Source organism: Chryseobacterium sp. CP-77 (genome assembly GCF_036362765.1).
Taxonomy (GTDB): Bacteria; Bacteroidota; Bacteroidia; order Flavobacteriales; family Weeksellaceae; genus Chryseobacterium; species Chryseobacterium cupriresistens.
Map to the genome: position 1 here is coordinate 3056587 of NZ_CP143637.1, position 57671 is coordinate 3114257.

The following is a 57671-nucleotide window of genomic DNA, read 5'->3' on the forward strand; positions in this document are numbered from 1 at the left end:
ACTTTAAAGATCATCGCAAAAATAGCAATGACCAATGTTACCATATAAAAAGGTGCATCAAAAAAATTGAGAAGGATCTTATTAATCAAAGTATACAGCCATTCCACATCCAGCGTTTCCGGTCCTTCCATATGGAGCATCTTCATAAAGATACTGTAGTAGCTTTTAGTATCGGAGTAAATATAAATTCCTTTGTAACTTCCGTAATCCGGTCCTACACTATCTCTGAAACCAACAATAATAATAAAATAAACAGCAAGGAACCAGAACCACTTTTTATCAACCTTCTTTCCATACACCTCCTGAACACTGAAGAACAGCATATAGACGATGGCAATTATATAATATGGATGTAGTAAACTCATGCTAACTCTCTGATGTTTTTTTAAACTGATGATATGCTGTGATGAATCCGGTCAGAATTAAAGGCAGGAAAAGCCTCACTTCCCAGAAAAGCCCTACTAAAGTAATCATAAGAAGATAAGGAATGGAAAAGAAAAAATATTTTCCAAAAACACTCTTGTTTTCCTCTGTACAAAGGCCATATATAAAATAAATCACTATTAATGCAAAGACCAACCCTGCAAGATTAAAAGGGCTGGAAAAGTTTCTGTTGATGTAAAAGCCTTCCACAAAAGTCGTTTCATCCTGAACAAGTACAGCTCTTAATCCCAGATAAGGAATGAGAAAAGCAGCAACCAGCGGTATAATTTTCCAGATTACCTCATAATTCCCTTTCTTCAGCTCATCAATATTGAAAAATACGGCTGCAAAAAAGGCTATATTCAGACAGGCTGTTTCTCTTACTAAAGTAGAGATCCCGATAAGTCCAATGAGGGTAAAGAAAAAAGTATTTTTTCTGGTTTCAAGATATTTAAGAGTCAGAAATACACCTGACAGATAACAAAAGAGTGCGATGGTATCACAATTTGTCGGCGCATACTGTGTGATCACAATGAAAAATACAGATAAGAGATGAATAATCCTTCTGGCATTAACATTCAAAAGAAGCCCCGTCGATTTCATGCGGAAAACGGCATTCAAAATCAAAGAACACAAAACGAAGAACACACTGTTCATAAGGAAAAGCCCATGATAAAAAGGGGTTCCGTTTTTGGACAAAAAATCTTTGAAGAAAGAAAGCGGGCCATTGATCAGATTGTACATCAAATCCGTCATCTGTACACTCAGATAATTGGGAATCACTCTGTAAGCATATACGGAGGAAAATAAAAAATCAGGGGTTTTCTCTGATGTTTTCAGTCTTGTGTAGGATGATTCAAATCCATAATAAGACATGGCAAACAACAGAAGCGGAAGAACTATTACCAATAGAAATCCGTTTATTTTTTCATCATTTCTTTTCAACATATCTAAAACAGATTCTTATTTTTTTAATAATAATGGTGGTTTAAAATACATTTTTTCAAAAGGGAACTTTTGCAAAAGTAGAATATTTTTTCATTCTTCCTATAATATTTTATTGATTTTCAGTTAAAACTTATCGCTAACTATTTTGAACTAATGCTTAAAAAATTAAATTTGCAGACTTGATTTAAATGCAATGCATCGCCTTTTTATATTTTTATATTATCTGATTTCCAAAAATAAAATTCTATCTGTACTGACAGCTCTTGGAATTGCCGCTTTATGCATTTTCTTTGCGTCAAAGATCAATTTTGAGGAAGACATCAATCAGATTATTCCTAAAAATGAAAAGTCGGATCTTACCGCAAAGGTTCTTAAACAGCTTAATTTCTCGGATAAGATTATTGTTATTATCGAGAACAGATCCGGTGAAGACAGCTTCCAGCTTTCTGAAACGGCTGATACTTTTCTGAAAAAAATTGAGCCTTTACAGAAATATATTGGTTCTGTTCAGGGTAAAGTGAACGATAATGAAATTTCTGAAACCTTTGATTTCGTTCATCAGAATCTACCTTTATTCCTTAATGAGAATGATTATAAGGAAATTGATCAGAAACTGCAGAAAGACAGTATTGCAAAACAGGTAGAAAATAATTACATCTCGCTCGTTTCTCCAACAAGCCTTGTAACCAAAGAATTTATTAAAAAAGACCCTCTGGGACTTACTTTTCTTGGAATCAAAAAATTAAATGCTTTAAACATCAGCAAAGACTTCAAACTCGAAGACAGCTATATTGTTACCAAAGACGGAAAAAATCTTTTGCTTTTCATTGATCCTAAAAACAAAAGCAATGATACGAAAGCCAATGAGGTATTTGTGGATCAGCTCAACACGATCAAAGACGGTATTAACAAACAATTCAAAGGGAAAACAGAGATCAGCTATTTCGGTTCTCCGGTGATTGCGGTGGCCAATGCAAAGCAGATCAAAAAAGATATCCAGAACACGGTGGCCATTTCCATGACGGTTCTTTTAATCCTTCTGATCTATTATTTCAGAAATATTTTCACTCCCGTCATTGTATTTCTACCCACTGTATTTTCAGTATTACTCGCTCTCTTAATCCTTTATTTTATTAAAGATAAGATTTCAGCTATTTCACTCAGTGTAGGAGCGATTCTTATTGGAATTACAATTGATTATGCCCTGCATATCCTCACCCATTATAAGCATAACAACAATATTGAGGAGCTTTACAAGGAAATCACGAAGCCTGTTATATTAAGCAGCGCAACAACAGCCGTTTCCTTTTTGTGTCTCGTTTTTGTTCGTTCTGAAGCATTGAAGGACTTAGGACTTTTTGCAGCGATCACCGTGATTCTTTCTTCAATCACAGCATTGATTATTGTTCCTCAGCTTTACAAACCAAAAGAGAAGAATGAACAGCCTAATACTAACTTTATTGACAAGATCGGATCTTACCCTTACGAGAAAAACAAACCGCTGATTATAGGATGCTCTGTCATTATTCTTGCCTGCCTGTTTGGATTCAGACATGTAGGTTTCAATGAAGATATCGGGGATCTGAATTATATTCCGAAAGAACTAAAAATCAGTGAGGCAAAACTGCAGAAACTTTCTGATATTACGTCAAAATCAATTTATACCATTTCTTATGGAAATTCTGAAGAAGAAGCACTGTCCAGAAATTCCGATCTGAGCAGCTTCCTGGACAAAGAGAAAAAAGAAGGGAAGATCTTAAGCTATAATTCTATCGGAAGCGTTGTTCTTTCAGAAAAGGATCAGCAGAAAAAAATTGACGAATGGAACCGTTTCTGGAATGACGAGAAAAAGAATCAGACCATTTCTGAACTGATCAGTAACGGGAATAAATTCGGCTTCAACAGTTCCGCTTTTGATGGTTTTAATGAAGTTTTGCATAAAAATTATGCTGCATTGAGTCTGAAAGATTATCAACAAGTGAAAGCGCTTCAGATTTCAGAATTCATGAGCAGCGAAAATGGTTTCTACACGGTTTCCAATGTGGTAAAAGTAGACGAAAACAAAAGAGACACTTTCATCAAAGATATTGAGAAACAGCATGATGCCATTGCTATCGACCGCCAGCAGATGAATGAAAATTTCCTTGGTTTGCTGAAAAGGGACTTCAATACACTGATCAATTATTCTCTTCTTGCCATTATTTTAACGATTATCATTTTCTTCAGGAATTTTGAATTAACGGTTCTCACCATGTTCCCGATTGTTTTAACGGGAGTTGTTACAGCCGGAATCCTTTATTTTCTGGGATTGGAATTAAATATTTTCAGTACTGTAGTGTGTACGTTGGTATTTGGAGTGGGAGATGACTTCAGCATCTTCCTGACGCAAGCCATGCAAAAAGAACATACTACCGGAAAGAATGAATTGCCTACGTACAGAATTTCTATTATCCTTGCTGTTTTCACAACAATTCTATCCATCGGATCTTTGGTATTCGCCAGGCATCCGGCATTGCATTCTCTGGCATTAGTAGCCCTGATCGGAATGTTCTCCGTTATCATTATTACCTCTACCCTATATCCTTTCTGGTTCAGATTATTCATCACCAACAGGGCGAAAAAAGGACTTTCTCCAATCACATTCAGATTGTTTGTATGGTCAGTATTCTCATTCCTTTATTATGGATTGGGTGGATTGCTGTTTTCCGCCTTCGGAAGTTTTTTTGTTAAAAATTCCAAAGGGCAGACCCTGAATATCATCAAACTTATTTTAGCGAGATTTTTAACTTCTGTCCTGTATTCTAATCCTTTTGTAAAGAAGAAGGTCATTAAAAATACATCTGAAGACTTCAGCAAACCTGCAGTTATTATTGCCAATCACACTTCTTTCCTCGATACGCTGGCTATTGCAATGGCTACCCATAAAATCATTTATCTGGTGAATGACTGGGTATATCAGTCTCCTGTTTTTGGAAAACTGGTAAGAGCACTGGGCTTTTATCCCGTTTCGCAGGGAATCGAGAATGGAATGGACAAACTGAAAGAAAAAGTTGACCAGGGATATTCACTCGTTGTGTTCCCAGAGGCAGAACGTTCTTACACCAATGATGTGAAAAGATTCCATAAAGGAGCTTTTTATCTCGCCGAACAGTTCGGGCTGGATATTCTTCCACTTTATATCCATGGAAATTCCGAAGTGCTGCCGAAAGGAGATTTCATTATCTATGACGGAAGTATTACCGTAAAAGTAGGCAACAGAATCAGCAAAGATGACATGAGTTTTGGACAGAACTATTCTGAAAGAACAAAGAAGATCAATGCTCATTTCAGAGAAGAATTTGCCAGACTGCGCGAGGAGATTGAGGATGAGAATTATTTTAAAAAGAAATTATTCCTGAGCTACCTGTATAAAGACAGTGAGGTGGTACAAGAAGTAAAAGAAGACTTTAATACCAATAAATCAGTATATTTCGAACTGAATAAGCATATTCCTCATGATGCCAACATTCTTCATATTGCTGATGATTTTGGGCAGAAAGATGCCTTATTAACCCTATATCAGGCCAGCCGAAGAATTTTTTCTCTGATCCAGAATGATGAAAAAAGAGCAGTGGCAGCCCATAACTATCTGGTAAAAAGAAGAAAAATACAGTATATTAAAGACCTTTCTGAAGTAAACAAAAAGATTGATGTTCTTTTAATTTCAGATGAACACTTTACCATGAATGGAATTCAGGATCTCCCTGAAACAATCATTTTTGTAAATACAAAAAACACTTCGTTTGAAAGTGATAATTATGCACTAAAATTTAGTTCTGAATCATTAAAAGTATTTAAAACTAAATAATAAATATGAAAAACATACTTTTGTAAACGCTAAAGAAAACTAATGAAGAAAAATATACTTGTCATATATTATTCACAAACCGGACAACTCGAAGATATCGTGAAAAATATAGCCCAGCCTTTTGAAGCGAAAAAGGAGGCTTATGATGTTACGTATTACAACATTCAGCTGAAGGAAGATTTTCCTTTTCCCTGGCCAGGCGATGTTTTTTTCAACACTTTTCCTGAATCTTATCTTCAGATTCCAAAAGAAATCCTTCCTCCTTCAGAAGAAATTCTGAACAAAAAGTATGATCTTATCCTGTTTGGGTATCAGGTATGGTATCTCACACCATCTATTCCTATTATTTCTTTCTTAAAGAGTGATTATGCAGAGCGAATCCTTAAAGACACTCCTGTAGTAACCATCTCAGGAACCAGAAATATGTGGATGCTTTCCCAGGAAAAATTAAAGGTTTACCTAAGAGATCTGCAGGCTAAACTCGTAGGAAATATTGCTTTGGTAGACAGGCACGACAATTACACCAGCGTATTAACGATTCTCCGATGGCTTACCACAGGTCAGAAAGAAAAATCTGGAATGCTTCCCGCTGCAGGAGTTTCCAATGAAGAAATTGCAGGTTCTGTAAAGTATGGCGAGATTATTGAAAGACATTTTAATCATAATGACCTTAATAGTTTACAACCGGATCTTGTGAAAAACGGAGCGATTGAAATCCGTGCGTTTTTAGTGCGTGTAGAAAAGGTAGGAAACAAAATTTTTACAGTATGGTCTAACCTGATTATCAAGAAAAAAGAGAAACGTCCATTGCTGATAAAATTCTTTAAGGTATATTTGATGGCAGCGATATGGATTATCTCACCTGTCGTTTTGGTATTACACCTGCTTACAACCCCTATATTTTGGTTTAAAAGACAAAAACAAAAAAGATATTTACAAGGAATTAATTTAAAATAGAATGTACGACGTATTTATAACAAAAGCATCAAAATACTTACCCAATGAGCCGGTAGCGAATGATGAAATGGAGACTTATCTTGGGCTTATCAATGATGCGCCATCTAAAGCAAAATCACTTATCCTGAGAAATAATAAAATCACGACAAGATACTACGCTTTAGACAAAGAAGGAAACCCTACCCACTCTAATGCGCAGCTTACTGCCAAAGCAATCGAAGGACTTTTTGACGAAGATTTCAAAAAGGAAGATATGAAATTATTATCTGTAGGAACTACTTCACCGGATCAGATCCAGCCTTCTCACGCATCCATGGTGCATGGCGAACTGAACATCGGAAAATCTATTGAAATTAATACTTCAACAGGTCTTTGCAACTCAGGAATGAATGCCCTGAATTATGGATTCCTCTCTGTAAAAGCCGGTGTACAGGACAACGCAGTATGCGCAGGTTCTGAAAGAATGTCTGCATGGATGACTGCTGATAAATTCAACCATGAGGCTGAAAATTTAAAATTACTGGAGGAAAGACCTATCATTGCTTTCAAAAGAGAATTCCTGAGATGGATGCTTTCTGACGGAGCAGGCGCTTTCCTTTTAGAAAATAAACCAAGAGAAAACAGCACTTCCCTCAAAATAGAATTCATTGATTTCTATTCTTATGCCCACGAAATTGAAGCTTGTATGTATGCAGGATGTGATAAGCTGGAAGACGGAAGCCTGAAATCATGGGCAGACTACCCTTCTGATGAATGGTTGAAACAATCTATTTTTGCAATTAAACAGGATACTAAAATCCTTGATAAATACATCCTTGTAAAAGGAGCAGAAAGTTTAAGATCATCTTTTGACAAACATAATCTGGATCCGGAAAAAATTGACCACGTACTGGCTCATATTTCTTCCGGATACTTTAAAGACGGACTGAAAGAAGAATTTGCCAAAAAAGGAATGGATTTCCCGGCAGAAAAATGGTTCTATAACCTTTCTGAAGTTGGAAACATCGGAGCAGGATCTATATTTATCGCCCTTGAAGAACTGATGAATTCCGGAACATTGAAAAAAGGAGAAAAAGTACTTCTTTGTGTTCCCGAAAGTGGAAGATTTGCTTATTCTTGTGCTTTATTAACCGTTTGCTAATGGAAAACAAACTGCCCACATCCGATAAAGATTTTGTAGAAAGTCTTATCCCCCAAAGGTTTCCTTTTGTAATGGTGCATGAATTGTCAGAATACTCTGAAAACCATCTCTTATCCGGTTTTGAGATAAAGCAAGACAACCTTTTTATCCAGGACGGATTATTCCAGGCTTCAGGACTGATTGAGCATCAGGCGCAGAGCGTTGCCCTTCATACCGGATATAAATATTATCTGCTGGGAAAAGATGCTCCTACCGGATATATCGGAGCCATCAAATCTTTTGAAGCTGAAATACTGCCTAAAGTAGGAGATCAGCTGAAATCTGAAGTAACCATTCTTAATGAAGTAATGGGAGTAACACTGGTAGATATCATTACGAAACTGAACGGTGAAGTGATTGCAAAATCTCAAATGAAAACCGCTGTAAAATAAACTGGAAATGGAAATAAAGGAAGAAAATATCATCAATATACACAACTTTTTACCGCATCGTGAACCGATGCTCATGGCAGACTATATCCTGGAACTGACCAAAGAAAAAGTAGTGACTTCCTTTGAAATCAAAGAAGATAATATATTTGTTCACAACAATGAGTTTGCGGAAGCCGGATTAATCGAAAATCTTGCTCAGACCTGTTCATCTATACTTGGGCAAAGCTTCTTTGAAAATCCCGAAGCTGATACTAAAGTGATTGGATTCATTACCAATATCAAGAAGATCGAAATTTTTGCTCTTCCAAAAGTGGGTGACCAAATTATTTCCAAAGCTTCGCTTATCTCACAATTTGAGAATATCTGCCATATCTTCTGTGAAACATTTACTAATGATGAATTGTTAATCAGAGCGGAAATCAACCTGTTTATTCAGGAAGTAAAGTCGTAAAGTCAATTCAACATAGACATAGAAAAGCTGTACAAAAACGTACAGCTTTTCTCTTTTAAATCAATTTTATATTCTCTAATAGATTTGTGAACATTTGTGCAATCATTTGTGTTATTCGTGTTTAAAATATAGGTTTTGGCTAAAGTCAATTGATTTTTCTCTTTTTTTAAGCGGGCTTTCTTCGTCTCCGCTCAGAATCATAGCCCACTCCTATTGAATTGATTATAAAAACCCTAGAAAAAACTCCGTTTTTTGTTTATTTACACACTCATCACCTCTTCACAAACCCACTGATAATCAATTTATTACATCCGTTAAAATCTCATCATCAGATGAATTATTTCACGTGAAACATTCACAAAATCCGTGAAACTCTGATCCTTAGAGAGAAACAGTTTTTAACCACAAAATTGAGTCTATAATTCTTCGGAATCAGTATAAAGGAACATGCTGCTTAAAATCTAAGCAGCATGTTCCTTTATTGAAGTTTACTTAATTTCTTTTTTAGATAATAACTTCATAATCGTTGCCTCCGCAAATCTGCTCAGCAGCAGTTGCAATATCGGTATTAACTCCTACATTGCGTATTTGCCCGTTAGTTCCGTTAGCACACGAAATATAAGCAGTTAAACCTCCTTTTACTTTTTTTAATTGATTTTTTGTAAGTTGTCTTAAGTTTTTCATGGTTTTTGTTTTATTAGTTTTTTAATTATTACAAAAACAAATATAAATTAAACCATTTACCTATACATGATAATTAACAAAATTTATAAATATTCGTAATATAAGATAACTACTTTTATATTTGAGAATGTGCAAAATGTTGTAATACGGCCTCAGTTTTGAAGTAGTAACTGCTCAGATTTAATATGATTTACATATAATGTATTTTCACTATTTTAGCCACCTGATTAAAAGAATCAAAACAGGTGAGCGAGACCTCATCTGGAATCTAAAAATATAAACATTATTTAGATGAAAAAACAAGACCTGCCTCAAGACGAAAGTAACCTGAAATCCGCCAACATGACTGAAGTTTTGTATGTGACGGATGAGAACGACAACTACACGACAGCAAACAGCACAGGCTGGGATGCCAAAAAAGCGGCTCTGGATGAATCGATGGAACTTATTTATGAAAGAATTGAGGAAGCAAAACAAAATGTGGCCAATAATACAGCAAGTCCCATTGTTTATTTTATGGAACTGAACAAAATGGATATTGGCGTTCTTGCTTCATATGTAGGAATGTGGCAATGGAGGGTAAAAAGACATTTTAAACCCAAAATATTCAAAACACTAAGCGAAAATGCACTGAAAAAATATGCCGATGCATTCGGAATTTCAGTGGATGAATTAAAAAACTTCGACGGGAAATAAATGAAACAGGGCCGGAAATAATGCCCGTTCCATTTGACCAATGAAAAGATACAATCAGCAAATGAAATTAAACTTTGAACACCATCAGACTGCGCATTGCGAAAACGGTGTTGCTTCTAATCTACTGCTTAACAAAGGACTGAAACTAAGTGAACCTATGATCTTCGGGATCGGCTCAGGACTGTTTTTTGTCTATCTCCCTTTTCTGAAGGTGAATTTTGCTCCAGGCTTCAGCTATCGTCCGATGCCGGGTGCTATTTTCAGTAAAGCAGCCAAAAGATTAGGAATTAAAATCAAAAGAGAAAAATTCTCAAATCCTCAGGATGCCCAAAAAGCTCTTGAAAGAAATCTGGAACAAAATATCCCTACAGGACTTCAGGTGGGCGTTTTCAACCTTACTTATTTTCCTGAAGAATACAAATTTCACTTCAATGCCCACAATCTTGTGGTATATGGAAAAGAAGACGGAAAATTTCTGATCAGTGACCCTGTAATGGATTATACGACTTCTCTTTCAGAAGCAGAATTGGAAAAAGTAAGATATGCCAAAGGAGCACTTCCTCCCAAAGGGCATATGTACTACCCTGTTTATGTCCCGGAAAATGTGAACCTTGAAGAAGCTATCAAAAAAGGGATCAAAGATACCTGCAAAAATATGCTGGCACCCGTACCGCTTATTGGGGTAAAAGCCATGAGATGGGTAGCGAAAAGCATCCCGAAATGGGCAGAAAAGAAAGGGACGAAGGTTACCAACCATTATCTGGGTCAATTAATCAGAATGCAGGAAGAAATCGGAACCGGAGGCGGAGGATTCAGGTTTATCTATGGAGCATTCCTCCAGGAAGCAGCTGTCATTCTCAAAAATGACGAGCTGAAGGAATTATCAAAAGAAATAACCTCTATCGGTGACCTTTGGAGAGATTTTGCCGTAGATATTGCCAGAGTGTATAAAAACAGAAACTCAAAAAGCAATATTTACAATGAACTTTCAAAAACAATGCTGCATATTGCAGACCTGGAAGAAGCTTTCTATAAAAAACTGAGAAAAGCGATCTGATATGGCGGAAAATATGATTGAGATTAAAAACTTATACAAAAAATACAAAAATTCTGATGAGTTTTCTGTAAATGATATTTCTTTGAGCATCAGTAAAAATGAAATCTATGGAATTCTTGGCCCCAACGGAGCTGGAAAAACAACCTTGATTTCCATGCTTTCAGGATTAATCAAACCTACTTCAGGAAACTTCACCATTAACGGTTTATCTCCCCAGAAGGATGGGTTCAAAATAAGACAGATTATCGGAATTGTTCCCCAGGAATATGCTTTATATCCTACACTTACAGCTAAGGAAAACCTTATGTTTTTCGGAAGTCTGTATGGTTTAAAGCATAACCAGCTTAAAAAAGCAATTGATGAATCCCTTGAAATTATGGGACTTTCAAAATTTGCCAACAAGCAGGTAGGACAGTTTTCAGGAGGAATGAAACGCCGCTGCAACCTCATCGCAGGAACTCTTCACAATCCTAAAGTTTTATTCCTGGACGAGCCTACTGTAGGAGTAGATGTTCAGTCCAAAAAAGCAATTATTGATTATCTTCTGGATTTAAATAAACAGGGAACATGCATTATTTATACTTCCCATCACCTTTCGGAAGCGGAAGAATTCTGTACAAAAATTGCCATCATCGATCATGGAAAAATACATGCTGTAGGAACCCCTGAAGAACTTGTTTCACAGATTGCGAATGCCGAAAACCTGGAAGACGTTTTCATTTCATTAACCGGAAAAGAATTAAGAGATGTTGTTGTATAAACTGTGGAGAAGTTTTATTAAGGAAATTCTTCTGCTGAAAAGAGATATCGGAGGAATTGTCATCATCTTTGTGATGCCATTGCTTTTGATTGTCACCATAACCCTTATTCAGGATTCTACCTTTAAAAACCTCGAAGGATCAAAGATTCCTATTATCTTTATTGATCAGGACAAATCTGAAGTTTCAAAAAATATAAAAGCCGAACTGGAAAACAGCAAAACATTCCAGCTGCTGACGAACTTCAATGAAAAATCTGCTCAGGAGGCTGTTTTTTCCGGAGATTATCAGATGGCGATAGTCATTCCTGAAAATTTAACGAAAGATTTAAATTCCAATATTGATTCGAAAGTTCAGACCATTGTAAGTTCATTCGGACTGGAAGGAGATTCTGCAAAAGTAAAAACAGCAGTTCCCAAAGCCAAAGAAATTCATTTGTACTTTGACCCTGCTACCAATGTGGGCTTCAAAAATTCGGTGATGAATTCTGTCAACAAAATGGTTTTTGAAATTGAAAATAAAAAGATTTACAAAGCCTTCCAGGATCAGCTGGGAACAACAGAAAATCTTGACGAAAATAAAAACCTGATCAGTTTTAAAGAAATCACTCCCAAAAAAGGAGAAATGGATGTGATGCCAAATTCTGTTCAGCACAATGTTCCTGCATGGACACTTTTTGCGATCTTCTTTATTGTTGTTCCTTTATCCATCAATCTGGTAAAAGAAAAAAGCCAGGGAACAAGTGTAAGAGCAAGAATAAGTCCTACACCTTATTTTGTCCATATTTTAGGAAAAACATTTACGTATCTTATCATCTGCCTTATTCAGTTTTTACTGATGGTTGCCGTAGGAATTTACCTTTTCCCTTATATGGATCTTCCTGCTTTTGATGTATCAGGAAAAATGTTCCAGCTTGTGGTAGTAACACTGTTTGCAGGATTGGCCGCAATTGGATTCGGAGTTTTATTGGGAACTATAGCCGATACACAAGAGCAGTCTGCCCCATTTGGAGCAACCTCTGTAGTGGTTTTAGCTGCTATTGGCGGAATTTGGGTTCCTGTATTTTTAATGCCGGAATTCATGCAGACCGTAGCCAAATTCTCTCCTATGAACTGGGGACTGAATGCCTATTATGATATTATTTTAAGAAACAGCGGAATTGGTGGAATTGCCAAAGAACTGGTTTTCCTTTTCTTATTCTATATTGCCACTGTAGCTATTTCCATTTTTTACGAAAAAAAACAAAATGCAGTCTAAAGAAAATATATTAACCTGTACCGAAGAAGTCAGAGTACGCTTCAATGAAACAGACCCGCTGGGCATTGTCTGGCATGGGCATTATATCGTGTATTTTGAAGATGGAAGAGAAGCTTTCGGTCGTCTGCATGGCCTTACCTATCTTGATATTCAGAATGCAGGATTTGTAACACCGATCGTAAAAAGTACTTGCGAGCATTTTCTTCCTTTAAAGTATGGAGAAACATTCAGAATTGTGACCACTTTTATCAATTCTGTATCTGCCAAACTTATTTACAGATATGAGCTTTTCAATCAGGAAGATCAACTGGTATGCAGCGGAGAAACCATTCAGGTATTTCTTGACAGCAATGGAAGCTTATGCCTGTACAATCCGGAATTTTTTCAAAACTGGAAAGATAAAATGGGATTATCATGAAAAAGGACATTTATATCACAGACTACAATTGTGTAACTCCTTTAGGTTTCAATGTTGATTCCAACTGGAATGCCCTGTTAAAAGGGCAGTCGGGAGTTGCTTTACATAAAATCATAGACAATCAGGATGCTTTTTATGCTTCTATGATTGATTCTGAAAAACTGAATGAAGAATTCGATAGATTCTTCGACTCTGCTCAGAATGACATTCCTAATTTTACAAGACTGGAAAAAATGCTTCTTTTAAGCTTACAGCCTCTTGTTGAGAAGCATTCTATATCAGAAGACACAGCTTTTATCCTTTCCACCACAAAAGGAAATATCAGCCTGTTAAAAAACCAGTCCGAATTAACTGAAGGTGTTTATTTATCAAAATTAGCAGAAAAAATTGCTGATTTTTTTGGATTTAAAACAAAACCGATCATCGTTTCTAATGCCTGCGTTTCAGGAGTAATGGCGATTTCAGTGGCAAAAAATATGATTCAGGCAGGAAAATACAAAGATGCCTTTGTAATTGCAGGAGACGAACTTTCTGAATTTGTTATTTCAGGATTTAACTCGTTTCAGGCAATAGGATCAGGGCCTTGCCAACCTTATGATAAAAACAGAGACGGAATTAATATTGGTGAAGCAGCAGCCGCAATTTATATCACCTCATGTCATTGCGAGGAACAAAGTGACGAAGCAATCTCACAAAACGAAAAACCCAGGTTTAAAGTCCTTGGAGATTCAGCAGTGAATGATGCCAATCACATTTCCGGACCTTCAAGAACGGGTGATGGTTTATATGCCAGTATCAAAAATGCGATGACTGAAGCGAAAATTTCTTCAGGACAGATCGATTTTATTTCGGCCCACGGAACAGCCACTTTATATAACGACGAAATGGAAGCCATTGCCTTCAACAGAATGGATCTTCAGCATATTCCGCTCAATAGTATGAAAGGCTATTACGGACATTGCCTGGGTGCTTCCGGTCTTTTGGAAAGCATTATATCTATGGAAAGTGCTCTTCACAGCACTTTGCTTCCATCAAAGAACTTTGAGGAAACAGGAATAACCCAGCCTTTGAATATCATCAAGGAAAATCAAACTGCAGAAATCAAATATATTTTAAAGACCGCTTCTGGTTTTGGAGGATGTAATGCAGCTGTTGTACTGAAAAAAGGTTAAACTGAAAGTGATGAAGAAAATAAATACCTGTACCATAGAACATTCAAAAATAACCGTTGACGGAAATCTTATTTTTGAAAGCCCAAGCGAAACCTTTCAGGAATTTGCCAAAGAAGCTTATAAAAGTTTAGACCTCAGCTATCCAAAGTTTCATAAAATGGATAACCTGAGCAAGCTGGCTTTTCTTTCCGCCGAAACCATTTTGAAAGATGATGATCACAGCAGAACAGCCATTGTTTTTGCCAACAGATCTTCCAGTCTGGATACAGATTTCAAATATCAGGAAAGCATCAACGATCAGGATAATTTCTATCCGAGTCCTGCCGTTTTTGTGTATACTTTACCCAACATCTGTGTAGGAGAAATCAGCATTAAACACAAAATGCAGACAGAAAATGCTTTTTTCGTACTGGATGATTTTGATGAAGAATTTTTGAATGACTATTCTGAACAGATTCTTCTATCCGGAAAAGCCGACAAAGTATTGTGTGGCTGGGTGGAATTGTATCAGGAAAATTACAAAGCTTTTGTATATTTGCTCACATTATAATTTAACAATGTACCAATCTGATAATGTACCAATGCTAAAGGCAATAACAACTATTGGTAAACTGGTACATTGATATATTGTTACTTTAAAATAATATTTATGGAAAACTTAAAAACAGAATTGAAACACAAAATTATCGAAGTTCTTAACCTTGAAGATGTATCTGTAGAAGAAATCAAAGATACTGATCCATTGTTCGGAGGTGGATTAGGATTAGATTCTATCGACGCTTTGGAACTGATCGTTCTTCTTGATAAAGACTACGGAATAAAATTAGCTGATCCTAAAAAAGGAAAGGAAATTTTCCAATCTATCGATACGATGGCAAAATTCATCGAGGATAACAGAACAAAATAAATTAATATAAAAATCTAACAGTGTAACAATGTAGCAATTATTGGTAAATTATTCGATTGCTACATTGTTACATTATTGAATACCATGAGTCAAAAAATTGCCATAACGGGAATGGGCATCATTTCCTCCATCGGAAACAATGTGGAGGAAAATTTTATTTCATTGCAATCCGGAAAACATGGAATTTCAGATATCGAAATGTTTGAAACCCGTCATGCCGGATCCATTAAAACAGGTGAAATAAAATTATCCAATGAAGAACTTGTACAACAGCTTCAGCTTGATGAAGACAATAATGTAACAAGAACTTCTTTATTGGGAATGATTGCTGCGAAAGAAGCTGTAGCAAGTGCAGGAATTTCAGATATCAATGGTTACAGAACCGGATTGATCTCTTCTACCAGTGTAGGAGGAATGGATATCACTGAAAAATACTTCTACTCTTACGAAGACTTCCCTGAAAAGCAAAAATATATTGACGCTCATGATGCCGGAAATTCCTCATTGGCTATTGCCGGTTATCTGGGATTAAAGGGTATGGTTTCTACCATCAGTACAGCCTGTTCATCAGCAGCCAATGCGATTATGATGGGAGCTAAACTGATTAAAAACGGAGTTTTGGATCGTGTGATTGTCGGAGGAACAGATTCTCTTTCAAAATTTACTTTGAATGGATTTAATACCCTCATGATTCTTACAGATTCTTACAATACTCCTTTTGACAACGACAGAAAAGGACTGAATCTTGGGGAAGCTGCGGCTTTCTTGGTCCTTGAATCTGAAGAAATGGTCAAAAAAGAAAACAAAAAAGTTCTCGCTTATCTTTCCGGATATGGAAATGCCAATGATGCCCACCATCAGACTGCCTCCTCAGAAAATGGGCAAGGTGCATTTTTAGCGATGCAGCAAGCCCTGAAAATCTCCGGATTGGAAAAAGAAAATATAGATTATATCAATGTTCATGGAACGGCCACTCCCAACAATGATCTATCTGAGGGAATTGCCATGATCAGAATCTTCGGAGAAAACCGGGTTCCTGAATTCAGTTCTACAAAAGCATTTACAGGACATACTTTAGCTGCAGCGGCAGGAATTGAAGCTGTATTTTCAATTCTAGCCATGCAAAACGGTGTGATCTTCCCGAATCTGAATTTCAAAACAAAAATGGAAGAGTTTGATCTTACACCTGTCACTGAATTGAAAAAGAAAAACATCAATCATGTGCTTTCCAATTCATTTGGGTTTGGAGGAAACTGTTCCACCTTAATCTTCTCAAAATCATGAGTGCAGTATACATCAACAGTGCATCCTGTATCTCTGTTCAGGACACTTTAAACGAAAATATTCTTCAGAACCTTACTCCTGGAAATTCTTCAAATATCATTAAGGCGATAGAACCTAATTACAAAGAGTTCATTCCGCCTGCGATGATCAGAAGAATGTCTAAAACAGTAAAAATGAGCTCTGTAGCATCTCATCACGCGTTAAAGGAAGCTGGAATTGAAAAACCGGATGCTATCATCGTAGGAACAGGAATGGGCTGCTCACAGGATTCTGAAAAGTTCCTGAAAAACGTGATTGACAATCATGAAGAGTTCCTTACACCTACCTTTTTCATCCAGTCTACCCATAATACGGTAGCAGGACAGATTGCTCTGGGATTACAATGTCATGCGTATAACTTCACCTATGTAAACACTTCTTCTTCACTGGAGTTCTCCTTACTAGATGCCCAGCTTCAGATCAATGACGGAGAAGCAGAAAATGTTCTGGTAGGTTCTACAGACGAACAGACAGACAGAACCATGGAACTTTACTGCTTAAATAATACGATCAAAAAAGAAGCAGATCTTCCTGCAGATTATTTACATTCCACTACCAACGGCGTGATCTGGGGTGAAGGGGCCAGCTTTTTTGTGATTGGAAAAGATAAGACCGTAAACTCTTATGCCAGGCTTAAGAATATCCATATCAGCAATACTGTTGAATTGAATGAAGTACAGAACTTTATACAAAATTTCTTAACTCAAAACAGTCTTTCAACTAGTGATATTGATGCGGTTATTTTAGGATTCAGCGGAGATGCAAAGTCAGATAGATATTATACACAAGCAATGGATTTGTTTCCGGATTCAGCACAGCTGTATTATAAACATTTGAGTGGAGAGTTTAATACAGCAAGTGGTTTTTCAACCTTTATAGCCTGTCATATCCTTAAGGAACAACAGATTCCGGAAGTAATGATGATCAATTCAGAAAAAAAGGAAAATATAAAGAATATACTTCTTTACAACCATCTGGGAGGTGATGATCACAGTTTAGTATTATTGGAAAAGGCATAATTGTTGAAATTGAAAATTATACAGTCTATTTGTCATTCAGAGCGAAACGCAGTGAAGCGTGGAATCTAAACAAATTAAGCTAAATTAATTGTATTTATCCAGACTCCTACGGAGGACAATGGCATACAATAAATATTATGCCCATAAAACTCATAATGACCAGTTCAAAATTAAAAAGCAATCAGCAATGAAACATTATCCCTTCATCCTGTTCTATCTTTTCTGTAACGTTTTTATTTATGCGTTCCACGGAAGCTTTTGGGTGTATCTGTTTTGTTTTTTTGCTTTTTCTGCAGTAGTTGTCTGGGGTTCTTTTGACATTGAGCTGGGATATTTTGTGAACAGTATTACCCACAAACGTACCAGAATGAAAGAAGTAGCTCTTACTTTTGATGACGGACCTACTGAATTTACCCCAAAATTTTTAGACCTGCTTAAAGAGCATCAGATAAAAGCAACCTTCTTCTGTATCGGAAAACAGATTGAAAAATACCCTGAGACGTTTCAGAGAATTATTGCAGAGGGACATACGATTGGAAATCATACATTATCACATTCTAATTCCACAGGGTTTTTATCGACTTCAAAAATGATTGAAGAGATTGAAAAATGTGATAAAGTCATGAAAATGTTGGGAAATATCAGCACCAGCCTCTACAGACCACCGTTCGGGGTGACGAATCCCAATATTGCGAAAGCAATTAAAAAAACGAATAAAGTAAGCATCGGTTGGAATGTCCGGTCGTTGGACACCATCATTGATGACGAAAAGAAAATCTACAACAGAGTGACAAAAGGCCTGAAAAATGGGAGTATTATTCTTCTTCACGACACTTCGGAAAAGACCTTTCGGGTGCTGGCCAATTTATTAGTATTTTTGAGGGATAAAAAATATTCAACCTTTACTGTTGATACAGTGATAAATTCAAATAGAAATGATTAAAAATATTGCTTTCGGAGTATTCTTACTGGTTTCAGGATTCTTTTTTGCGCAAAATACCGCAATGTCAGGAGCTGAAGCCAAAGCATTTGTATCGAAGGTTTCTTCTGATACGAAAGGAATTAAAACGTTGCAGAGTGATTTTACCCAGACCAAAAAAATGGATTTTCTGGATAAAAGCATTGTTACCTATGGGAAAATGTCTTTGCAGACGCCCAATATGCTAAGCTGGAAGTATACAAAGCCTTATCAGTACAGCATTGTTTTTAAAAGTAATAAAATCTTCATCAACGATCAGGGGAAAAAATCTTCTGTGGATGCGAAGAGCAAAACCTTTGAAAAAATCAATAAACTTATTGTTGGAAGTTCGAACGGAACCATGTTCAATGATCCGGAGTTCAGCGTAACCTATTTTAAGAACGGAAATTACAATGTGGCGAAGTTTATCCCAAAAACTTCTCAGCTGCTGAAATATATTAAACAGATCGAACTGTTTTTCCCAAAGAACCAGTCGACAGTTTCACAGGTCAATATGACGGAGGCTTCCGGAGATACTACAAATATTGTTTTCAAAAATACCAAGATCAATGCTTCAATTCCTGCGTCAGAGTTTACTTTATAGCCTGATTCTGATCCTGGCGGTTTCCTGTAAAACGTATCAGTTAACAGAAGCAAAACCTGTCTCTTCTTCTGAAAAGATGGTTGAAAATTTATACTTTTCTTCTACCGAAGATTATGTATACAAATGCCAGATGGACATTTATAAAAACCATGTAAGCGGTATTCTGATCATCAAAAGACTGAATGAAACAACACATCGTGTTGCTTTAACTTCTGATTTCGGGAATAAACTGATAGATTTTGAAGTCTCTAATCATGATTTCAAGCTGAATTACGTACTTCCTGATCTGGATAAAAAAATAGTCATCAATTTCCTGAAAAATGACTTTCAACAGCTTCTGAAAAGAAGATATCCGGTTAATGAAAGTTTTGAAAATGAAAATGCTAAAATCTATCTTTCAAAAATCGAGAATAAAAGCTATTATCTGTTTTTCAACAAAGAAAATAATTTGCTGAAGCAGATTATCTATACGAAAAACAACAAGGAAAAAATCGATTTTACTTTTGATGCAAAAAAACCTATCTTCGCGGACAGCTTAAACCTGCAGCACAAGGACTTTAAGATCAACATAAAACTATTTCAAATAACCGAAACAGAGTAATTTCCGCCCTCAAATCTATGGATATATCTATTTTTTTGGAAAGAAATTGATTATACTTTAATCTTAAAAAAATAAGATCATGCAAACGATTCTTACAGACTTTTATACTTTAACATCATACAATAAAGCAGAAGACGGAAAGTTTACTGCTCATATTCATCTTAATAAAGACCACGATATTTTTAAAGGACATTTCCCTGGAAATCCCGTGACTCCCGGTGTTTGTATGATGCAGATCATTAAAGAACTTACTGAGGAACTGACGGGTTCAAAATTATTCCTGAAAACCGCTTCGAATGTAAAGTTCATGGCCATTATCAATCCTTTTGAAACACCTGATCTGGTACTTCAGCTTGATATTACTGAAAATGAAGACGATGTTAAAGTAAAAAACACAACTTCTTTTGGCGAGACTATTGCATTGAAATTGTCTGTAAGCTATAAAAAAATATCATCATGAAACTAATCTTATCATTCATAGCAGCATTTGTTTTTTTCTTTCAATCTGACCTTGAAACGTTGAGAAACAGCTATGCTAAGGCCAACGAATCCACTACCAATACTGCCAGTTTTATTGAAACCGCTGAAAAACAATCCGGCTCTGACGCTGTAACTGTCGGATATAAAGCGGCAGCAAAGATTATGGAGGCAAAAATTGCCAAAAGCAATAGAAAAGCTCTGGTAAAGACAGGCGCTACAAGTCTTGAAGGCATTATTAAAAGTAATCCTAACAATGCAGAACTTCGTCTGATCAGAATGAGTGTTCAGGAAAATATTCCGAAGATCGTAGGATACCGCGGGAGCCTGAAGGATGATAAAGCTTTCCTGCTGAATAATTACAGCAAACAGAATACAGCTCTGAAGGGCTATATCAAAAGGTTTGCAATGCAATCTAAAACCATGACAGAGGCGGAAAGAGCCACTTTAAAATAAAAAAATGTTGCTTGCTGAAGTACAAAATGCTATTTCTGAAAAGAAGATATGCGTTTTAATCCCTACCTACAATAATGAAAAAACTCTGAAAAGGGTTATTGACGGTGTTCTCAACTACACCGGAAGTATTATTGTGGTTGATGATGGTTCTACAGATTCCACGCCTCAGATTCTTGCTCAATATCCTCAGATCACTGTAATTTCCTTACCGGAGAATAAAGGGAAAGGAAACGGCCTAAAAACAGGTTTCAGAGCAGCAAAGAAATCAGGATATGATTACGCCATCACCATTGATTCGGATGGGCAGCATTACCCGGATGATATTCCGGTATTTGTAGAAGCTCTTCTTCATGAAAAAGAAGATGTTCTTCTGATCGGAAACAGAAATATGTCTCAGGATGGTATTCCTAAGAAAAGCAGTTTCGGAAACCGTTTTTCCAATTTCTGGTTTTGGTTTGAAACCGGTATCAGGCTTGAAGATACACAGTCCGGCTACAGGCTTTATCCTTTGCATAAAATTCCAAAGAAATATTTTACCCCTAAGTTTGAATTTGAAATTGAAATCATTGTAAGAACCGCCTGGCGACATGTTCCGGTAAAAAATGTTCCGATCAAGGTTTTATATGATCCGGCGGAGCGGGTTTCCCATTTCAGACCTTTCAAAGATTTTACAAGAATCAGTATTCTAAACACCATACTGGTGACCATCACTTTATTTTATATTATTCCGAGAAATTTCGTGAATAATTTCAAAAAAAAAAGCTTTAAAAGATTCATCCAGGAAGATGTCTTAGAAAGTGACGGAAGTAACCGAACAAAAGCATTTTCCATAGCTTTGGGAGTGTTTATAGGGCTTTCTCCTTTCTGGGGATTTCAGACGCTTCTGGTGATCAGTTTATCTGTACTTTTTAAGCTTAATAAAGTCCTTGCATTTGTAGCCTCCAATGTGAGTCTTCCTCCTTTTATCCCTTTCATTATTGCCGCTTCTCTGTTTCTGGGAGCTCCCTTTGTAAGTGGAAACAGCGATATTCTAAGTCAGGATTTAAATTTCGAACTGATCAAGAACAATCTTCTGCAATATGTGATTGGCAGCTTTATCTTAAGCACTACACTTTCGGCCATTGCAGGAATAAGCTCTTTTCTGTTTCTGAATAAGGTAAGCCCGGAAAACAATTAAAAAAGCCCGGAACAAAGTTCCAGGCTCATCACAATTAGTTATTATAAATTCCTATTTGGAAACAATAATCTTTTGAGAGTAATCAATTGACTCATTGCTCACTTTCACAATATAAGCTCCATTGATTAATTGTTCTGCATTGATTGTGTTTTGCTTATTAAGGTTGATATTTTCCTTAGAAATCAGTTTCCCTGTAAAATCATAGATAGAAACGGTAGTAATTCCGGATAACTTCAGACCGGAAGGAGTTTTTATTGTAAATTCATTTCTTACAGGATTCGGATAGATTGATATTCCTTTAGAATCATTAATTTCTTTTACAGCCAATGCAGCACATTCTGCAGGAACTGTAAAGTCTTCTACCTGGTCACTCATTTCCGGCAAAGGTTGATTAGCACCAAATGCCAGACCATTAAGAGCTCCGGCAGAAGCATTTACTCCTAATCCTCTTTTTGCAAATGTAGTCCAGATCATACATTTATTTTGTCCTCCGGTGGATGCCTGGTCAGCCGCAAGAATAGCATCTCTACCCTGTACAAAGGTTGGATTACAAGGCTGCAATTTAAGTGCATCCATTACCAGTTGTAAAACCTTTGCACTTCCGCTGTTAGGATCCGCCAGAACATTACTGTTGTACCCGTACTTATCTACATATTTCCAGTTAAGATCCCAAAGCATTGAAGCCCAGATAAATCCTATGCTATGGACATCCGGAACGGTAAGCGGTCCAAGAACTGCATTATTCGCATTCACTTTCATACCGTTAGTGCGTCCATAGGTATAATCATTGATAGTAAAATCAGGTGAATATTTTGCAGGTCTTATTCCTGATCCTGTAGTTCCCTGTCCTGAAACAAACGTACCTACGCCTCTTGCTATAGAAGAGGTATCACCTGGTCTTGTAGTCATCATCAGGGCAAAGAAATCCGACCATCCTTCTCCCATCTGCTCATTCGATGAAATATAAGATAAACATGAACTTCCTGTTCCCGTAAGGCGATTGGAAATACCATGCCCATACTCATGACTGATTACACCATTATCCAAACTTGCATCTCTGTAAACAGCATCGGTTTTCAAAGTAGCATTTCCAACAATACCGTTATTTAAGTCATTCACAAGAAACTGACCTTCTGACATTCCCACCATAATGGTAGGAATTGTAATGGTAGCATCAGTTCCTCCCATTCCTACAGGAGTATTACTTGACGGATGGTATTGAATAACCCCTACAGCTCCGGCATTCTGTAAATTCTTTGTTTTAACAGCAAATCCACATCCTGCAGCATTCACTACTGCAATCTTTCCTGTAAGACTTCCGGCTGTAACTGCAGTACATGCATCAGCTGGAGTAGAAAGAGCTAGGTCTCCAGTCACAGGTGGATTCCCCATAATCTGAGGACCAAAATTCGCTGTAGTAGCTATTGGAGCTCTGGCTGTATAGGTTGATGGTGAATTATAATAAAGATATCTTATATTTCCGGCAGGTGAAAAAAGAAACATCTGCATTCTTCCGCTTGTTCCATCCGTACCCGGATTAAAGTTTGCATTGTTAAGACCGCTGCCATCCCTTGCCTCCGCAAGAACAGGATCATTACCTGTACCTCCGTTTCCAAAATTATTTACCTGATAATTCCTTGCTGATTCCGTAAATCCGAATTTATAAAATACATCGTGCATCTTATTGGAGTTATAGAATAAATTAGTTACCGCTGCAGAAGTATAAGTTGTGTGGGCAGCTGTTATATCTAAAGGAAAATCAAATGTTCTTGTTGCTCCTCCATCAGGAGAAAACTGAGGCAGATTACTGTTATTTTCGTCAGTATATGCAAATGCATTATTTCCTCTTGTTATGGTATAATGATTAGTGCCATCAGAATGCCATCCTTCCGGTGAAGCAGTCAGATCCCATGGATTTGTAAGCAATGTTCTCGCTCCAAAGGTAGGTGCTTCTGTAGGAAAAGCAAACACATTATAAGACGCATTATCCGGTAATAATATAAAATTTGTAGGATTCTTCAGGTTAGCAGCAGCTATATTAGCAGGTAAAGAGCTTTGAATATTCTGTACGAATGATTCTGACTCATGATGATACGCTTCATCATGGAAGCTACATGATAAAGTTGTATTTTCCTGGTATAAAATAGAACCATCCTCTGTACTTATAATAATATTCCATACGTTATCCGATCCTTTTTCTTCAATATACAACTGATATCCTAATATCAATTCTCCTCCTTTTGCAAAATAAACAGTGTTAATTGCTATCGGACTTTCTTTCCCGTCAATATTTTTTACAGAAGGTAATCCGTTCAGCTTTTCAATAGTGGATGCCACAAAAGCGTCTTTTTTACCAATTTCTTTTCCTTTAACAGCAGAAGGATAATTCTTAATAAAAGTATCTGCGAAGTTTAAAACTTTTCCATCTCTGATTAAAACGTTGGCAGAACTTCCGAAAACTGGAATGCCATTAATCGTTTGCTGTATTCCTACGACATCTCCCTTTAAGCTGTTTGAAGGATCTACATTAATTATCTTAAATATTTTCAGCTCCGGACTTACTCTCTGAAATGATCCCTGGGCAGAATTGACATACTCCTTAATTGTTTGTTCATATTTTTGAGCAGATACTATACCTACACCGAAAAGTGAACAAAACAATAACAGCTTAACACTAAGTCGAATTTTTTTCATTTTAGATTACTTTTTAACAAATATTAATAGATTATAACTAACAGTTAGTAGAAAATAAATTCAAAATGTTACACGTTCTAGAAATATTTATCTAAAAATATCACTTCAGCCAAAATAGCATACTGTTTTATATCAATTTGTCAAAAAACCTTAACTCACCGCAGAATAAAATCTGTAATGTCTTTCAAAAACTGTTCATCCACTTTTCCTTTGGTTTCATAATCTTTTGGAGAAGGCTTACCGGAGCCTGTAATGAATAAGTGGCTTAATGCCGGATAAAATTTAAAAACAGCCGTTGTATCATTTTTCAATGTTGCTTTCCAAAGATTAAAATCTTTTTCAGTCACCTGATAATCTCTTCCTCCCTGTGCGAAAAACATCGGAGCTTTGATTTTTTTAACTTCGTTAAGCTGATTGTAATCCTTCAGATACTTCCAATATGCGGCAGACTGGCCCAAAGGAAGCTCTGATGAAGGAGAATGTAAGTTAAATTTGGATGAGTTTAAAAAAGCAACCTGCTTTTTAATTTCCTGAACAGCTTCGGCTGCAACTTTAGTCGGATCCATCGTATGAAGATATTCATATTGCTCAACAAGAAGGTCTTGCAGCGGTCTTGCATTCCCGGCCATAAAAATATATTTTGAAACCTGTGCCTTTTCTGCAATTTTTGGTATCATATACGCTCCCTGGCTATGCCCAAGAATGATAATCTGGTATCCTTTGTAATCAGCATTATTTTTAAAATAAAGAGCTGCGTTTACAGCATCATTGATGGTCTCTTCTTCTACAGTAGACTTTTCCGTGAATGCTTCAGGGTGGGAATAGGTTCTTTTATCATATCGATAGGAAGCAATTCCGTTGTTTAAAAGATATTCTGCAATGTCTTTAAACGGCTTGTTTTCTCCAATGGTTTCATCTCTGTCATGAGGTCCGGAGCCGTGAACGAAAATAACCAATCTCTTTTTATTGTTGGAAGGTGGAATTAATAATGTTCCGTTCAGCTCAATAGCATCACTTTTTATTTTCAGTGTGGTTTTCTCATCTCTTTTTTCAAATGTCTTGTGAGGAACCAAGAAGAAACCCAGCAATTTATTATTCTCACTGAAAGTAAGCTGAATATCCAGTTTTTCCTTTTCAAATTCAGAATAGTAATAATAGGTGTTTCCCTCGTTATTTACTTCAAGGATATTTTTCAATCCTCCAACCTGCCCCTGAAGCTGCTGCGGAATCGCTTTGAGCTGTTCTACCGGAATTTGTCCCGCTACGGAAGGATCAAAATAAGAATGTGCTTTTTCTATATTTTTGTCAACCAGCAGAGCTTTAATGAAAATATTTCCGATCTCTTTTCTATCCTGAGAAAAAGCTGGCAGAAAATACACGATAAAGAATAAGGTTAAAAGTTTTTTCATAATTAATTATTTAAAAACCACATCTGAAAATGAAAGTGGCGTCATCATGATGGTAACAAATATCGCAATTATTACCAAAGCCAGTTGTGTGATACGATATGTTTTTTCTCTTTCCTCTTCCTTCATTTCAAAGGTAAATTTTATTTTATCAGGTCTTCTGATAATCAACCAGATAAACACAAGAACAGCCAGATTCATCAATACGGGAAAGACAAGAAATATTTTACTCCCATAGCTGTCTTTCATACTTCCGTAACCGTGAATAATGATGTTGTCAGGTATTGAGCTGTACACGCTGCACAAATACACAGAATAACAGATGATTATAACAAAAGGAATACAGAACAGCAGTCTTATATATTTAGGGATCATTTCAGTTTCTTTAAAGTTTTCTTCAGGTATTTTTCTACATTCTTTCTATCCGGAACCGTCGTAATTTCTTTAGTCAGCGCTTTTTCAAACTCTATTTTTGCCTTTGAATATTCTTTTTTGCTAAAATAATACTTTCCTGATTGATAATAGACCAGCCAGAAATCGGGGTTCATAGCCTGATACGATGGGATAACATCATCTGTCAGCAGTGTATTTTTATCGTCAGCAGCCTCACTGATTTCTTTCCCGTACATTTTAGACAACTCATAGTTTTGAAATTCTTCAGAATCTGCAAATGGATCTCGTGGAATATTTAAGCCTGATTTTGAAAGGTCATCAGGCTGCAATCCTTTGTCTGAAAAGATTTTGTTCAGATCATAGCAAACAAATTCTCCCAGCTGATAAGGATTGGAAGAAACCCAAACCAGTTTTTTCTGTGGCGAAAATATAACAGCATGGTGTGCCAGTAGCTGATTGAGTGCTTTTTCATTACCGTAACCGATGCTTTCATCTTTTAAACCGGATCTGTTCCTTAAAATGGAAGCCATCTTTTCCGGTGTTATTTTCTTTTCTTCCTGCAAAAGCTCCTGAAGCCTTTCATAGCGGTATTCAGAATGGCTTTCCTCAATATGTTTCTGATTTCTTTTGTCGTCTTTATAAGCTTCCGACTGAAAATGATTGGTACAAAGAACTCTGCTGGTATTCTGCACGCTATATACACCGAAATTCTTAGGCGAAACTTCAATGATTACCGCATTTTTGTCTGCAGCGCTTCCCACCAGAATAGATTCAGAAACAAATACTTTTCTTTTTTTAGCAATCGCAATGGCTTCTTCTATAGTTTTAGCATACTGTAAAATCTCTCTTGTAACAAGGGAAATCGGAGTCTTTGCCGTTAAAGGAATTTTTGATTTTCCGGCATTAATGGTTACTGTAATTCCTTCCTTATTCATTCCTGAAACTACTCCAATCATTCCCGGCCAGCTTACCGACATGTAAGGAATTCCTTCATCGGGTTGCACAAATTCTACCAGCTTGTTTTTTGAAAAATCGTCTCCCACATAAAAGTCGAAATTTCTTCCGATTAGCAAATCTCCATCTTCCGTATTCTCATTCCATACAGCAAGAGAAGTACAGCCCACCATGGCCAGATCCTGCATCGCATGTCCGATATCATGAGCTCCGTGCAGATAAAGGCTTCTTAAATATTTAGGAGCAATAAAATCATACTGATCCGAGGAATATTGTGACAAACCATATAATTCTGCCTGATAATCTTCTCTTACATTGAGGTACATTTTTCTGTTATACCATTTTAAAAAGCCTCTTAATATCCTTTGTCTGAATTTTGAAGGGACAAAACCTTCCACTTTTGAAAAGAAAATGCTTTCCTGCTTCTGCATTAAGCTTTGTGTCAATGCTCCATTATTATATCCTAATTGTAAAGGATTTCCCTTAATATAAAGTTCCCAGAGCTGTTGTTTATTTTTGGTAAGATAATTCTGATTATAGCTGAAAGTGCTGTCGTTGATTCTGGTAATTTTTGGAACCTCCAGAGCATATTGCTTTACCTCAGGAATATGCCGGATAGATTTTGATATTCCGCAGGATATGAAGAAAAAACAAAGAGTGAGATAAAGAAAGGTTCTTTGAACGGAAGTATAAATGGTTTTAGTTTTTTTCACTTTAGTTTTTATTAATCATTTGTGTCAACCGCATGTCTATCGTTTCTTTTCCGATAATTTCAGCACAGGTGTTAAAAGCTCCGATCGTAACACCTAAGATACCATGCATATTCACGGATTGTCCGGTCAGAAAAAGATTGTCAATTTTAGTACGGGGAGAAACCATTGTTTTAAGGGGATTCTCTGAGCTTTTCATGTATCCGTACATATTTCCTTCGAAATTACCAATATAGTCCCTGTAAGACAAGGGAGAAGAAGTATAGAGTGTTTTAACAGCATGTCTTATATTGGGAATTTTCTTTTCCAGGGCATCAAGCATTTTTTCAGTCTTTTCAAGCTTAAACCTTTCATACGCTTCTCCTCTTTCATGCTCATCTGCAACGGTATTGAATGTATTTTCCCATTCTTTAACCTCATCAAAATCCATATAAGAAATCGCGGTAAGACTTTCCGCAAATTCAGGATGATATTTTGAAGGCGTAGATGAAAGCATATAGGTTTCCGGCCACGATTCTTTTTGATACTGGAATGCGTTCCATACCAGATCTTCTGATGAATAATAATATCTGTTATAATTAAAATTCGGGAGGCTGTGAGGTTTTAAAACCAGATAAATACTAAAACACGAAGAAACGGGCTTCCAGCTTAAAACCCGGTTCAGAAAGGATTTTTTCAGTCTTTCCTCGCCTATCAGTTTGATGGTGGAGCGTATTTCTATATTTGATATAAATTGTTTTGCCTCGTATTCTTTTCCTGCTTTTGTCTTAACGGAGGTCAATATATTAGTTTCGTTAAAAACAAATTCAGAAACTTCCGAGTGTTTGTGTACCTCTGCTCCATACTCCCGTAGTTTTCTGATTAAAAGTTTAGAGATCTGGCTTCCTCCTTTCACACATTTGTAAGCACTTTGGATATAAGAATTTACCGTTAAGGCATGTACATAAAAGGGAACATTTTCAGAATCCCCGGCATATAAAAAGTTGGAACCCAGCAAAACCGACTGCAGTTTTTTATTCTGGGTAACAGACTCAATGAATCTTTTAGTATTGAGGTGCAGGATTTCTTCGTTGTAACTGTCCTTTCCTACTACATGATATCTTGGAAACTGGCTGCATACATATTGAATTTCTTCACAATAGTTTTCAAGGTTTTCTTTTTCTTCAGGGAAATATTTTGAAAGCTGTTCAACAAAATTCTCATAGCCCTGAGCATGCGGATACTCTATTTCATCATCACCGAAACTGATTCTGTCATAGCCATCTTCATCCATCAGCTGAAGTTCAAGGTCATCCATGATTTCCAGATAGGAAAAAAAACGGTTCAGATTCTGCCCTTTGGATAAACCTCCCAGATAGTGGACTCCTGTATCGAAAATAAGCTTATTCCTTGAAAAAGTCTGAAGATTTCCGCCATATTGGTTGTTTTTCTCGAGAACACATACTTTCAGACCTTCTTTCGCCAAAATAAGAGCCGAAACAAGACCTCCCAATCCACTGCCGATTACAAGTATGTCGTATGCTTTCTTCAAAAGAGAATGTGCTTTTAATAATTAAGAAACAGGGAATTTAAGATATTTAAAGTTTACTTTGGTAAAGTAAGCATAGAAACTTTATGGGTTCTCTTAAATCTCGGTAAATCTTAATGGTTTTTTAGTTTTTATTCGTTTTTACGGGATAAAAATAGAAAAATTAATCAACATCATCCCAAAAATCAAAATAATTAAACCATTGAAGCGGGTATTTTTTCACCATGGTTTCAAGATTCTGGACATAAGACTGTAAAAGTCCCTGTGAATCACGGTTTTTGATATTCTGGGCCACTCTTGCATACAGATGGTAATGAAGATTATTCTCTTTCATCACATACACATAGACTACGGGAACGCCTAACCTTGAGGCGATCAAAAACGGACCGGCTGGAAATTTTGCACTTTTCCCCAACAGTTCTGCTTCCAGATATTTGGATCCTTCAAAATAACGGTCTCCGGTAAAGCAGATAAGTTCATTATTGGACAAAGCCTGATTGATCTCAAAGATATGAGACATGTCCTCCTTCACGTAAATAAACTTGATATTACTCTTTTTTACCGCAACACTTTCCAGATATTCCTTGATGACGGTCACTTCCTGATCTGTAGTCAACAGATTGATCTGGCAGTCAAAATCAATATCGGCAAAAAAGTGTTCCGCAATTTCAAAATTACCGATATGGGCACTGATCAGCACTCCTCCTTTTTTAGCGGCTAAAAGATTTCTGAGATTTTCAATACCGTCAAATTCGTAGGTATATTTTTCTCTGAGTCCGGCAGAAATCGCAGTTTTATCAATCAGAACTTTTCCGAAGGTAAAATAGCTTTTAAAGATGGAAGTTTTGGATTTCCAGTATCCATAGTTCAGTCTTTTCTGAAAATAATAAAGAATGTATTGATTGCTTTTCTTCTGAAACAGGGAATAATAAGCGGCTACAAAATACAGCACCCCATATGAACTTCTGATCCCGATATTTCTAATACACCAGACAAATATTCTGTATCCGAGTACTGTTCCTTTAGATTTACCTTTCCACTTGTTCATATCTAGAATTTAATATAACAGAGAGCCAATGTAATAATACCCTTTTGAAGTGTCCGTTACCGGATCACTGTGATATTGTTACATTGGCACATTTTATAGAATAAAGATTTACTCAATAACTACGCGTTTTTTTCAGCAATCTTATTTTCAATGGTTGTATAGAAATCATCAAATGTTACCATTTTTTTGAAATCTGCTTCTCCTAATTTCACCCCGAAATTGGATTCAATCACGACTACCATGTCGATATAATCTAAGCTGTCTAAGCCCAGTGTATTTTTAAGGTTGGCATCGTTACTGATTTCGTCTCCGTCTACCTCGAATTCGTTGACAAGAAAATCATTAACAATAGCAACAATTTTTTCCCTTTCCATGTTTTTAATCAAATTTTTTAACTATTAGTGCAGAATTGGTTCCCCCAAACCCAAAAGAATTCGACAAAAATACATCAATTTTTTGATTTTTTGTTTTTGCAACTAAATTTATCTTTTGCGCTTCATTATCAGGGTTTTCCAGATTGATATTCGGAGCAACAAAATCGTTCTGCATCATCAGAATGGAGTAGATCACTTCACTTGCACCTGCCATCCAGCACTCGTGTCCGGTCATAGATTTGGTAGAACTTACCGGAACTTCACTGCCGAAAATCTCATAGATGGCTTTCGCTTCGTTGGCATCACCAATTGGAGTAGAAGTTGCGTGAGCATTGATATAATCGATGTCTGAAGCTTTTAATCCTGACTGTTTTAAGGCTCTGTCCATTGCCAAAGCCGGCCCGTCTACATTAGGGGTTGAAATATGGCCTCCGTTGGAAGAAAAACCATATCCGATAATTTCAGCAATAATCGGAGCGCCTCTTCTTTGGGCAGATTCCAAGCTTTCAACAATCAGACTGGCTGCACCGCCACTTGGAATCAATCCGTCTCTTTCTGCATCAAAAGGTCTGGATGCTTTTGCAGGCTCATCTTCTCTGGCTGAGAACACTCCCAATCCGTCAAAGCTCGCCATGGAATATTTGTTGGTTTCCTGAGCACCACCACAGATAATCATATCCTGAAAACCATTTTTGATCATCATATAAGCCAGTCCTAATGAATGCGAACCGCTTGCACATGCTGCACTGATGGTAAGATTAATCCCTTTCAGCTTAAAAATAGTTGAAAGGTTCATCGTTACTGTTGAGTTCATTGATTTGAAGATCGCTCCCGATCCCATCAATGTCGTATCTTTCTTTTCCCTTGCAATATCGATAGATTCTACGACTGCCTGGGAAACACTGTCATTTCCGTACAAGATCCCCACTTCATGAGCATCTAAGAATTCTTCATCCAGATTCGCCTGTTTTAAAGCATCCAGGGTAGCAAGATAAGCATATTCGCTTTCTTCTCCCATACTGACACGCTGGCGTCTGTTTAAAAGATTTTTCAGATCAGGCTTCGGAACTACTCCTGTAAGGCCAGACCTGAAACCAAATTCTTTTCTGTCCTGATCTAAAACAATACCGGATTTTCCTTGATATAGGGATTCCCTGACCTCTTCTAAAGACGTCCCGATGCAGGAATAAATTCCCATTCCGGTAATTACAACCCTATTTTCCATTTGTTTATATTGAATTTAACAATGTATCAGTCTAGTAATGTAACAATCTTTTCATTGATATCAATCAACATTGGTACACCGGTACATTGGTATATTGTTAGATTATTTATGAATAAATTCCTCCGTTAATATTTATCACTTCTCCTGTTATGTAGGAAGATTTTTTAGATGCTAAAAATGCGACAAGATCCGCCACTTCTTCTGCTTCTCCGAATCTGTTGGCAGGAATCATTGCTTTAAGCTCATCTTCATTAAACTCCTGGGTCATATCCGTTTTGATGAAACCCGGTGCAACGGCATTTACCGTAACATTTCTTTTGGCAACTTCCTGAGCAAGAGCCTTTGTAGCTCCTACCAAAGCTCCTTTCGCAGCGGAATAATTCGTCTGCCCGGCGGTTCCTTTTACTCCGGATACAGAAACCATATTGATAATTCTTCCGTATTTGTTACGAAGCAGCTTTTGAATAAAGAAATTAGTCACATTGAAGAATCCGTCCAGACTTGTATTGATCACACTGTTCCAGTCTTCCTTCTGCATCCACATAAAAAGACCGTCTCTTGTGATTCCGGCATTATTGACGATCACTTCTACCACGGCATCAGGATTTTTCTCCTGCCACTCCGTTAAAACAGCTTGTGTTTCTTCGGTGTTTCCTACATCAAATTTAAGAATTTCTCCGGTAGCGCCCAATTCTTCCACTTTAGCCAACGTTTCTTTGGCTGCCGTTTCATTTGAAGCGTAGTTGATAAGGATGTGATAGTTTTTCTCTTCTGCCAGTTTTATACAGATTGCCCTCCCGATTCCTCTGGAGCCACCTGTTACAATTGCACATTTCATGCGTTAGTGTTTATATCGTTTTTAGTTTTTTAAGTTGATGCTGGAAGCCTTTTTTAAAAGACAATTGATGGCAACCAATAGTTACATTCCTTTCAGATATTTCTTTACTTCCTCCAGATACGGATACATGACCATATCATCTGAAAAAGCAGGAATAATTTTTCTGATATCATCATACAGTTCTTTTGTAGAGGATGAAACCTTATCCTGAAATCCAAGATATTCAACCGCCTGAATGATAGTAATTGCTTCAATGGCCAAAACTTCAAAAGCATTTTCAATGACTTTTCTGCAAATCACCGCAGCATTTGTTCCCATACTAACGATATCCTGGTTATCATTATTGTTTGGAATACTGTGAACATACATAGAGTTTGACAGCATCTGGCTTTCTGCCGTAGTAGAAGTTGCCGTAAACTGTACTCCCTGCATCCCGAAATTGAAACCTAATTTACCTAAATTGACAAAAGGAGGCAAAATTTCATTGATTTTGGCATTCAGAAGGTAGTTTAATTGTCTTTCTGCAAGCATGGTAAGTTTGGTTACCACAATTTTAAGCTTGTCCATTTCCAAAGAGATATAATCTCCATGGAAGTTTCCTCCGTGATACACATGCTGATCTTCAACGTTGATAATTGGGTTGTCATTCGCTGAATTGATCTCATTTTCAAGAACTTTCTCGGTATATTCCAACGTATCCAATACCGGACCTAAGATCTGAGGAACACATCGTAAAGAATAATATTCCTGTACTTTTTCCTTGAAAACTTTTTCCTGCTCTTCAAAATGAGTATAAAGATGCTCTTCTCTTTTTCTGATCAGTTTACTGTCTGCCAGATGAGCACGCATTCTTTCTGCCACTTTCTGCTGGCCGTAATGTCTTTTGGTTCCGTTCAACGCCTCTGACAGGTGATCATCATAAGCCTGTACAATCTCATTGATCGCACAAGAAAGTCTGAGAGAAATATCAGTAAGTTGATTGGCTTTATAAGCATTCACAATACCGATTCCTGACATCACGGAAGTTCCGTTCATCAAAGCAAGACCTTCACGGATTTCAACTTTTATCGGTTCTAAACCTTCAGTTTCAAAAACCTCTTTGGTAGATTTTCGTTCTCCATTGTAAAAAACTTCTCCTTCTCCAATCAATACCAAAGCCAGGTGAGCCAGCTGAACAAGGTCACCACTTGCTCCTACTCCTCCATGTTCAAAGATCAGTGGAGTAATATCTCTGTTGATCAGTTCCTGAAGAAGATAGATAACAGACTGGTGCACTCCTGAATTCCCTAATGATAAGGTATTCAATCTTGCCAGCATACATGCTTTTACTTCTTCCGCAGGCAAAGGATTTCCAATTCCTGAAGAATGGCTTCTGATCAGGTTATACTGAAGCTGGTGGGTGTCTTCATCACTGATTTTAAACTGAGCCATGGGCCCAAAACCGGTGTTCACACCATATATTACTTTATTTTTTGAAAACTCTTTTAAAAACTGAAAACTTTTATCCACTCTTGATAAAAGTGATTCATCCAGTTCTATTTTTTCATTCTCAATGATAATTTTTTGAAAGTCTTTCAGTTCTAAAAAGTTATTTATTTTCATCAATTAAAAGTAATAGTTGATAATTTTGTAAAATATTAATTATTTGTCACTAATTTTGCGGCAAAGATAAAAGTTATTATTAAAATAAAAAATCAAAGATGAGCAAAGAATTTGTTGACGTTCTTGTAATCGGAGCCGGACCCTCCGGATGCGTGTCTTCTTCGTACCTGAAGAACAATAATGTCAGCGTAAAAGTAGTTGAAAAAACAAAATTCCCCAGACTCGTAGTTGGAGAAAGCTTAATTCCAAGGGTAATGGACCACTTTGAGGAGGCCGGACTTTTCCCTGCATTAGACAAAATGGGCTTTGAAAAAAAGCTTGGGGCTCGTTTCCTTCGTGGTGAGGAAGTCTGCATTTTTGATTTCAGCAACAAATTCGGGGAAGGCTGGGACTGGACCTGGCAGGTTCCAAGAGCTGATTTTGATAATACGCTTGCTCAGGAAGTCATTAACAAAGGAATTGATCTTGAGTTTGAAACTGAAGTGATAGATATCAAATTTGACGGAACAGATTCTATAACTACGGTAAGAAACAAGGATGGAGAAACAAAAGAAATCCACGCCAAATTCGTTATCGATTCCAGTGGCTACGGAAGAGTACTGCCTCGTCTGCTTGATCTTGAAAAACCTTCAAAACTGTCCCCTCACTCTGCCATTTTCTCTCATGTAAACGATATCAACAGAGAACCTGGAGAGGAAGGAACTTTGATTTCTTTTGACATTATTGAAACAGAAGTATGGCTTTGGGTAATTCCTTTTTCCAACGGAAACACAAGTTTAGGAATTGTAGGCCCTACTGAATATATCGATAAATTATCTGAAAACGGAGATACAACGGAAGCATTAAGAAAAGCGATTTCTCTTTCTGAATATTACGTAAAACGTTTTGGAAATGTAGATTTCCTTTTTGAACCTAAACATCTGAAAGATTATTCATGTTCGGTTAAAAGTTTATTCGGAGACGGATTTGCTTTAACAGGAAATGCTTCAGAATTCCTTGATCCGGTTTTTTCTTCAGGAATGGCTTTTGCCACAGAATCCGGAATGCTTGCCGCCAAACTCGCGTTAAGACAATTAAACGGAGAAAAAATTGACTGGCAGAAAGAATATACAGATTATATTTTATACGGAGTAGATGTTTTCACCACCTATGTAAAAGAATGGTATACCGGAAATCTTCAGGAGCTATTCTTCCATCAGCCGGAAAATCCGGACGTCAAGAAAAAGATCTGTGCTGTTTTAGCAGGCTATGTCTGGAATAAAGACAATCCTTTTGTGAGAAAGCACGATACGGTAATTAAAAATCTTGCGAACCTGATCAAGCTGGAAAAACAGGAGCAGCAAAATCAAGCATAACAAAAACGGTCTGAAAAAATTCAGACCGTTTTTGTTTATTTTATAACTTCTTTGATTTCCTTTCCCAATTTTTTTCCGGTAACTTCATAGGCCGCAGCTATTCTTCCGTATTCCCATGCAAATTGTTTATTCATTTGCTTGCCTCCTATTTTATCTGCTTGTAATCTCATCACTACTTTCGAAGGATCATCAGTTTCCACAAACTTCATATCTGCTGTTAATTTTGCTTCCTGAGAACCTATCATTCCGCCATACCAGCCGGCATAAATCCATTTTGCATCAATAATCAGCGTGTATTTTGTGTTTGTATCCTTTTTGAAAACTACTTTTTTGGATTTCCCATTTATGCCTTTAAGGAAATAGTCCAAATATTCGGAATTTTTAAACTGTCCCCACTGATAAATCCAGTTTTTCCATACAGCTTCGCTTTTTTTGGCTGTAATATCCGCTTTCCTGTTTTCCAGGTATTGAGTTTCCGTCATGTTCTTCTCCTGATAGACTGCATTATCAAACACCAACTGAACATTCACTTCGTTTTGATCTTTTAAAAAATCAAAATTTCCGGATTCGACTTTAATTTGATTTTGGGCAAAAGCCACCACTCCAATTGCCATGAACAGCAATAACAATAATTTTCTCATATTTTTTAAATTAGTTTTTATTTAAGCGCCCAAATATATTTACTTTTATTGATAAGTAACAGAAAAAAACAGTCTGAAAGTTCAGACCGTTTTGTACAAAATTATTTCAATTTATCTTCTTTCTTTATCTTATCATCTTCTGCCATCATTTTTGTATGATCTTCTGTCATTTTTGTATGTTCCCGTATCAGTTCTTCATCCTCTTTCATCATTCGATCATGATCAGCTTTCAACTGATTGATGTCAAAATTTTCAGTTGCATGCTTTTTCTCCAGTTCATCATGTTTTTTTATAATTTCAGAATGCCTGATAAGCAGGTCTGTATGCTGCTGCAGAATATCCTTATGCAAAGCCTCTATTTTGTTATGCTCACTGGTAGCAGGTTCATTCTGCAGGTGATGAATACTGGTAAAAGCAGCATGTTCTTTTTCCATTACCGAATGAGCTGCTTCTAATTTGCTATGATCAGATTTCAATTTAGCATGTGCTGCCGAGAGTTCTTTTTCAAGTTCATTACCTTGTTTTTTACATGATACTAATGCAAGGCCTATAGTTAAGCCAGCCATCAGAATTAATTTTTTTTTCATTTTTTTATGTTTAATTCCCGTAAAATTACTCAATAAGACTCTAAATAACGGATTTTCGTAAAAAAGACATTTTATTGATCTAGTAAGAAAAAATCCGGCTAATTTAAGCCGGAATAAGTGTAAAATAAAAAGAATAATATTAATTTTTAAGAAAAGCAGATCAGCGTAAATCAATAAAATTAATCGGTTTTCTGCTGTTTGGATTAAAAACTGCTTTAGAAAGAATATCAAAATCGATGATTTCAATTTTAGGACTTACTCTCAATTTTGCACGGAAGTGGTCTCTTACTTCATTGACAAACCCTTCATGATCTGCTTCTGTACTAAGTTTAATGATAATCTCATCAAGTCCGATTTCGTTGGCATGAATCACAATCTGGTAGCATAAGATATTATTAAAATCATTTAAAATATCATTCATAGCAGGAGGATACAGCGTTGTCCCTTTGTATTTGATCATCTGCTGCTTTCTTCCTACAACAGGTCCTAATCTCATTGTATTTCTTCCACACTTGCATGGCTCATAGTGGGCTTTTACAAGATCTCCGGTTTTAAACCTCAACAAAGGAATGGCTTCCACTCCCAAAGTCGTAATCGTAAGTTCTCCGCTTTCTCCTTTTTTTACAGGATTTCCTTCATCATCCAGAATTTCTGTAATAATCAGTTCCGGATGGTGATGTCCTCCGATCTGGAATTCACATTCTGTAAAGGCAGTGCTCATTTCGGTAGAAGCATAGGTGGAAAAGAGTTTGATGTCCCATTTTTCTTTGATTTTCTGTGAAAGAATATTGTCTGTAAAATCCTGATTTTTGATACTTTCTCCAATGCAAACAGCACCGTAAACACCTGAATTTTTATAATCCAGTCCATGTTTTTCGGCATAATCAATCATTTTCAACAGAAAAGAAGGAACGGTGATCAGATATCTGGGTTTGTATCTGAAGATAGAATCCCATTGCAGTTCAGGAATTCCCGGTCCCATTCTTACTACGCTTGCCCCCATTTTTCTTAAACCAAGAAAATAAGCAAGCCCAGCCATAAACCTTTTATCTATGGTGGTAATCATCTGCACAACATCTCCTTTCTGAATTCCTGCACAGGCAAAAGATATCGCTTCATTGTACGCAAGCCTTTCCAGATCACTGTCGGACAATCCGAAAGTCACCGGATCTCCCAATGTTCCGGAAGTGGTGCTGTAATCCACAATTTTATGCGGTGGTATGCAGAAAAAATCATGATTGTACTGCTGAAGATCATTCTTTGTGGTGGTAGGAATCTTCTGAAGATCTTCCAAAGTACGAATATCCTCAATACTAATATTATTTTCTTTGAACAGTTTCTGATAAAACGGCGAATGAGTTTCAAGATAGATCAAAAGTTCACGAAGTTTTTCTTCCTGAAACAATTTGATTTCCTGAATCCCTGCTTTCTCGATTGACGGATGAAATTCCAATGATTTTAATTTTTAAAAAGCAAATTTATCTAATTAAAATTAAAAGATTTAAAGATTCAAGTATTAAAAGATGAATTATCTCTTAAACGTAAAAGTTTGTGTATTGGTATTCCCGGCGGTATTGATGGTTGTTACTTTTAAAGTATGAGAACCGCTTCCTTTAGGAGATTTTTCATCAAAAGTGTAGACAAAATTGTCTTTTACTCTCGCAAACCTCAGCCATTTACCATCCAGTTCGGCACGAAATGATACAATATCTCCCACTTTCGTTGTTCCCTTTAAAAGTAATGAACTGCTATTAACCAATACTCCTTCTGCCCAGCCTGATGAAACGGATGGAAGATTATTGTCAATCAACAATTTCGCCGTACCCAATCTGTTGAATTTCCCTTCTGCCCAGTCACCATTCCATTTTGCTTTTACAAAATCTTTATCACTTCCGTAATCAAGAACAATAACTGTCTTATCTTTTTCTGTATTGGTTAATTTTCTATTCGGTTTTGTTTTCAAGGTATATTCACCCTGAACGGGAATGTATGGATTATGCAAAACAATGGTATTTGAAACAGCATTCGGATCTGTATCCGGTTTTTCATAGGCATTGAAATTTACTGCATCATACATGGCATTTTTACTGAAAGCAATCTCTGTATTTTCTGTGGTAATGGTTTTCGCTTCGTTAGCCATTATTGTTTTTCCCGTGGAAGATATTTTATCTGAAGTTGTATTTAACTGGAGTTTTGTTGTTAAGCGGCTTGTATTTCCTTTGACGTCTCTCAGAACAATCTCAATGGCATGAACATTTTCATCCTGAAGTTTGATAATCCCACTTAAGTTTGGAAGACTATAATTCTGAAGATGCATTCCTGGTAAATCGGACAGGTGCTGAATTCCCATTTTATCCCTGATGAATTTGGTATAGTCTATACAGCCGTTGATATACCGGGTATCATCATAATGAATTTTATCAGTTTTTAAACTATAAATCAGCTTACCGTCCATGAATAATTCCGCATTATATATACCCAGATTAAAACCTTGATTAGCTTTATCAACGGCTTTAACGCCCAAACTTATCTCCGGAGAACTCACCTGAACAAGATTAGACGTATAAGCATTTCCAGCTTTTTTTACGGCAATACTATTCGCACCGGGTTCATACGTACTGAAACGTCGGTCATACCAATACAATCCGCTAATAATCGGGGCAATATTATCAGGAATGGCAAAGCCAAAAAGTAACGGATTTAAGCATTCCTCTGTTTTGGTATCTCTTATTTCAAAATGAAGATGCGGGCCAGCAGATCCTCCGGTATTTCCACTCAATGCAATCTGTTGCCCTTTCTCCACAGGAAACTGTCCGGGCTGAAAAGTAATATCCTGCTCCCACTTTTCGTCTTTATATTGTTTTTCCTTTACATATTCATCCAGTTTACTGAAGTATTTATTCAGGTGGGCATATACTGTGGTATAACCGTTGGGATGAGTGATGTACACTGCATTTCCAAATCCGTAACGCTCTACTTTTATTCTGCTTACATAGCCTTCTGCGGCTGCAAGAACCGGCAGATTTTCCTGACTGTTGGTCCTTAAGTCAAGTCCCATATGAAAGTGATTAGTCCTGATAGCTCCAAAATTGGCAGCCAGCTGCATGGGAATGTTGAGTGGATTCCTGAAATAATTTTGTGGATAATTATTTTGAGCCTGAGTGATGATACTGCTAATTAAACAAATCATAAATATCAGTTGGGGAAAGATTTTCATACAGCATTTGAGTTTATAGATCTACTTAAATGTACAAAATTTCGGCCAATCCGTGCTTCGTACTCTAGCCAATCTTCGAATCAATTTTGTTTTTCCCACCCCATATTTCCCCTGCTGAGTGAAACGCCTTTGCGACCGATCTTACATTATCCATACATCTTTGTGAACTTTGCGCAATCATTAGGTTTTGGCTAAAGCCGTAGGATTTATTTTTATTATTTAAGCGGGCTGAAGCCCGCTCCTATTGAATAAATTGCATTAAATTTTATATAAAAAACACCCGGAAAAATTCACTTATTGACTATTCACCATTCACTTTTTCTCACTTTCTCCATTTATATTTCTGAAATTGAACTTTTTAATAGATGATATCGAAATAAAACATATATTATAAACCGACAAATTTTAGTAAATTTGCAGACTTAATTAATCAACGATATTGAGATATTTACAATGAGCCAATTTAAAGAATACAAAAACCTCAACCTTATTGACGTAGCAGAGAATGTAGCGGAATTTTGGAAACAAAATAAAACCTTCAATAAGAGTGTTGAGATTCGTCAGGGAAATCCTGAGTTTGTTTTTTATGAAGGTCCGCCTTCAGCAAACGGTATGCCCGGAATTCACCACGTAATGGCAAGAGCATTGAAAGATATTTTCTGCCGTTACCAGACTCAAAACGGAAAGCAGGTTTTCCGTAAAGCAGGCTGGGATACGCATGGTCTTCCTGTGGAACTGGGTGTAGAAAAAGAATTAGGAATCACTAAAGAAGATATTGGCAAAAAAATCTCTATTGAAGACTATAACAAAGCTTGTCGTGAAGCCGTGATGCGTTATACCGATGTATGGAATAACCTTACGGAAAAAATCGGATATTGGGTAGACCTTGATGATCCGTACATCACGTACAAGTCAAAATATATGGAAACGGTTTGGTGGCTATTGAAGCAATTGTACAATAAAGACTTATTGTACAAAGGCTACACGATCCAGCCTTACTCTCCAAAAGCAGGAACAGGACTTTCTTCTCATGAGCTTAACCAGCCTGGAACCTATCGTGATGTTTCAGATACAACGGTTGTGGCTCAGTTTAAAGTGAAGAAAGACTCTTCAGCTTTGTTCAACGATGTTGACGGGGATGTACATATCCTTGCATGGACAACAACTCCATGGACACTTCCGTCCAATACGGCTCTTACCGTAGGAAGAGATATTGAATATGTTTTGGTTAAAACCTTCAATCAGTATACATTTGAACCTGTAACTGTAGTTTTATCAAGTGTTCTTTTACCTAAAGTTTTCGGTAAAAAATATACAGTAGGTACAGATGAGGATTTTGCCAACTATACTCCGGAGACTAAAGTAATTCCTTTCAGAATATTAAAAGAGTTTACAGGAGAAAAACTTGTTGATACAAGATATGAGCAATTAGTTCCTTGGTTTACCCCCAATGACAATCCTGAGAATGCATTCAGAGTGATCCTTGGAGATTTCGTTACGACAGAAGATGGTACAGGTATCGTTCACACGGCACCTACTTTTGGTGCTGATGATGCGAGAGTAGCTAAAATGGCTCAGCCTGAGGTTCCACCGATGCTGGTAAAAGATGAAAATGATAATCTTGTACCATTGGTAGATTTACAAGGGAAATTCATCAAAGGAGAAAATGTGCCTGAGGTATTCTCCGGAACTTATATCAAAAACGAATACTACGATGAAGGAACTGCTCCTGAGAAATCATGGGATGTAGAACTTGCCATCTTATTGAAAATGGAGAACAAGGCTTTCAAAGTAGAAAAATATGTCCACTCTTATCCACACTGCTGGAGAACAGATAAACCGGTATTGTATTACCCGTTGGATTCATGGTTTGTGAAAATGACTGCTGTAAAAGACAGACTGGTTAATTTGAACAAAGAGATCAACTGGAAGCCAAAAGCTACCGGAGAAGGACGTTTTGCCAATTGGTTGGAAAATGTAAACGACTGGAACTTATCCCGTTCAAGATATTGGGGTATTCCATTGCCGATCTGGAGAACAGATGATCTGAAAGAAGAAAAAATCATCGGTTCTGTAGAAGAGTTATACAATGAAATCGAAAAATCAATTGCAGCAGGACTGATGACTGAAAACCCTTTCAAAGGTTTCATCATCGGAAATATGGCTGAGTCTAACTATGAGCTTGTGGATCTTCACAAAAACGTGGTTGACAAAGTGGTATTGGTTTCTGATTCAGGAAAAGCAATGAAACGTGAGAGCGACCTGATCGATGTTTGGTTCGATTCAGGGTCTATGCCTTATGCACAGTTGCATTATCCTTTCGAAAACAAAGAATTAATCGACAATAATAAAGCATTCCCTGCTGATTTCATCGCAGAAGGTGTTGACCAGACCCGTGGATGGTTCTATACGCTTCACGCTATCGGAACAGCTGTGTTTGATTCGGTTGCTTATAAAAATGTAATGAGTAACGGTCTTGTTCTGGATAAGAACGGACAAAAAATGTCAAAACGTTTAGGAAATGCTGTAGATCCGTTCGAAACACTTGCTGTATACGGACCTGATGCTACGCGTTGGTACATGATTTCCAATGCCAACCCATGGGAAAACCTGAAGTTTGATATTGAAGGAATTGACGAAGTAAGAAGAAAGTTCTTCGGAACACTTTACAATACCTATTCATTCTTCGCTTTGTATGCGAATGTGGATGGCTTCAACTATTCGGAAAAAGAAGTGGAAAACCGTCCTGAAATCGACAGATGGATCCTTTCTGAGCTTAATCTTCTGATTAAGGAGGTAAAAGCTTTCTATGAAGACTACGAGCCGACAAGAGTAGCAAGAGCGATCAGTACTTTTGTGAACGACAACCTGAGTAATTGGTATGTAAGACTATGCAGAAGACGTTTCTGGAAAGGAGATTATTCTGATGATAAGATCTCTGCTTACCAGACTTTATACACTTGTCTTGAAACAGTAGCTAAGCTTTCCGCTCCTATTGCTCCGTTCTTCATGGATCAGTTGTATCAGGATTTAAATAAAGTAACAGGTAAGGAAAATTGTGAATCTGTACACCTTACAGACTTCCCGGTAGCTGATGAAAGTTTAATCGATCAGGATCTGGTTGAAAAGACTCATTTGGCACAGAACATTACAAGTATGGTTTTCTCATTGAGAAAGAAAGAAAATGTAAAAGTTCGTCAGCCTTTACAAAAAGTATTGGTTCCTGTACTGGATTCTAAAACAGAAGAGCAGATTCTTGCAGTTGCAGATCTGATCAAACAGGAGGTGAACGTGAAAGAATTACAGTTAATCAATGCTGAAGAAGCATCCCATTTAATTGTAAAACAGATAAAACCGAACTTCAAAGCGCTTGGTCCTAAATTAGGAAAAGATATGAAGGTGGTGGGTGCAGAGATTGCTAATCTTAGTGCAGAACAGATTGCCAGTCTTGAAAAAGAAGGAAAAACAGACGTTCAGGGATATGAAATCACCCTTGATGATGTAGAAATCTCTACAAAAGATATCCCGGGATGGACCGTAACTTCTGATGGAAAAACAACTGTGGCATTAGATTTGACGTTAACCGATGAGTTAAAATCTGAAGGGATCGCAAGAGAGTTCATCAACAGAATTCAGAACCTGCGAAAAGATAAAGACTTTGAACTGACAGACAGAATTTCAATCACATTGGAAGAAAGTTCTCCTTTCCTGAATGAGATTAAGAAAAATGAAGAATATATTTCTTCCGAAGTCTTGTCAAATAAAATAGAAATTGTATCTTCACTTTTAAATTTTAACGAAATCGAAATAGATGAGGTTAATTTTAAGATAAATGTTGAAAAAAATTAACCTGTAGTTATTATATTTCAAATTCCATTTCATAATTTTATTAAAAAAGAGAAAGAATATGTCAGACGAAAGAGTTAGATACAGCGATGCTGATTTACAGGAATTTAAAGCGATCATTAAAGAAAAAATAGAAAAAGCAGAAAAGGATCTTCAGCTTATCAGAGAAAGTTTTATCAATGACCAGAATAATGGTACTGATGATACGTCTCCTACTTTCAAAGCTTTTGAAGAAGGAGCAGAGACGTTGAGCAAAGAACAGAATTCTATTTTGGCAGGAAGACAGGAAAAATTCGTGCGTGATCTTAAAAATGCTTTGATCAGAATCGAAAATAAAACGTATGGTGTTTGCAGAGTAACAGGAAAGCTGATTCCTAAGGAAAGACTTTTAGCCGTTCCTCACGCTACGCTGAGCATCGAAGCGAAAAACATGCAAAAATAACCGTAAGGTTTGTAAAATAACATTGGGTTTATAACGTATTTACGGATACTTTATAAACCTAATTTTTAATGTATACCCATGAACGAATTATTAATTTTGGGAGTTATCATTGCCGTAGTTGTCATATTTTTCAACAGAGAATGGATCAAAAACAGATTCTTCCCTGATCAGAAAAAAAATTATAATTATACCATTGATGATCAATTCAATTCTGATAAACGCGAGCGGGAGAAAGAAATCGACAGACTTTTGAGTAAGATGGGCAAAAACGGAGTGAATGATTTGTCTGAGAAAGACAGAAAAAGGCTGGATGAATTGTCCAAAATGTAAAAAAATAAATATAAGAAATGGAATCTATCATAGTACATCCTAAAAATTCTATGGAGCTGAGTGCACTGAAAAGTGTTCTGAAGGAAATGGGGATTAAATTTGAAAAAGCTCATGTAAAGAGCTCATTCAATGGACAGAAAGTAGTCAGGAAAGCAAGCGATAATAAAAATGTAAAGCCGGCATCAAAGCCTTCAAAACCTAAAGGACAGTAATGAAAAAGATCTTAGCAATAACATTTTTAGTGTTGTTCATTGACCAGGCTTCAAAAATTTATATCAAAACTCATTTTGAACTGAATGAGAGTATTCCTGTCATCAATGGTTTCTTTAACAAAACTTTTGTTGAAAATCCTGGAATGGCGTACGGATTTCATTTCGGAGGAATTATCGGAAAATATTTTCTGGTCATCTTAAGAGTATTCCTGATCGGAGGTATGATCTATATGTTCAGAAAATGGCTGAAAGAAGGAGCCTCCAATTATCTTTTAGTTCCTATGGCGATTATTTTTGCAGGAGCTATCGGAAATCTTATTGATGGAATGTTCTACGGAATGATCTTCGACAGCGGAACTGTTTATGACGCCAGCACTGACCGATGGATTGGCTATGGCGGCATTTCTAAAATCGTTCCTTTCGGGCACGGATATTCCACCTTTATGAAAGGATGTGTGGTAGATATGCTTCATTTTCCTGTAGTAGACTGGTACGTTCCTGACAGCTGGCCTTTGATCGGAGGAAAACATATTGAGTTCTTCAAATATATTTTCAATGTTGCCGATTCTGCTATTACAGTAGGGGCTGCTTTCTTATTAATATTCAGAAAAAAAGCTTTTCCAAACGGTTTGGAATTTTAAATGATCTATTTTCAGATGAATAAAATAATCAAAAATATTGTTAAATTTTTCCTGCTTCTTATGGTTGCAGGAATTATTTTTATTGCCTGGGCAAATTACAGCATCAAAAAAGACAGTGCACCATTTGTTTCCTACAATATTGCTGATGTACCGGAATCAAAAACCGGCTTATTACTGGGAACCGGAAAACTCCTGAGCAACGGAACCCCAAATGCTTATTTTTACAACAGAATTAAGGCTGCTGCCGATTTATACAAAAGCGGAAAAATACAATACATCATCGTTAGTGGTGACAATAGCACCAAAGATTATAATGAGCCTGAAGATATGCAGCTGGCATTGATGCAGCAAGGAGTTCATCATGATAAAATTATTTTAGACCATGCCGGATTCAGAACACTGGATTCTGTAGTGAGAGCAAAAGATATTTTCGGGCAGACGAAACTGGTCATTATCTCACAGAAATTCCATAATGAAAGAGCTGTTTTTCTGGCCAGAAAAAATGGAATGGATGCCTTTGGATATAACGCAGAGGATGTGAATAAGTATGCGGGCTTAAAAACCAATTTGAGGGAGTATCTGGCAAAAGCTAAAGCCTATTGGGATCTTCTTTTTGGTGTGGAACCGAAATTTGGAGGGGAGAAGATTGTGATTCCTTAATATTTTTCCCACTGATTGCACAGATTTTCACAGATGATTGTGTAGAAGGATAATAAAATTTTACCAATTGATAGGTTTTGGCTGAAGCCAATGGATGGATGTTGAATTTTAAGCTGGCTGGGCTGAAGCCCACCCCTATTGAATTTTAATAACAACATCTTTTATCTTTTATCTTTTATCTTTTATCTTTTATCTTTTATCTTTTATCTTTTATCTTTTATCTTTTATCTTTTATCTTTCATTATTCCCGGCAAACCTCGTAAATTTGCTGTTCATTAATTTTAAATATAAATTGTAAACAAATGTCAAGAATTCTTACCGGCATTCAAGCCACCGGAACACCCCATCTTGGAAATTTATTAGGGGCTATTATTCCTGCTATTGAGTTATCCAAACAGGAAGGAAATGAATCATTTTTATTTATTGCGAATCTTCACACACTTACCCAGATAAAAGATGCGCAGACTTTAAGACAAAATACCTACGAGATTGCTGCGGCTTGGCTTGCTTGTGGATTGGATACTGAAAAAACATATTTCTACAGACAAAGTGATATCGCTGAAACCTGTGAACTTTCTTGGCATTTATCATGTTTTTTTCCTTATCAAAGATTAACATTGGCTCATTCATTTAAGGATAAAGCAGACAGGCTTCAGGATGTAAACGCAGGTTTGTTTACGTATCCTATTCTGATGGCTGCAGATATTTTATTGTATGACGCTGAAATTGTACCTGTAGGAAAAGATCAGCTTCAGCACCTGGAATTTGCAAGAGATGTCGCTTCAAGATTCAACAATCAGATGGGTGAAATTCTTGTTCTTCCACAATCTGAACTTCAGGAGGACACTAAATATGTTCCCGGGACAGACGGACAGAAAATGTCAAAATCAAGAGGAAATATCATCAATATTTTCTTACCTGAAAAGGAGCTGAAAAAACAGGTGATGAGCATTGAATCAGACTCCAAGTCTTTAGAAGAGCCTAAGGATCCTGATACGGACAAAACATTCCAGATTTATCAGCTGATTGCTACGCCTGAACAGACTGAAGAATTAAGAGCAAAATATCTTGCCGGAAACTTCGGATACGGACATGCTAAGAAAGAACTTCTGGATCTTATTCTGGCACGTTTTGAGAAGGAAAGAGAAACGTTCGCTTATTATATGAACAATCTCGATGAGCTTGAAGCAAAACTTCAGCAGGGAGCTGAGAAAACCAGACCTATTGCGCTGGAAACACTGAAAAGAGTAAGAACAAGCTTAGGATTTTAATCTCAGTTTTACACATAAGAAAGCCTTTCGTCTGAAAGGCTTTTTCTATTGATATAAAGTATTATTAATGGGCATTATTCTTTGTCAGAATAAAGTAATGCATCTGATCTCCATATTCATAATTAATATCCCAGCCCGGATATTGTTTGATAATGGTTTTGATGATAGACAGCCCTAATCCTGTAGAAGTATGATCTGACCCCTGTTTATAGAAACGGTTAAAGATTCTGGATTTATCTAAAGGTTCAGCACTTCCGCTGTTTTGAAATGTTATCCGGTTATTTTCCACGATAATGTTTAAAATCCCTTCCTGATGGTTATATTTAACTGCATTTTTAAGAAGGTTGGATAAAAGAATATCTGCCAGATCCTGATTAAAATCTGCTATAAACTGTCCTTTCTCAATAATGGAGACCTCAATTTTTTTAAATGCAATAAAGTCTTCATAATTCTGTACCAGCTGAGTAATCATTCTGTTAAAATCAACGTCTGAAGTTTTATTAAACTGGCTGTTTTCAATCCTGGAAAGCATAAGTAAGGATTTATTCAGTCCAACCATTCTTCTCAGGTCGTTTTTCACTTCAGTAAGAAAGTTGAGATTCTTTTTATCTAAATCATCATTCTGAATCATAAGATCAATTTTATTGATCACGATAGCCAGAGGCGTCTGAAGTTCATGGGAAGCGTTTTCAATAAACTGTTTCTGCTGATAGAAAACCAGTTCATTACGTTCAATCATTTCATTGATTTCTACATTTAATTCTTCAAACTCGGTGATCTTATAGTTCTGTTTTTCCTGGGAAAAAGGAATTCCAAACTGATATTTTTTTAGTTTATCCAATATCTGATAGAACGGTCTCATCGCCTTATTAAGAAGATATCCGTTAACAGCTACGATACTTATCACCAAAAGGATGTAAAGTACTATTAAGGCTGTTGTGAGATCGTATATCAATTCGTCTTCTTCTACCGTTGAAGTCCTGATAACAAGCCGCTGATGCGCTTTGAACTGATCAATAAAGTCGGCTTCCAGAACCCTGTAAGGCTGATCTTTATCATCATATTCCATATAATACATCTTATTGTACAGCCTGCTTTTATTCTGATAATCTCCGGCTTTGATCGGATTGATTTTAAATTCATTGAATCCAAATTCATTATTCTTCAAAAGCTGAGGATTAAGATAAACAGCTTTAATGATCTGTATTTTTCTATCTCTTAAGCCATCATCTACATTATCGTGTACTTCATCCAGAATGTAGGCATAAAAAAGACCCGCCCACACTGCTATGATCAGCAGCAGGATCATGATCAGGTACTTTATCGTGTAATATTTTAATGAAGTTTTCATCAGATCAATTTATATCCTATTCCGTACACCGCCTGAAAATCGGCCTCTGCATGTAGAGTTTTCAGTTTTTTACGAAGATTTTTAATCTGGGAATAAATGAAATCCAGACTGTCTGCCTGATCAATATAATCTCCCCAGATAGCTTCCGCCAGTGTTGTTTTCTGTAAGGTCTTCTCCGGATGAATCACAAAATAATACAAAAGGTCATATTCTTTACGGTTAAGAACAAGCTCTTCATCACCTACTTTCACCGTTCTGTTCTCCGGGTCAATACTGATATTTTTGTAGCGGATGATATTTTCGCCATCCTGATTTTTCCTTCTGATCACAGACCTGATTCTGGCCATGAGCTCCGCAAGGTGGAAAGGTTTTGCAAGATAATCATCCGCTCCTATTTCCAGCCCGGCCACCTTATCATCTACTGAGTCTTTGGCAGAAAGGATGATCACAGGATCTTTCTTGTGCATTTTTTTGATCTCTTTCAGCAGATCGATTCCGTTTCCATCAGGCAGCATGATATCCAGTAAAATACAGTCGTATTCGTAAGAAATAATTTTCTCCAGTCCGCCACTGTAATTTTCTGCATACTCTACAATGAAGTGTTCTGCCTCCAGAAATTTCTGTACGGTATCTTTCAGTTCGGGTTCATCTTCTACTATTAAAATCTTCATATTCCGGATCTATATGCTCTGCTGCATGGTTTACTTATATCAAATATAGGAAATTATAAGGAGGAAGCCTTAGATAGAGATACACATCTGAAAGTCTACGATAATATCATCAGTATAAGGGTGATATGGTAAATTACCGATAAGAAATCTACTACCGATAAGAAATCTACAAAATGGAAATGCTCTCTGCCTCCTTCCTTCAGGTTCTTTTTCATGAATCGTCTAATTTGATTTCACATGCCGGCCGTCTGCATCAAAAACAAGACACAAACCATTCATTAAATGAATTTTATAGGCACTGTATTTTTTTTCAATAGAGTCAATGATGCTGCAAGGATGATTCCTTGTCATAAATGAAACCATATTCTTTCTAATCTGAGCAGAAGAAATCTTTCTTCCGTTGCTGTTTATTACATTCCAGTTGACCATAGTAATTAATATTGAGTGTTTGTATTCGGTTAAATGTTAATCATCGATTTTTTTAAAATTCCCGTTTCGGTCAAATTCAAGCTCCAGTCCATTGGAAAGTTCTGCCTTATAAGACCATCTTTTCTTCTCGATCTTGATGATGTAAGTATTGGGAAAATTCTTTGTGCTGTAATTTCTGATCGATGCAGGGATGAAACCATATGGGATTTTCTGGTGTTTACCATCCACTTCTTTCCAGTTTCCGCTGCTGTCGAACTCCATTTTCATTCCATTAGTCAGATATACTTTGTATTCATCAACTCCATAAATTTCTCTGTCTTCTATTGCAGAGTTTACAGGGATGCCTTTGAAATGAATTGCAAGAAAGTTTTTAGCTGTTTTGGGTAACTGATTTGCTGTGATTGCTCTGTCTTGTGCGGAAACTAAGCCTCCGATTAATAAAAAAACAATCATTAATACTCCGGTGATTTTCTTTACATTTTTCATACGATTTAATTTTTTCTGTTAGTATTATGGAGCAAATTTCCTAATCAATTTGGGAAAGAATTGGGAAAATGATTTCGGTAAAAAATAAATACGGTAAAGTTTAAATTTGACCACAGATGATTACAGATGTCTGCATTAATTTTTAGAAAATATTTAAAAAGCAAAAAAAAACCACTAAGATGATCTTAATGGCTTTTACAGTATAGACTTTAATGTCTTTCATTTTTTATAAGTATTCCTTAATCTGCTGAAGATGGGTAATGGCTTTTAAACCTTCCTTCTGTTTATCTTCTTTATAGACATCAAAGAAAATAGCATCCATTCCGAAGTCTGTTGCTCCCATGGCATCTGCAATCCAGTCGTCACCAATCAGGATACTTTCTTCTTTTCTGGCTTCAGAAAGTCCCAGCGAATATTCAAAAATCCTTGGATTGGGCTTTCTCACTCCTACGGCATCTGCACTGGTAATTGTTTTAAAATAAGGAGCGATTCCGGAAAGGGTACATTTTCTTTCCGTCACTTCCTGAAATCCGTTGGAAATAATGTGTAATGTATAGTTTTTAGCTTTCAGATATTCCAGAACATCCTCTGCTCCCTCTACCAGTTCATTATGGCTCACAATATTATCCAGGAAATGCTCTTCAAAATAAAGGGCAAGCTCTTTATTATCGATTCCGAAATGTTTGAATGAGTCATAAAAACGGTGTTCTCTCAGGTACTCTTTGCCAATAATCCCGTCTCTGATCTTTTCCCACAACTCTTCGTTGATATCGTGATACACAGAATGAAACTCTTCAAAGTCAATATGATACTTCGAAGTAATTTCCTGTTTTTCAAAAAGATCTTTGATGGTAAGATAGGCATTTCTGCGATGATCCCAGAGTGTATTATCCAGGTCAAAAAAAACGTGCTGCATTTTCATACAGCACAAAGTTAATAATTTTAATTTTTTGTAATAGGATAATTTTTGCTCTTGCTTTTCACAATCTCAAGGCTTTTAGAAAAATTCAGCAAAAAATCAATTGTTTGTTTCTTAGGTTTCAAAGTTTTCACTTTTAAAGAATCATTTTTTTTCATAGGCGAAGTATGTTTTCTTTAAAACGTGAAATTTCCTGAAATATTATCTATCTTGTTAATATTATATTATTTTCATCCATGATTTTTCTCAGGTTGATGAGTGCATATCTTACTCTTCCTAAAGTTGTATTAATACTCATCTCTGTATGATCTGCAATTTCTTTGAAGCTTAAACCATCGAAAAACCTCAGTTTGATTACTTCCTGTTGGTTTTGCGGCAAAAACTGCAGCATTCTCAGAAGATCCTCCTGAATCTGATTGGTTACCAGCTGATCTTCAATATTTTCTGAGGGTTCTCTGATCAAATCAAAAATAGAATATTCATCCGTTTCAAAAGTAGTTTCCGAAACTTTGATATTCTTTGCTTTTGACCTGAAATGATCGATGATTAAATTGTGAGAAATTCTTTTCGCCCACAGAATAAATTTACCTTCTTCATTATAGCGTCCTTCTTTTAGCATCACAATGATTTTCATGAATGTATCCTGAAAGATATCATTGGCCAAATCTTCATCATTAATTTTGTAAAAAATGAATGTAAAAAGTTCTCTCTGATGTCTGTGAATGAGGGTTGACAACGCCGCCTCATCACCTTTCTGGTAAAGGGAAATTAGTAAACTATCCGATTTTGATTTCATAACTCTTCTCAATATAAATATTTGCAGACAGGTATTCCTCCAGATATTTCTTCTGGCCTTTGCTGTGTAAACAAAACAGTTCTAGAGTAGAGTCTCTTCTATAGGCGGTACAAATTATTATGATGTAAATATAATAATTTTTTAATAACTGTTAACCTATTATTAAATTTTATAGAGAAAAATCAAAAAAAAATCATTTAAACATATCATGAATGAATACGGTAGGAATATTTAATGTAAAATTAATATTAAGCCCTTTCATCTCTTTTCCGTTCAAACGGGTATCTCCAATAGGAAAGGCATAGCCTCCCGTAAGATCAAGCATGCCAAATAAGGTAACTCCTATTTTAGGAGCAATGTATTTATTGGTTCCTTCAACGCCTGCCAAAAAGTAATAAGAGTGATAGAAATCCACATTTTTTTCAAAATTAAGAAGTACATCTGCCTGCAGTTTCGGCATAATAGCAAATTTGGAATCCACAGATCCCATCATGGCAGAACCTCCCAATCTGTAAATTACATCATCATTTTTAAGAAAAAGTAATTTCCCTCCTACTTCACCAAAACTTTGATTCTGGTAAGTATACCCAACACTGATCATTTTATGCATGGTATATTGAGCTTTTACTAATGTATTTAGCAAAAACAGAGACAGGGCGGCAACTACAGTTCTAAAATTCATCATCTTTCTATATTATTAAGGTGTAAAATTAAAAAAAACTGCCTTATCCAAAGATAAAGCAGTTCATTATTATTCTTTAAAGAGAAATTAAATTCCAAAAGCGGCTTTAATTTCCTCTACTTTGTCAAGTTTCTCCCAGGTAAAGAATTCAAGATCTTTTAACGTAATCTCATTCTTATGACCTTTATTGAAAGTTTTATCAGCTACATAATGCTCTTTACCCATGTGTCCGTAAGAAGCGGTTTCCTGATAAATTGGGTTTCTTAATTTTAAATTCTGCTCAATAGCATAAGGTCTTAAATCGAAAATAGCGGAAACTTTTTTCGCGATATCCCCATCATGAAGATCCACTTTTGCAGTTCCGTACGTATTAATATACAAACCACAAGGCTCAGCTACTCCAATAGCATAAGAAACCTGTACCAGAACTTCATCGGCCACTCCTGCCGCCACCAGGTTTTTAGCAATGTGTCTTGTTGCATACGCAGCACTTCTGTCTACTTTAGAAGGATCTTTTCCGGAGAAAGCACCACCACCGTGAGCTCCTTTACCACCGTAAGTATCTACGATGATTTTTCTCCCTGTAAGACCGGTATCTCCGTGAGGTCCTCCGATTACAAATTTCCCTGTAGGATTGATGTGATATTTGATCTGATCGTTGAATAAAGCTTTGATTTCCTCAGTTTGCTGTGCAACAACTCTTGGAACCAGAATATTTTTGATATCCTCACGGATCTTGTTCAACATTTCTTCTTCCGTACCAAAGTCATCATGCTGAGTAGAAACTACAATAGAATCAATTCTGATAGGCTTATGATCATCAGAATACTCAATGGTTACCTGGCTTTTTGCATCCGGGCGAAGATAAGTGATCTCCTTATTTTCTCTTCTGATGGCAGAAAGTTCTTTAAGGATCGTGTGGGCAAGATCTAATGCAAGAGGCATATAATTAGCCGTTTCATTAGTGGCATACCCGAACATCATTCCCTGGTCTCCGGCTCCCTGTGCATTTGCTTTAGCTTCAAAAGACTCATCATTTACGGCTCTGTCAACACCCTGGTTTATATCTGGCGACTGTTCATGGATTGCAGAAATAACTCCACAAGAGTCTCCATTGAACATATATTCTCCTTTTGTATATCCGATACCGTTGATTACTTCTCTGGCAATAGTCTGTACATCAAGGTAAGCATCTGATTTTACTTCTCCTGCCAATACCACCTGTCCGGTAGTTACAAGAGTTTCACATGCTACTTTTGAATCTTTATCATATGCTAAGAAATGGTCGATTAATGCATCGGAAATTTGGTCGGCAATTTTATCCGGATGTCCTTCTGAAACTGATTCAGATGTAAATAAATAAGACATATAATTCTTTTGTTTTTAAAGATTTAAAATAGTGTTTGCGAAAAATATGAATGAAATTGCCCAGAAAAAAGAATACTGTTTTAGCATTTTTTTATAGAGGTTGCAATCAGGTCAAATTTTTCCTCGTAATAAACGTCAGCAAATTTAAGTACTATTTTCCTAATACTCAAAAATTTTGTTTACTAATTACAATTTTATTTAAATTGATGATTTCTATCACTTTAAAGCATTTCTATTACTGAGGCTTTATGCTTACAAATTCTTTCGGACTTTCGTGGTAATTCAGCTTAAGCTCTAAAGAAGTTTTGATAGAATGTGACAATTCATCAATAATCTTTTGCTTAAATGTAGGCTTATAATAAATAATACTGATTTCTCTGTAAGGGAAAGGTTTTTTGAATCTGAAAACATTTTTCTTCTGCTCTTCTGAAAGCTGGCTCAGTGCCAGTTCCGGAAGAATACTGATTCCCCCTACTTTATCAACCATGTGTACCAGAGTCTGGATATTGGAAGCCAGGAAATCCAGATTTTTAGGCTTCAGGGTATTTTCTTTCAGGTGGCAGATATTTTCGAACTGATTTCTCAGGCAGTTTCCTTCTTCTAGAAGCCATACTTTCTCAACATTCAGATCTTCCGGAATGATGTAAGAATTCTTTTTATTAGCCTCTGTATTGGAACTGTAAATCATCAATTCCTCGTTGAACAGGAAATCCTGATAAAACTCGTCAGCCGTATCATAAGGAGTAGAGATAATTCCCGCATCCAGTTCTCCTGCTTTCAAAGCTTTAATAATATTATCAGTTGTCATTTCTTTTACATTCATCTGAATTTTCGGATTATCTTCAAGGAATTTGAAAATCTCCGTTGGCAGGATGAAAGAAGAAACGGTAGGAATGATTCCCAGATTGATGGTACCTCCTAAAATATTGTTCAAAAGGTTGGCTTTGTTTTTCAGCTCATTGACAGACTCGATAATTACCTTTGCCTGGTCAATAATCTGAAGACCTACATCCGTGGTACGGATCGGGTGGGTAGTTCTGTCGAAAACCTTTACATCCAGTTCATCCTCAAATTTCTGTATCATGGCACTTAACGTAGGTTGGGTAATAAAACACGCCTGAGCGGCCTTACCAAAATGTTTATACTTATCTACAGCGATAAGATACTCCAGTTGCTGAATGTTCATTTGATTAATATTATCTATTACAAAGATATAACGTTTTTGCTATTAGCAATTAAAAATTCAAGTAAATTTGATATTCATTACCTTTACACTGGATTTAGGAAAAAGAAACAATTATTCAAATCATCAATTATATGGATTCTAAAAAATTAACGTTAAGTAACGGCGCACCTTATTTTGAACATCAGGATTCACAGACGGTAGGACCAAGAGGCCCGGTATTGCTGCAGGACTTTATTCTTCAGGAGAATCTTGCGCATTTCGTTAGGGAAAGAATTCCTGAAAGGATTGTGCATGCCAAAGGAAGCGGAGCGTACGGAACATTCACCGTAACGCATGATATCAGCCAGTACACGAAAGCAAAACTGTTTTCAAAAGTAGGAAACTCGTGCAGAATGTTCGCAAGATTTTCCACGGTGGGAGGCGAAAAAGGAAGCGCAGATACGGCAAGGGATCCAAGAGGTTTTGCCTTAAAATTTTATACTGAAGACGGAAACTGGGATCTTGTAGGAAACAATACGCCCGTATTCTTTATTAAGGATGCAAAAAAATTCCCGGATTTTATTCATACTCAGAAAAGAGTCCCGAAAACCAATTTAAAAAGCGCCACGATGATGTGGGATTTCTGGAGCTTAAATCCGGAGTCGCTTCATCAGGTTCTGATATTGATGTCAGACAGAGGAACTCCATATGGTTACAGACATATGCATGGTTTCGGATCTCATACATTCTCCATGATCAATGATAAAAATGAAAGGGTGTGGGTGAAATTCCATTTTAAAACAAAACAAGGCGTCAAAAATTTCACGGATGAAGAAGCCGTAAAAATGGCAGGAGAAAACCCTGATTTTGCTCAGGAAGATCTTTGCAACGCTATTGAAAACGGGGATTTCCCTAAATGGACGATGTACATTCAGGTGATGACAGAAGAACAGGCAAAAGACTTCAGATGGAATCCGTTTGATGTGACCAAAGTATGGTTCCATGATGATTTCCCTCTGATTGAGGTAGGAGAAATGGAGCTTAACGAAATACCTGTTAATTATTTCGCCCATGTGGAACAGTCTACTTTTTCACCTAGCAGCTTAATTAACGGAATCAGCTTCTCTCCCGATAAAATGCTTCAAGGAAGATTATTCTCCTATCCTGATGCACACCGTTACAGAGTAGGTGTCAATGCTCATCAGCTGGAAGTGAACAGATGTCCTTTTGCTGTCAACAATTACCAAAGAGACGGTTTTATGGCAGATTCAAGCCACTATCAGGATAAACCAAATTATCATCCGAACAGTTTTGATGACATCAAGCCGGATTCATCTTATAAAAACTACGAATACGAGCTGGACAGTGCTCATGTTGCCAGCTACAACAGAAATGACAACGACAGTGATCACTATACCCAACCGGGACTATTGTATTCAAAAGCAATGGATGCTGAGGACAGAGATCATTTGATCAAAAATATCGTAGGCAGCATGAGTGGTATCACGGGGCCGAAAAGAGATGAGATTATCAACCGGCAGTTATGTCACTTTTTCCGCGCCAACATTGAGCTTGGCATGAAAGTGGCTTCTCAACTAAATGTCAATATTGATGCAAATATGATGAATCATTCCAAATAATCATATTGAATGATAAATTAAAAAAAAGGAAAAAAAAATAATATTTTTTCCTTTTTTTTGTAAAAAATTCATAATTTGCAAAGGATGATATTTTAAAGTGGAAAAATGAGTTACGAGAACATATTATTAAAAAAAGAAGATAAATTATCTATCATTACCATAAACAGACCTGAGAGTTTAAATGCTTTAAATGCAAAAACAATTCAGGAAATCAGTACCGCACTGGATGAGCTTAACGCTGATACTTCATGCAGAGTCATTATCCTTACCGGAAGTGGAGAAAAATCTTTCGTAGCGGGAGCGGATATCAAGGAATTCAGTGAATTCGGACAGGAAAAAGCTGAAGAACTTGCAAGAAACGGACAAAATACATTGTTCAACAAAATTGAAAACATGTCTAAACCTGTCATTGCAGCCGTAAATGGTTT

At 36.6% G+C, this 57671-nt stretch carries 58 protein-coding genes (2 of these 58 only partly in view); 31 read left to right on the forward strand and 27 right to left on the reverse strand.

The features are described 5' to 3' along the window. Together V0410_RS13555 and V0410_RS13560 are read right to left on the reverse strand one after the other, a co-directional pair. On the reverse strand, positions 1-365 hold the 5' end (the start) of the coding sequence (locus V0410_RS13555; protein WP_330744073.1) for an EpsG family protein. The gene continues 775 nt to the left of window position 1, outside the view; the window shows 365 of its 1140 coding nt (coding positions 1-365); its start codon is at positions 363-365; the stop codon falls past the left edge of the window. A gap of 1 nt (position 366) precedes the next feature. Beyond that, positions 367-1371 (reverse strand): hypothetical protein, encoded by a 1005-nt coding sequence (locus V0410_RS13560; RefSeq protein ID WP_330744075.1) that lies wholly within the window; start codon positions 1369-1371, stop codon positions 367-369. 193 nt (positions 1372-1564) lie between these two features. Between V0410_RS13560 and V0410_RS13565 the strand changes: the two genes are divergently transcribed. From V0410_RS13565 to V0410_RS13585, 5 genes are read left to right on the forward strand one after another with little or no spacing between them, the layout of a single operon-like run. After that, the gene (locus V0410_RS13565) at positions 1565-5218 is read left to right on the forward strand and encodes an MMPL family transporter (RefSeq protein ID WP_330744076.1); all 3654 of its coding nucleotides are present in this window, start codon (positions 1565-1567) and stop codon (positions 5216-5218) included. Between the two features lie 42 nt (positions 5219-5260). Then, positions 5261-6175 carry a dialkylrecorsinol condensing enzyme DarA gene (locus V0410_RS13570; RefSeq protein WP_330744079.1) on the forward strand — a complete coding sequence of 305 codons (915 nt, stop codon included), beginning with the start codon at positions 5261-5263 and terminating at the stop codon, positions 6173-6175. A 1-nt stretch (position 6176) separates the two neighbouring features. Beyond that, positions 6177-7316, forward strand: coding sequence for a beta-ketoacyl-ACP synthase III (locus V0410_RS13575; protein WP_330744081.1), 1140 nt, complete (start codon positions 6177-6179; stop codon positions 7314-7316). Then, entirely contained in the window at positions 7316-7747 is a 432-nt protein-coding gene (locus V0410_RS13580; protein WP_330744083.1) for a hypothetical protein, read from the forward strand. The genes V0410_RS13575 and V0410_RS13580 overlap by 1 nt, the downstream gene beginning before the upstream one ends. A gap of 7 nt (positions 7748-7754) precedes the next feature. Continuing rightward, positions 7755-8198 carry an ABC transporter permease gene (locus tag V0410_RS13585; RefSeq protein WP_110009839.1) on the forward strand — a complete coding sequence of 148 codons (444 nt, stop codon included), beginning with the start codon at positions 7755-7757 and terminating at the stop codon, positions 8196-8198. A 504-nt stretch (positions 8199-8702) separates the two neighbouring features. Here V0410_RS13585 and V0410_RS13590 read toward each other — a convergent pair. Continuing rightward, positions 8703-8882 (reverse strand): bacteriocin-like protein, encoded by a 180-nt coding sequence (locus V0410_RS13590; protein ID WP_089695162.1) that lies wholly within the window; start codon positions 8880-8882, stop codon positions 8703-8705. 291 nt (positions 8883-9173) lie between these two features. On the opposite strand from V0410_RS13590, the gene V0410_RS13595 reads away from it, so the two are divergent. The 16 genes from V0410_RS13595 (at position 9174) to V0410_RS13670 (ending at position 21762) form a co-directional block, all read left to right on the forward strand. Then, the gene (locus V0410_RS13595) at positions 9174-9578 is read left to right on the forward strand and encodes a hypothetical protein (RefSeq protein WP_110009840.1); all 405 of its coding nucleotides are present in this window, start codon (positions 9174-9176) and stop codon (positions 9576-9578) included. A gap of 61 nt (positions 9579-9639) precedes the next feature. Next, the gene (locus tag V0410_RS13600; protein ID WP_079244002.1) at positions 9640-10635 is read left to right on the forward strand and encodes a BtrH N-terminal domain-containing protein; all 996 of its coding nucleotides are present in this window, start codon (positions 9640-9642) and stop codon (positions 10633-10635) included. Position 10636: 1 nt separating this feature from the next. Then, complete coding sequence (locus V0410_RS13605) at positions 10637-11395, forward strand: ABC transporter ATP-binding protein (RefSeq protein ID WP_227942588.1); 759 nt, start codon at positions 10637-10639, stop codon at positions 11393-11395. Next, positions 11382-12650, forward strand: a complete 1269-nt coding sequence (locus tag V0410_RS13610) for an ABC transporter permease (RefSeq protein ID WP_330744092.1) — start codon at positions 11382-11384, stop codon at positions 12648-12650. Before V0410_RS13605 ends, V0410_RS13610 begins: the two co-directional genes overlap by 14 nt. Next, a complete protein-coding gene (locus tag V0410_RS13615) occupies positions 12640-13068 on the forward strand; it encodes an acyl-CoA thioesterase (RefSeq protein ID WP_105684190.1) in 429 nt (142 codons plus the stop codon). The genes V0410_RS13610 and V0410_RS13615 overlap by 11 nt, the downstream gene beginning before the upstream one ends. Further along, positions 13065-14240 carry a beta-ketoacyl synthase N-terminal-like domain-containing protein gene (locus V0410_RS13620; RefSeq protein ID WP_330744098.1) on the forward strand — a complete coding sequence of 392 codons (1176 nt, stop codon included), beginning with the start codon at positions 13065-13067 and terminating at the stop codon, positions 14238-14240. The genes V0410_RS13615 and V0410_RS13620 overlap by 4 nt, the downstream gene beginning before the upstream one ends. Positions 14241-14250: 10 nt before the next feature. Further along, positions 14251-14790, forward strand: coding sequence for a 3-oxoacyl-ACP synthase (locus tag V0410_RS13625; protein WP_330744100.1), 540 nt, complete (start codon positions 14251-14253; stop codon positions 14788-14790). A gap of 99 nt (positions 14791-14889) precedes the next feature. Beyond that, positions 14890-15147 carry a phosphopantetheine-binding protein gene (locus V0410_RS13630; RefSeq protein ID WP_034692439.1) on the forward strand — a complete coding sequence of 86 codons (258 nt, stop codon included), beginning with the start codon at positions 14890-14892 and terminating at the stop codon, positions 15145-15147. A gap of 84 nt (positions 15148-15231) precedes the next feature. Beyond that, entirely contained in the window at positions 15232-16431 is a 1200-nt protein-coding gene (locus V0410_RS13635) for a beta-ketoacyl-[acyl-carrier-protein] synthase family protein (RefSeq protein ID WP_330744119.1), read from the forward strand. Continuing rightward, positions 16428-17489, forward strand: a complete 1062-nt coding sequence (locus V0410_RS13640) for a beta-ketoacyl synthase N-terminal-like domain-containing protein (RefSeq protein ID WP_330744120.1) — start codon at positions 16428-16430, stop codon at positions 17487-17489. The genes V0410_RS13635 and V0410_RS13640 overlap by 4 nt, the downstream gene beginning before the upstream one ends. Before the next feature lie 187 nt (positions 17490-17676). After that, a complete protein-coding gene (locus V0410_RS13645) occupies positions 17677-18432 on the forward strand; it encodes a polysaccharide deacetylase family protein (protein ID WP_330744121.1) in 756 nt (251 codons plus the stop codon). Next, entirely contained in the window at positions 18425-19051 is a 627-nt protein-coding gene (locus V0410_RS13650) for a LolA family protein (RefSeq protein WP_330744123.1), read from the forward strand. Before V0410_RS13645 ends, V0410_RS13650 begins: the two co-directional genes overlap by 8 nt. Beyond that, positions 19017-19652 carry a hypothetical protein gene (locus V0410_RS13655; RefSeq protein ID WP_330744125.1) on the forward strand — a complete coding sequence of 212 codons (636 nt, stop codon included), beginning with the start codon at positions 19017-19019 and terminating at the stop codon, positions 19650-19652. The genes V0410_RS13650 and V0410_RS13655 overlap by 35 nt, the downstream gene beginning before the upstream one ends. Before the next feature lie 79 nt (positions 19653-19731). Next, complete coding sequence (locus V0410_RS13660) at positions 19732-20112, forward strand: 3-hydroxyacyl-ACP dehydratase (protein WP_330744127.1); 381 nt, start codon at positions 19732-19734, stop codon at positions 20110-20112. Then, a complete protein-coding gene (locus tag V0410_RS13665) occupies positions 20109-20585 on the forward strand; it encodes a hypothetical protein (protein WP_202839882.1) in 477 nt (158 codons plus the stop codon). The genes V0410_RS13660 and V0410_RS13665 overlap by 4 nt, the downstream gene beginning before the upstream one ends. 4 nt (positions 20586-20589) lie before the next feature. Then, on the forward strand, positions 20590-21762 hold the full coding sequence (locus tag V0410_RS13670) for a DUF2062 domain-containing protein (protein ID WP_330744132.1): 1173 nt from the start codon (positions 20590-20592) through the stop codon (positions 21760-21762). Between the two features lie 51 nt (positions 21763-21813). On the opposite strand, the gene V0410_RS13675 is transcribed toward V0410_RS13670, so the two are convergent. From V0410_RS13675 to V0410_RS13720, 10 genes are all read right to left on the reverse strand, one after another. Next, positions 21814-24456, reverse strand: a complete 2643-nt coding sequence (locus V0410_RS13675; RefSeq protein WP_330744134.1) for a T9SS-dependent M36 family metallopeptidase — start codon at positions 24454-24456, stop codon at positions 21814-21816. A 155-nt stretch (positions 24457-24611) separates the two neighbouring features. Beyond that, positions 24612-25865 carry an alpha/beta hydrolase gene (locus tag V0410_RS13680; RefSeq protein WP_330744136.1) on the reverse strand — a complete coding sequence of 418 codons (1254 nt, stop codon included), beginning with the start codon at positions 25863-25865 and terminating at the stop codon, positions 24612-24614. Positions 25866-25871: 6 nt separating this feature from the next. Next, positions 25872-26237 (reverse strand): hypothetical protein, encoded by a 366-nt coding sequence (locus V0410_RS13685; RefSeq protein WP_330744139.1) that lies wholly within the window; start codon positions 26235-26237, stop codon positions 25872-25874. Next, complete coding sequence (locus V0410_RS13690) at positions 26234-27922, reverse strand: C45 family autoproteolytic acyltransferase/hydolase (protein ID WP_442879146.1); 1689 nt, start codon at positions 27920-27922, stop codon at positions 26234-26236. The genes V0410_RS13685 and V0410_RS13690 overlap by 4 nt, the downstream gene beginning before the upstream one ends. Position 27923: 1 nt before the next feature. Then, a complete protein-coding gene (locus tag V0410_RS13695) occupies positions 27924-29450 on the reverse strand; it encodes a phytoene desaturase family protein (RefSeq protein WP_330744141.1) in 1527 nt (508 codons plus the stop codon). Between the two features lie 160 nt (positions 29451-29610). Continuing rightward, positions 29611-30495: an LpxL/LpxP family acyltransferase gene (locus V0410_RS13700; RefSeq protein ID WP_330744142.1), complete on the reverse strand. Its 885-nt coding sequence runs from the start codon at positions 30493-30495 to the stop codon at positions 29611-29613. Positions 30496-30614: 119 nt separating this feature from the next. Beyond that, positions 30615-30869: an acyl carrier protein gene (locus V0410_RS13705; RefSeq protein ID WP_047377388.1), complete on the reverse strand. Its 255-nt coding sequence runs from the start codon at positions 30867-30869 to the stop codon at positions 30615-30617. Positions 30870-30873: 4 nt separating this feature from the next. Continuing rightward, entirely contained in the window at positions 30874-32094 is a 1221-nt protein-coding gene (locus V0410_RS13710; protein WP_062675965.1) for a beta-ketoacyl-[acyl-carrier-protein] synthase family protein, read from the reverse strand. Between the two features lie 106 nt (positions 32095-32200). Beyond that, complete coding sequence (gene fabG, locus V0410_RS13715; RefSeq protein WP_227942606.1) at positions 32201-32932, reverse strand: 3-oxoacyl-ACP reductase FabG; 732 nt, start codon at positions 32930-32932, stop codon at positions 32201-32203. A gap of 81 nt (positions 32933-33013) precedes the next feature. Then, positions 33014-34534 (reverse strand): HAL/PAL/TAL family ammonia-lyase, encoded by a 1521-nt coding sequence (locus V0410_RS13720; RefSeq protein WP_330744156.1) that lies wholly within the window; start codon positions 34532-34534, stop codon positions 33014-33016. A 98-nt stretch (positions 34535-34632) separates the two neighbouring features. On the opposite strand from V0410_RS13720, the gene V0410_RS13725 reads away from it, so the two are divergent. After that, positions 34633-35889 (forward strand): NAD(P)/FAD-dependent oxidoreductase, encoded by a 1257-nt coding sequence (locus tag V0410_RS13725; protein WP_114821690.1) that lies wholly within the window; start codon positions 34633-34635, stop codon positions 35887-35889. A 35-nt stretch (positions 35890-35924) separates the two neighbouring features. On the opposite strand, the gene V0410_RS13730 is transcribed toward V0410_RS13725, so the two are convergent. From V0410_RS13730 to V0410_RS13745, 4 genes are all read right to left on the reverse strand, one after another. Next, a complete protein-coding gene (locus V0410_RS13730) occupies positions 35925-36530 on the reverse strand; it encodes a hypothetical protein (protein WP_330744166.1) in 606 nt (201 codons plus the stop codon). Positions 36531-36631: 101 nt separating this feature from the next. After that, the gene (locus V0410_RS13735) at positions 36632-37117 is read right to left on the reverse strand and encodes a hypothetical protein (protein WP_330744168.1); all 486 of its coding nucleotides are present in this window, start codon (positions 37115-37117) and stop codon (positions 36632-36634) included. A gap of 160 nt (positions 37118-37277) precedes the next feature. Beyond that, positions 37278-38570 carry a phenylacetate--CoA ligase family protein gene (locus V0410_RS13740; RefSeq protein WP_330744170.1) on the reverse strand — a complete coding sequence of 431 codons (1293 nt, stop codon included), beginning with the start codon at positions 38568-38570 and terminating at the stop codon, positions 37278-37280. A 75-nt stretch (positions 38571-38645) separates the two neighbouring features. After that, on the reverse strand, positions 38646-40307 hold the full coding sequence (locus V0410_RS13745) for a M23 family metallopeptidase (protein WP_330744173.1): 1662 nt from the start codon (positions 40305-40307) through the stop codon (positions 38646-38648). Between the two features lie 480 nt (positions 40308-40787). On the opposite strand from V0410_RS13745, the gene ileS reads away from it, so the two are divergent. The 7 genes from ileS (at position 40788) to trpS (ending at position 47736) form a co-directional block, all read left to right on the forward strand. Then, on the forward strand, positions 40788-44183 hold the full coding sequence (gene ileS / locus V0410_RS13750; RefSeq protein WP_330744175.1) for an isoleucine--tRNA ligase: 3396 nt from the start codon (positions 40788-40790) through the stop codon (positions 44181-44183). A 58-nt stretch (positions 44184-44241) separates the two neighbouring features. Beyond that, a complete protein-coding gene (locus V0410_RS13755; protein WP_002983772.1) occupies positions 44242-44622 on the forward strand; it encodes a TraR/DksA family transcriptional regulator in 381 nt (126 codons plus the stop codon). A 78-nt stretch (positions 44623-44700) separates the two neighbouring features. Further along, on the forward strand, positions 44701-44952 hold the full coding sequence (locus V0410_RS13760) for a DUF6576 domain-containing protein (RefSeq protein WP_202839912.1): 252 nt from the start codon (positions 44701-44703) through the stop codon (positions 44950-44952). Between the two features lie 17 nt (positions 44953-44969). Further along, positions 44970-45164 (forward strand): DUF2683 family protein, encoded by a 195-nt coding sequence (locus tag V0410_RS13765; protein WP_110009866.1) that lies wholly within the window; start codon positions 44970-44972, stop codon positions 45162-45164. After that, positions 45164-45805 carry a lipoprotein signal peptidase gene (locus tag V0410_RS13770; protein WP_110009867.1) on the forward strand — a complete coding sequence of 214 codons (642 nt, stop codon included), beginning with the start codon at positions 45164-45166 and terminating at the stop codon, positions 45803-45805. Before V0410_RS13765 ends, V0410_RS13770 begins: the two co-directional genes overlap by 1 nt. Positions 45806-45820: 15 nt before the next feature. Beyond that, entirely contained in the window at positions 45821-46465 is a 645-nt protein-coding gene (locus tag V0410_RS13775) for a SanA/YdcF family protein (RefSeq protein ID WP_330744206.1), read from the forward strand. 302 nt (positions 46466-46767) lie between these two features. After that, complete coding sequence (gene trpS, locus V0410_RS13780; protein ID WP_330744208.1) at positions 46768-47736, forward strand: tryptophan--tRNA ligase; 969 nt, start codon at positions 46768-46770, stop codon at positions 47734-47736. Positions 47737-47800: 64 nt separating this feature from the next. Here the strand turns inward: trpS and porY are convergent, their stop codons facing one another. The 10 genes from porY to V0410_RS13830 form a co-directional block, all read right to left on the reverse strand. Next, entirely contained in the window at positions 47801-49087 is a 1287-nt protein-coding gene (gene porY, locus V0410_RS13785) for a sensor histidine kinase (protein ID WP_330744210.1), read from the reverse strand. Next, a complete protein-coding gene (locus tag V0410_RS13790) occupies positions 49087-49758 on the reverse strand; it encodes a response regulator transcription factor (RefSeq protein WP_110009870.1) in 672 nt (223 codons plus the stop codon). The genes porY and V0410_RS13790 overlap by 1 nt, the downstream gene beginning before the upstream one ends. A 222-nt stretch (positions 49759-49980) precedes the next feature. Then, on the reverse strand, positions 49981-50187 hold the full coding sequence (locus tag V0410_RS13795) for a hypothetical protein (RefSeq protein WP_330744212.1): 207 nt from the start codon (positions 50185-50187) through the stop codon (positions 49981-49983). A 36-nt stretch (positions 50188-50223) separates the two neighbouring features. Further along, positions 50224-50673 (reverse strand): PepSY-like domain-containing protein, encoded by a 450-nt coding sequence (locus V0410_RS13800; RefSeq protein ID WP_330744214.1) that lies wholly within the window; start codon positions 50671-50673, stop codon positions 50224-50226. A gap of 226 nt (positions 50674-50899) precedes the next feature. Beyond that, entirely contained in the window at positions 50900-51595 is a 696-nt protein-coding gene (locus V0410_RS13805; RefSeq protein ID WP_330744216.1) for a YjjG family noncanonical pyrimidine nucleotidase, read from the reverse strand. A 20-nt stretch (positions 51596-51615) separates the two neighbouring features. Continuing rightward, complete coding sequence (locus V0410_RS13810; RefSeq protein WP_262510398.1) at positions 51616-51750, reverse strand: hypothetical protein; 135 nt, start codon at positions 51748-51750, stop codon at positions 51616-51618. Positions 51751-51797: 47 nt separating this feature from the next. Further along, the gene (locus tag V0410_RS13815; RefSeq protein WP_110009874.1) at positions 51798-52388 is read right to left on the reverse strand and encodes an RNA polymerase sigma factor; all 591 of its coding nucleotides are present in this window, start codon (positions 52386-52388) and stop codon (positions 51798-51800) included. Between the two features lie 193 nt (positions 52389-52581). Then, a complete protein-coding gene (locus V0410_RS13820) occupies positions 52582-53073 on the reverse strand; it encodes a hypothetical protein (protein ID WP_330744220.1) in 492 nt (163 codons plus the stop codon). Between the two features lie 84 nt (positions 53074-53157). Beyond that, entirely contained in the window at positions 53158-54438 is a 1281-nt protein-coding gene (gene metK / locus V0410_RS13825) for a methionine adenosyltransferase (RefSeq protein WP_110009876.1), read from the reverse strand. Positions 54439-54673: 235 nt separating this feature from the next. Continuing rightward, positions 54674-55624 (reverse strand): LysR substrate-binding domain-containing protein, encoded by a 951-nt coding sequence (locus tag V0410_RS13830; protein WP_047428937.1) that lies wholly within the window; start codon positions 55622-55624, stop codon positions 54674-54676. 131 nt (positions 55625-55755) lie between these two features. Between V0410_RS13830 and V0410_RS13835 the strand changes: the two genes are divergently transcribed. Both V0410_RS13835 and V0410_RS13840 read left to right on the forward strand, forming a co-directional pair. Then, positions 55756-57243: a catalase gene (locus tag V0410_RS13835; protein WP_330744226.1), complete on the forward strand. Its 1488-nt coding sequence runs from the start codon at positions 55756-55758 to the stop codon at positions 57241-57243. Between the two features lie 105 nt (positions 57244-57348). Further along, positions 57349-57671: the beginning of an enoyl-CoA hydratase/isomerase family protein gene (locus V0410_RS13840; RefSeq protein ID WP_110009877.1), read on the forward strand. It continues 445 nt past the right edge of the window; only the first 323 of its 768 coding nucleotides appear in the window; it begins with the start codon at positions 57349-57351; its stop codon lies beyond the right edge, outside the window.

Bases quoted from the DNA above. Each gene is read 5' to 3' on its own strand.
- V0410_RS13560 (WP_330744075.1), bottom strand. From the start codon at position 1,371: ATGTTGAAAAGAAATGATGAAAAAATAAACGGATTTCTATTGGTAATA.
- V0410_RS13565 (WP_330744076.1), top strand. From the start codon at position 1,565: ATGCATCGCCTTTTTATATTTTTATATTATCTGATTTCCAAAAATAAA.
- V0410_RS13570 (WP_330744079.1), top strand. From the start codon at position 5,261: ATGAAGAAAAATATACTTGTCATATATTATTCACAAACCGGACAACTC.
- V0410_RS13575 (WP_330744081.1), top strand. From the start codon at position 6,177: ATGTACGACGTATTTATAACAAAAGCATCAAAATACTTACCCAATGAG.
- V0410_RS13580 (WP_330744083.1), top strand. From the start codon at position 7,316: ATGGAAAACAAACTGCCCACATCCGATAAAGATTTTGTAGAAAGTCTT.
- V0410_RS13585 (WP_110009839.1), top strand. From the start codon at position 7,755: ATGGAAATAAAGGAAGAAAATATCATCAATATACACAACTTTTTACCG.
- V0410_RS13590 (WP_089695162.1), bottom strand. From the start codon at position 8,882: ATGAAAAACTTAAGACAACTTACAAAAAATCAATTAAAAAAAGTAAAA.
- V0410_RS13595 (WP_110009840.1), top strand. From the start codon at position 9,174: ATGAAAAAACAAGACCTGCCTCAAGACGAAAGTAACCTGAAATCCGCC.
- V0410_RS13600 (WP_079244002.1), top strand. From the start codon at position 9,640: ATGAAATTAAACTTTGAACACCATCAGACTGCGCATTGCGAAAACGGT.
- V0410_RS13605 (WP_227942588.1), top strand. From the start codon at position 10,637: ATGGCGGAAAATATGATTGAGATTAAAAACTTATACAAAAAATACAAA.
- V0410_RS13610 (WP_330744092.1), top strand. From the start codon at position 11,382: ATGTTGTTGTATAAACTGTGGAGAAGTTTTATTAAGGAAATTCTTCTG.
- V0410_RS13615 (WP_105684190.1), top strand. From the start codon at position 12,640: ATGCAGTCTAAAGAAAATATATTAACCTGTACCGAAGAAGTCAGAGTA.
- V0410_RS13620 (WP_330744098.1), top strand. From the start codon at position 13,065: ATGAAAAAGGACATTTATATCACAGACTACAATTGTGTAACTCCTTTA.
- V0410_RS13625 (WP_330744100.1), top strand. From the start codon at position 14,251: ATGAAGAAAATAAATACCTGTACCATAGAACATTCAAAAATAACCGTT.
- V0410_RS13630 (WP_034692439.1), top strand. From the start codon at position 14,890: ATGGAAAACTTAAAAACAGAATTGAAACACAAAATTATCGAAGTTCTT.
- V0410_RS13635 (WP_330744119.1), top strand. From the start codon at position 15,232: ATGAGTCAAAAAATTGCCATAACGGGAATGGGCATCATTTCCTCCATC.
- V0410_RS13640 (WP_330744120.1), top strand. From the start codon at position 16,428: ATGAGTGCAGTATACATCAACAGTGCATCCTGTATCTCTGTTCAGGAC.
- V0410_RS13645 (WP_330744121.1), top strand. From the start codon at position 17,677: ATGAAACATTATCCCTTCATCCTGTTCTATCTTTTCTGTAACGTTTTT.
- V0410_RS13650 (WP_330744123.1), top strand. From the start codon at position 18,425: ATGATTAAAAATATTGCTTTCGGAGTATTCTTACTGGTTTCAGGATTC.
- V0410_RS13655 (WP_330744125.1), top strand. From the start codon at position 19,017: ATGCTTCAATTCCTGCGTCAGAGTTTACTTTATAGCCTGATTCTGATC.
- V0410_RS13660 (WP_330744127.1), top strand. From the start codon at position 19,732: ATGCAAACGATTCTTACAGACTTTTATACTTTAACATCATACAATAAA.
- V0410_RS13665 (WP_202839882.1), top strand. From the start codon at position 20,109: ATGAAACTAATCTTATCATTCATAGCAGCATTTGTTTTTTTCTTTCAA.
- V0410_RS13670 (WP_330744132.1), top strand. From the start codon at position 20,590: ATGTTGCTTGCTGAAGTACAAAATGCTATTTCTGAAAAGAAGATATGC.
- V0410_RS13675 (WP_330744134.1), bottom strand. From the start codon at position 24,456: ATGAAAAAAATTCGACTTAGTGTTAAGCTGTTATTGTTTTGTTCACTT.
- V0410_RS13680 (WP_330744136.1), bottom strand. From the start codon at position 25,865: ATGAAAAAACTTTTAACCTTATTCTTTATCGTGTATTTTCTGCCAGCT.
- V0410_RS13685 (WP_330744139.1), bottom strand. From the start codon at position 26,237: ATGATCCCTAAATATATAAGACTGCTGTTCTGTATTCCTTTTGTTATA.
- V0410_RS13700 (WP_330744142.1), bottom strand. From the start codon at position 30,495: ATGAACAAGTGGAAAGGTAAATCTAAAGGAACAGTACTCGGATACAGA.
- V0410_RS13705 (WP_047377388.1), bottom strand. From the start codon at position 30,869: ATGGAAAGGGAAAAAATTGTTGCTATTGTTAATGATTTTCTTGTCAAC.
- V0410_RS13710 (WP_062675965.1), bottom strand. From the start codon at position 32,094: ATGGAAAATAGGGTTGTAATTACCGGAATGGGAATTTATTCCTGCATC.
- fabG (WP_227942606.1), bottom strand. From the start codon at position 32,932: ATGAAATGTGCAATTGTAACAGGTGGCTCCAGAGGAATCGGGAGGGCA.
- V0410_RS13720 (WP_330744156.1), bottom strand. From the start codon at position 34,534: ATGAAAATAAATAACTTTTTAGAACTGAAAGACTTTCAAAAAATTATC.
- V0410_RS13725 (WP_114821690.1), top strand. From the start codon at position 34,633: ATGAGCAAAGAATTTGTTGACGTTCTTGTAATCGGAGCCGGACCCTCC.
- V0410_RS13730 (WP_330744166.1), bottom strand. From the start codon at position 36,530: ATGAGAAAATTATTGTTATTGCTGTTCATGGCAATTGGAGTGGTGGCT.
- V0410_RS13735 (WP_330744168.1), bottom strand. From the start codon at position 37,117: ATGAAAAAAAAATTAATTCTGATGGCTGGCTTAACTATAGGCCTTGCA.
- V0410_RS13745 (WP_330744173.1), bottom strand. From the start codon at position 40,307: ATGATTTGTTTAATTAGCAGTATCATCACTCAGGCTCAAAATAATTAT.
- ileS (WP_330744175.1), top strand. From the start codon at position 40,788: ATGAGCCAATTTAAAGAATACAAAAACCTCAACCTTATTGACGTAGCA.
- V0410_RS13755 (WP_002983772.1), top strand. From the start codon at position 44,242: ATGTCAGACGAAAGAGTTAGATACAGCGATGCTGATTTACAGGAATTT.
- V0410_RS13760 (WP_202839912.1), top strand. From the start codon at position 44,701: ATGAACGAATTATTAATTTTGGGAGTTATCATTGCCGTAGTTGTCATA.
- V0410_RS13765 (WP_110009866.1), top strand. From the start codon at position 44,970: ATGGAATCTATCATAGTACATCCTAAAAATTCTATGGAGCTGAGTGCA.
- V0410_RS13770 (WP_110009867.1), top strand. From the start codon at position 45,164: ATGAAAAAGATCTTAGCAATAACATTTTTAGTGTTGTTCATTGACCAG.
- V0410_RS13775 (WP_330744206.1), top strand. From the start codon at position 45,821: ATGAATAAAATAATCAAAAATATTGTTAAATTTTTCCTGCTTCTTATG.
- trpS (WP_330744208.1), top strand. From the start codon at position 46,768: ATGTCAAGAATTCTTACCGGCATTCAAGCCACCGGAACACCCCATCTT.
- porY (WP_330744210.1), bottom strand. From the start codon at position 49,087: ATGAAAACTTCATTAAAATATTACACGATAAAGTACCTGATCATGATC.
- V0410_RS13790 (WP_110009870.1), bottom strand. From the start codon at position 49,758: ATGAAGATTTTAATAGTAGAAGATGAACCCGAACTGAAAGATACCGTA.
- V0410_RS13795 (WP_330744212.1), bottom strand. From the start codon at position 50,187: ATGGTCAACTGGAATGTAATAAACAGCAACGGAAGAAAGATTTCTTCT.
- V0410_RS13800 (WP_330744214.1), bottom strand. From the start codon at position 50,673: ATGAAAAATGTAAAGAAAATCACCGGAGTATTAATGATTGTTTTTTTA.
- V0410_RS13805 (WP_330744216.1), bottom strand. From the start codon at position 51,595: ATGAAAATGCAGCACGTTTTTTTTGACCTGGATAATACACTCTGGGAT.
- V0410_RS13810 (WP_262510398.1), bottom strand. From the start codon at position 51,750: ATGAAAAAAAATGATTCTTTAAAAGTGAAAACTTTGAAACCTAAGAAA.
- V0410_RS13815 (WP_110009874.1), bottom strand. From the start codon at position 52,388: ATGAAATCAAAATCGGATAGTTTACTAATTTCCCTTTACCAGAAAGGT.
- V0410_RS13820 (WP_330744220.1), bottom strand. From the start codon at position 53,073: ATGATGAATTTTAGAACTGTAGTTGCCGCCCTGTCTCTGTTTTTGCTA.
- metK (WP_110009876.1), bottom strand. From the start codon at position 54,438: ATGTCTTATTTATTTACATCTGAATCAGTTTCAGAAGGACATCCGGAT.
- V0410_RS13830 (WP_047428937.1), bottom strand. From the start codon at position 55,624: ATGAACATTCAGCAACTGGAGTATCTTATCGCTGTAGATAAGTATAAA.
- V0410_RS13835 (WP_330744226.1), top strand. From the start codon at position 55,756: ATGGATTCTAAAAAATTAACGTTAAGTAACGGCGCACCTTATTTTGAA.